The following is a 57,671-nucleotide window of genomic DNA, read 5'->3' as shown; positions in this document are numbered from 1 at the left end:
GCGTGTTTTTACCTGGTTGGGAAGAAGGATTATTTCCTCATCAAAGATCTTTTGAAGATAAAAGTGGTAAAGCTTTAGAAGAAGAGAGAAGACTTGCATATGTTGGCATAACTAGAGCAAAAGAAAGGTTGATCATTTCATGTGCAGATAGGAGGGAAATTAATAATCAGTGGCAACCAGTGCGCACTTCTCGATTTATTAAAGAATTGCCAAGAGAAAATGTTGAGGTGATCAAGAATAGTGCCTACTGTTGAAGCTATAACTGCAGCTCTTACGACAAACACATCTGAATTACTTCAATTATATATTTCTCCTGGCAAAAATTCTCTGATGGTCTTAAATAAAATTTTCAGTGAATGATTATCAGACATGTTGTGTTCTGCTGATTTTATTAAGTGTACTTCAACGTCTGTTGACTTAATTTTTTCAGCTAAATTCAATGAAGTTTGATAAGGAACATCTTTATCATTAATGCTATGCAATAAGCGCACAGGACAGTTTATATCTATTGCTTCTCTGTTTAAAAGAAGGTTCTTTCTACCGTCTTCGATCAGATTTTTAGTTATTTTGTATGCACAATGCTCCGAAGTAAAATCTATTACACCTTTAGAACCTAGTTCTTCTTTTTGCTTGCCTGACAATTGCTTGAATATCAAATCTTCAGTAAAATCAGGAGCAGACGATATGCCGATTAATGCTGCAATTTTTTCTGGAAATTGAAGAGCAGTGAGCAGCATCAGCCATCCTCCCATACTTGAACCTATAATTATTTGTTTATTGCTAGTTAATTCACTTATCACTTTAGCACAATTTTTTTGCCAATCACTTATTGTATAATCAGCAAAATCACCGCTTGAATTACCATGGCCAAAATAATCAAAGAGCACAAGTGCTATATCATTTTCTTGGCAAAATTTGTAAACGGCAGTTGCTTTAGTTCCATCCATATTGGATGCAAAACCACTAAAAAAAACTATAGAAGCCTTCTTTCCTTGTAGCTTTCGATATGCTATATGGCCATTACTTCCATCGAGTAATTTACAATAATTCATACTACTTTGGCAAGGCAACCGGACTATCGCTCATCGAACGCAAATAGCTGACTAGATCTGCAATCTCTTGTGGATTGGAAATGCCTGCAAATGCCATACGTGTACCTTTTATGTAGGCTTTTGGATTTTTTAAAAAAGCAAATAACTCCTCATACTCCCATTTCCCACCTTTTTCAAGTAGTGCTTTTGAGTAATTGAATGAGCTGCCAAGATGGGCCTTTTTATTTCCAACCACGTTCCATAAGTTTGGCCCCACTTTATTCATTCCACCTTTCTCAAAACTATGACAAGCTATACATTTTTTTGCTGCTGACTTGCCTTTTTCAAAGCTAGCATTCTGCATGAGCTCTCCAATATCAAGTGCCACTTGTTCAATCTTTTGTTGAGGCTCATTGCTGGCTGCTACTATTGTTTGGTGTTCAATTTTATAATCCTCTGGGTTGTAGAGCATATCAACTACATTACTAACTATCATAATTATTAATCCAGAAAGTAAAATCGATGCTGCAATCTTATTAAGCTCCATAGTTAATTCTTATCAAGTAATGTTACTTAAATTATGCAAATATTTTCGCAAACAGTAAACAATTACCTTTATTTCACCAAAGATAGAAATTTCTATTACTTAGCTAAGTTAGGAGACTGCAATTCTATTTCTATCGGAGTAACTTGTGGTTCAATTACATAATGATCTGGAATAACATATTAAAATAGATTTCCTGCAAACTTGTCTGCAATGATTGAAACTGGAACCACTTCTATAATGTTCGTTTGCTTGACCTAAGATTCAGGAGCATTTAAACTGAATTTTATAAAGTACTAGAAATGATAGGAAATCTAAGAGGAATAGTTGATGAGGTGTGTAGCGATCACATAATCCTGAATGTGAATGATGTTGGCTACATAGTATATCTTTCAGCCAAAACTTTAAGTGCTTGTTCGATTGGAAGTAGAGTAAAATTACTTATCGACACTTATGCAAATAGCAGAGAAAACGTTACTCAGCTATATGGCTTTATAAGTAAAGAAGAACAGCAGTGTCTGCGTTTATTAGTTAAAGTGAGCGGTGTCAGCTATAAAACCGCAATGTCAATTTTGAGCAAATTAACTCCAGAGCAACTGTTTTTGGCAATTATAAATGAGGATAAACTAGCACTTAAGGTGAGTGGACTTGGCCTGAAACTCATAAATCGAATTATTACTGAGCTGAATGGCAAAGTAAGTAAATTAGAGATAAATAACAATCATTTTCACTCAATTAGTGAAGATGCTCTTTCAGCTTTGATCAATCTTGGATATGAAAGAACAAAAGCTTATGATACAATAAAAAAAATAGAAGATGAATCACCAAACTTGGACACTAAAGATATTATTCGTATGGCGCTTAAAACAATATGAAGTCAATATCATGTAGTAAGGAATACTCTGAAGATGTACGTAATTTAAATATCCGGCCTGAGCAACTTGATGATTTTGTCGGGCAAAAAGACTTAATACAAAATTTAAAAGTGTTTATAAATGCTGCACAGACGAGAGCTGAAGCTTTGGATCACGTATTGCTCTATGGTCCTCCAGGGCTTGGTAAAACAACTTTAGCACAAATTGTCTCTAAGGAGTTAAGGGTTAGCTTTCGTGCAACTTCTGGTCCATTGCTTAGTAAAGCTGGGGACTTAGCTGCAGTGCTCACTACTTTAAATGCAAAAGATGTTCTATTTATCGATGAGATCCATAGATTAAATCGTAGCATTGAGGAAGTTTTATATACTGCTATGGAAGATTTTTGCCTAGATATACTAGTAGGTGAGGGCCCATCTACCAGAACTTTAAGAATAGATTTACCACCATTTACACTGATTGGGGCAACAACACGGCTTGGACTGCTTTCTGCACCGCTGAGGGATCGTTTTGGTATTCCCCTGCATCTTGAGTTTTATTCTTTTGAGGAACTGGTTGATATTATAAAAAGAGGTGCAAGAGTTCTTTGTGCTGAAATCGAAAAGGATGCTGTGCAGGAAATTGCCTGCCGCGCCCGTGGTACTCCAAGAATTGCTTTGAGATTACTCAGAAGAATAAGAGATTTTGTTGAAGTAAAAGATGATAAAAAAATTACCTGTGAAATTGCCGGTTCTGCACTATCAAAATTGGGTATAGATAAAATGGGACTAAATAAATTAGATATGGATTATCTGAGATTTTTGTTTAACACCTCAGGACCTGTTGGAATTGACACCATATCTATTGCACTATCTGAAGATGTTTGTAATATTGAAGAAACAGTAGAACCTTATTTAATCAAGGTCAGTTTCGTAAAGCGCACACCAAGAGGACGTGTTTTAACTGATCAAGCAAAGGAATATCTCAGCATTAATTCAGTGGTATGCTAGTATTATACTATATTTTATAACATTGTATAGTATTACATTAAACATTATAATATTCTCTTATTATATGATTTGCAGGTGTTTTAGAGGCAAATAAGAAAGTCTTCTGTTATAGTGAATATGTTCTTGAAAAATTACGTAATATACGCTAGGCTGTATATAGTATGAATGTAAAAATATCAATAATTTATTGATATTTTTTAAGATTAATACTTATTAAATACTTCATATTGTAAGATTGAGTTATTGTATTTTATAGACTTAAGATAAAATGGTAAAAAGCTTTCTAAACAATTATAGAAACAGTAATTCAATTAATGGAGAAAAAGCAATGAAAAATTTTTTAATCAATAACAACGAAGAGGACGGTAGCTCAATCTTCATTAATCGAATCAGGGAGCAAGATCTCTCTGCAGAGCAGAAGCTCAATGAATTAAAAGGATTCATGGAGGAGCTTGCTAGGAAAGCTGAGCTCAAGAGAATAGAGCTTGAGCGTCAGGCTGCGAGTTGCATTGATGAAACATTATCTCAAGTAGAGCTACAGATACAAGATAATGAGGATTACTTTACTGATAATAATCAAGGGGTATTCGCAAATTTCTTTGAATCCCTCTTTAATCTTTTTGAAGTAAATGTAGATCCGAAAGTCTACAAAATGCTCAAGGAGAAGAAAGAGAAAAATCTGCTTCTTTCGATAATTAAGTTTTTGCGTGATAAGCTTAAGGAATTAGTTAAAAAGATCTTCAAAAAAGATTTAGATTTAAGTTGGGATAAAAAGCTAGACAAAGAGATAAAAGAATTGCAGGAGAAATTACTCAGTGGTGGGTTATCTCCGGAAGAGGAAATAGCAATACTCGAACGTTTGCAAGCGTTGCAAAATTTAAAATTGAAGCTTCAAACTTTTCTCGTGGGCTCAGTCATTGCAATGTTTGCAGAAATTTTTGCAGTTGATTTAGCAGCAGTAGTAGAGCAAGATGTAACTGAGGAAAAAAGAGACAAAAAAGCAGAAAAAACAGAATCAAAAGAAGTTCGTCAAGAAATAGAAACAAAAGTGAGTGAAATCACACCAATTTCTCTCTTTAATTTTTCATCTCAAGTTCCAATGCCAATTGTTCTAAACAAGCAAGAACGTGCTCTTTTACCAAAGCCTATAGAAAAATTAGTAGACACTCTACCTAAACCTGTTATAAGTCACAAAAATAGTGAAGTACAAAAACTGGAAAAAATGAATAAAGAAAAGAAAGAAGCAAAAGAAGAGAAAAATGAAAAACCAAAATTAGCTGTCTGTCCACCTGCTCCAAAGCAAAAGGAACACAGGAGAGTTAAAAGACAAAAATGTGATAAGGATACAAGGAGAACAAAGCTAAATGGATCTTCCTGCAAGAGAAAGCTTGGTGATCAGCAAAAGTCTAATGCTGCTGTGGAATTGCCAGGAGGATTAACTGAGGACGTAAAAGTTGAAAACCATGCTTCTTCAGTCAAAGAGAGAGGTGTGTAAAGGTTCTCTTTATTTGCGTGTGATTTTGGAGTGCTTTTTTTTAGTGTGTGCTGCTCCTCTTTTTGTCATTCTAATTTTAAAAGGGTGTCATCCCAGTGCCTCCTCTCTTGTCATCCCAGTGCGTGACACTGGTTTTTCATCTGGATTCCAGCATCAAGTGCTGGAATGACATGGCGGACAAGTAGCTCTCTCTTGTCATTTCAGTAGCCCCTTTGATGTCATCCCAGTCTGGGATCCAGAGAACTTAGTTTAAAAGAGTTGTTATTTCAGTTTAGGATCCATTTTCTCTTCTAGATTCCAGACTGGAATGACACCGTCTTGAATGGAAGCCAGTGCCAACGATGCGCCATATTGCAATGTTCGTACAGTTGTGTACTCAGACACTGTCATCCAGACACAATTTCATCATATAAATCTTTCCATTCTTGATTTGTTTTTTCAATTAAGTTTATTTTCCATTTTCTCTGCCAGCTTTTTAGGAGTTTTTCTCTACTAATTGCTAAGTTTATCTCTTGAAATTCTTCAAAATAGACTAGTTTACAAACATTGTACTTTGACGTGAAACCAGAGATGGCTTTGCTTTTGTGTTCCCAAATTCGTTTAGTCAAATTTGATGTTATACCTGTATATAGGGTTCCATTGCGTTCACTTGCAAGTATATAAATATAATAACTTTTCATATATAATAAATAAGTTTACTAGATTCCAGTGTCAAGCACTGGAATGACATTAAAGGAGCTACTTGATGACACCAAAGAGGCTATTCTTTGATACCAAAGAGGCTACTTGAATGACAAGAGAGGAAGTGCTGGAATGACATTCTCTTGAGTGCATAATGCACCAAAGGTTGTGTACCAAAAAGGTGTCATACCAATTTTAAAAGGCTGTCATGCAAGTTGCCCCTCCGTTGTCATCCCAGTGCGTGACACTGGGATCCAGAAAACTTAGTTTAAAAAAGTTGTCATTCCAGTTTAGGATCCATTTTTCTTCTAGATTCCAGCATCAAGTGCTGGAATGACATGGCGGACAAGTAGCTCTCTCTTGTCATCCAAGTAGCTGACACTGGGATCCAGAAAACTTAATTTAAAAAGTTGTTATTCCAGCACTTCTTCTCTCGTCATCCCAGTCTGGAATCCAGGAGTATAAAAATGGTGAATAAAATTTATGTTAAAAAACTGCTTGTGCTGACAATTGATTCTTAATATACTCATTACATAATAATTTAATTTAGAGGTTGATATGCATGGCAATAATGATCCAAATAAAAAAGTACCTGATTCAGGGAGAACAAGGATTTATAAAAAAGATTTAGATCTAAAGAGGATAGATAATTTTAGCGATAGAATTAAGCGTGAACAAGAGGAAATGAAGCAAAATCAATCAAGTAGTAGTAAGAGTGGTCAGGGCACCAGTAGGAGTGGTAAGTAATTATGTTAATTAATTAGAGAGGTGGTATTATGCCTAATAAAAGTGAAATAAATCGAGAATTAGTAAAAGCATTTAATAGTATTCTTCGTTTCAGTAATGCTGTTGTTACTAATTTTACTGTAAAGGACGATCATATTGTTATCTCGTTTGATAATAATATGACTCGTGATCGGCGCATAAAGTACCTGAGCAGTATGAAAGAAAAAATAATAGAAAGATTTTGTCCGGATGAAAGTATTCTTGATGATAATTTTTATACAAAGTTTTTTCCTTTTAACTTTGATCAAGAGAAATCGGCTGAAGATAATAAATTTTTGGTGCCAATGAGGAAAGAGGTGGTTTCTAATCTAAAGTTTTTGCTAGCCCATGAACTCGCGCGATTTGCAACAGATCTTATTAAAGAGCAAGAAAAAAAAGACAAAAAATCGGAACTAGGTTGTGAGGATCTATCAGATGATATAGAGGAGGAGATAGAAAATCATGTAGATTATAATATAATTGATGAAGTCTTTAATAAGGGATCTTATCTATATGGTGCGGAGTGTGTTGATAGAAATTTGCAACGTTCTTTTGTAGATTTGCTCTCATCGAGGATAACAGGTTATGAAAATGGTCCTAAAAAAACTAAGGATTTTTTAGAAGAGAAAGGAAATTATGTATATCTAAAGAAAAGCATTTTTGATAATCCTAAGCTCATTAAAGACATAGCAAAGCATGAATTATCCTTGCAGTGTCGTGATTTGCAAGTTTCAAGTACCGAGGATGAAATGAATGACACTCTGAAGTTCGCAGTTGTTGATTTAATTCGTAAAGCACTACCGCACCTACCAATTGATTCTATGTGGCATACTTCCCATAAAGAAAGTAAAGATGAGTTTTCAATTTTAGCTCCTGTTATTGATTGTGGTAATTACATAGAGTTTTTAAATGAAAAAGAAGTTGATCATATTAATAATAAGGTGTTTGGTGGTACAAAAGTATTGCGTGATGTAAAAGATGATATTGCAGAAAGAGGTCTGCCAACATATGGTGCCGAACGAATATATGCAATAGACTTTTTTAACCCAGACATTGCTTACTGTGTGATGGATAAGATCATAGAGAGCTCTGTAATCAGTAAGGATTATAAACTGTCCATTGATCCTGCACGTGTGCCAGCTATGAAACCACAAACTCTTGCCCCTTCTGAAGAAAAAGTAGGGACGGATGGACCAAGTGCAGATAGTGGTTTTGGTGATTCACCTAAGAATTCAGTTATAGGTAAATCACATGCTAAAAACTCAAGCAAATTCCTTAGGCCCGACTACTATGGTGAAGGTAAAGGTGGGGATGATGCTTCGGCTAAAGATAGTGGCTTTGGCCCTTCTTCAGCACGATCTTCTTTTAATAAGCCCAAAACAACATTTAACCAACCTTCTATATTACAGCCTGACCAATGTTCTGCAAAAAAGCAGACATCAACTAGTAAAAAATCAATTTGTTGTATTTTATAGCTAAAGGAAATTAGGCTATTCAAAGATGAATTGTGAATGAAAGGTTATGTATCCGTTTAGATGCATGTGAGACCAGTGCCTTCTTTCTTGTTATACAAGTAGCTGACACTGGGATCACACTTGATTATGCAAGAAATCTAATGTTAAAAAACTCACAGTTATTATTCTTATAGCATTGCTTCATTTGTATAAGCCTTTTCATGCTTGACAAAAGAGAGTTGAGGGTTAACAGCTTTTTCTATCGATTTAGCCTGTTTATAGTCTTGACTTAGGAAATATATAGACAGTCCAACTGCTATTCCAGCAACAAGAGCAGATACTGCGAGTGCGCATAATATAATAGTCATTGAAGGGACTAAAGCACCACCAACACCGAGTCCAATGCCAAGAAAAACGCCAGGTATAATGCCAATCAAACTATTACATCTAGCACTTTCTTTTTTCAATTGAGCTTGGTCTTGCATACATTTAATGAGTACTTTTCTTGTATTTTCTTGAGCTAAATCTAATGGAATTTTATTTCCTTTATTCTTTAACAAAGGATTTGTATTCTTCTGAAAAAGAACTTTTATTGCGTCAGTGTTATTACTTATAACAGCTTGGTGTAATAACGTCTCTCGATCTTGATCTTGATCTTGAAAATTGATCAATTTGTAGAAATACTGAGGAGTAACAAATCTATTCACCGCTTCATCTAAAATCTTCATCACGTCTTGAAATGATAATTTCTCTTTTTTCTTAGACCCTGTACTATCGTATACAATGCAGTGTTGCAAAATAAGATACACCATCTTTTTTCTCATATCTACAGTATCCTCTATAGATAAAGCTGATTTAAATAACTCCTTGTCAATAGGTATTTCGATATTTTTATCAAGAAATGCCTTCAATTCTTCAATTTTTTCTTGATACTTTATCCCTTGCCTACAGACGATTTCAAGTAAAGTATTCATACCATCTCCTTATTCTAGTTATATCAATAATATAATAAACTCTAATAAAAGTCAAATCATTGATTAAAAAATTAATATAATTAATTCTGTGAATGTCAAATAAATTCAAATAACATCAAAAAAAACTCACAGGATCAACATCTATTGTTACTGCAATATTTGAATTCAAGTTGTAATTTTTAATCCAATATTTTAGCTTTTTCTTTATAGATAAACTATGTTTATTGTGTATTTTGAGTAGCACTCTATACCGATATTTATTATTTAAGAAATTTATTGCTGCTGGTGATGGGCCAAAAATTTCGAGTTCTTTTTTTCTAGTCACGCACTGGAATGACAACGCAGAAGGAATAGTAGCTGAACATTGATCATGCAAAAAGCTTGTTATCTCACTTGCTGCTTTCTGCGTTGCAAATTGATCCTTACCGCAAACTATAAGCGCTATTAATCTACTAAATGGTGGCATTTTAGCTTTGCGTCTTGACTCAAGTTCAATTTCATAAAACAAATCCCTTTTTTGCTGCTGCAATGCTTTTATTATCAAACTTTCAGGATTATTAGTTTGCACTATTACCGTTCCTTTTTCGTTGAACCTCCCAGATCTACCCGCAACTTGATGCAATAATTGATACGTCTTTTCTGCTGCTCTAAGATCAGAATTTTCAAGTCCTAAATCTGCATTTATCACTCCAACCAAAGTTAACTTAGGGAAATTATGCCCTTTGGCAATCACTTGTGTACCGATTATAATATTCACCTCTTCCTTGAGCACTGAGTCAATGACGCTACCAAGCGACTTCTGATCGCTGCTGATAATCGCAGTTTTTGCACTTGGTATTAATTTCACTATTTCCTCAAGTAACCTCTCAATTCCCACACCATAAAGAAGCAATGACTGCTCACTTTGACAATTGGAGCATTTTTCTGGAAGTTTTGATTGATAAGAACAATGGTGACACAAAAGGACGTTCTTCTTTTTGTGGTATGTAAGCCAAACAGCGCAATTTGAGCAGGAAATTTTGTATCCACACTTTTTACAAACTGCAAGTTGCGCGTATCCCCTGCGGTTTAGAAAGAGCATAACTTGCTGTTTTTTCTCTATGGTTTGTTTTATCCCTTCGAAAAGCTCATTGGAAATCCATTGCTTATTATTCACTACTTTTATATGCGGTAACTCCGCACCACCGAATCGTTCGGTTAGCTTTACATGATTGTAATTCCCTTTTTTAACGTGATAAATTGTTTCAAGCAGCGGAGTAGCTGATGATAAAATTATTGGAATGTTCTCAATTTTGGCTAAGATAATTGCCATATCTCGAGCATTATATATAATTCCCTGTTCTTGTTTAAAGGATGAGTCATGCTCTTCATCAATGATGATCAATTTTAGGTTTTTATAAGGCAAAAAAAGCGCTGACCGTGCCCCAATAATTATCTGCGCACTTCCATTTGCGATACTGAGCCAATTATTTCGGCGAGCTTTTGGAGTAAGTCCTGAGTGCCACTCAGCTATGTTGCCGGATATCTGACTGCGAACACGATTTACTAATTGCGAAGTTAGAACAATTTCTGGCAGAAGGATAAGGACTTGTGCATTACCTCCTTCTGTTGTCATTCCAGTGCTTGGCAAAGGCAGTATGCTAAGTGTTACAGTGGGTTTTGCCTTAAATACAAAGGTGTCATTCCAGTGTTTATCCAGGAATTTTGATTCTAAATTAGGTATTGGTCTTAAATTAAAATAAACGTTTGTGATGAGATTATATGAAAAATTGGATCCCAGTGTCGGAGCACTGGGATGACAAGAGAAGAGGGCACCTGGATGACAAGAGAAGAGAGCATTGGAATTGCAAAAAAAGTAGGCACTGGGATGACGGGAGAAGGAAACACTGGAGTTACAGGAGAAGGATAGACAATGTTCGTAAATACTATGATTCTTAATTAACTGTGAAATTACAGAGAGATAAACTTCCGTTTTCCCAGACCCGGTTTCACCGTCAAGTAAAGTCACTGAATACTCATTCAAATTACTTATTACCTTATCGCGAGCTACTTGCTGTTCAGGGTTTAATTGGTAGTCTATTTTGCTTATTTCCTGCTTTTGTTCAGCATAAACTAGTTTATTTATTTGATTTACTTTTAGCACTCCCCCCATTATCACTTTCGCAAGCATACCAATAGGTATTACATTATACTGCGCAACCCACTCTGCAAATTCGATCAGTTTTGGTCTAATACTCGGTAAATCAATCTTTTGCTCAACAAATTTTAATTTCTGATCACTCTCGTCACTATATTTCCAAATTATTCCAATCAAACGCTTTCTGCCGAATGGCACCACCACATAATCTCCAATTGAAATTTCAGTATCTTTCTCAATTGCATATGAAAATAGCTGATCAATTGGAAGTGGTAGTAATACGTCAACTGTTCTTGTCATAAGTTAGCGCTGTTTTTAGATACATAAAGAAGCCTTAATGCTTTTTTCATAGTACACAATTTATAATCATAAATATTGGAAATGTTAGGAAATTCTGTATGTTTAGCGATAAAATAGTCCTAGACTTTGAAATAGAAAAAGGTGACCGAATAGATCGGTGTTACTTCTCTACACGCATCAAACTTACAGATAAGAGCAAGAGTTTTCTACGTGAAAAGCTCGGTAAACCTAACAATTTAGATGATTACTTTAATCTTAATCCTGAGAATTTTTATATTTATTACAACAAATATAGTGGTCACTATGGTATAAATGAGCTATATGTCAGAGATGATAATGGTAGATATTTAGCTACTAAACTTCCACTTGATCAGAGCGGATTTTCGATAGAGTTATCATTCGACGAGATGAATTATGGTTTTTATCCTCTGTATGCAATCTATAATCCCACTCAATATGACAAAAAGCAGGAAAAGAGCTTTGAAGATAATGGTGAATTGCAGCCGTTTGTGTCAAGTGTATTGGATTACTTTCTAAATGGCTTAACCATTCAAGATATGTTTTTGCAAATACAAAATGAGCTTGTTGAAAAAGAAACAAAATTAGAAGAAGACAGAAGAAAGGCAGAGGAAGAATTAAATCAAAAGAATGAAAAGTTAAGAGAACTCATAGAAAATGATGAGATTAAAGTACTTAAAGTAATAAAAGGCCATAGTATTGGGAATGGACGTTCAGCAGCAATTTTACAGCTTAATGGTGATCTTGATGCAAGTAAATACTACATAGCAGAGTATGAAAGCAATGAATACTTACATTGTACGAGCTCTGGTTATGACATACTGCTTGACCAGAGCGATTTATTTTTTGTTCTGAATAGCAGCTCTTATCTTGAACTTGAAAGCGGTTTCTACTCAATCCCTGAATTTAATTCTAGAAGCTATGCTAAATATCTCAATACTAAGAATCGGCTTTTCAGCGATGATCAACTATCTCAGCAGTTGTGCAAAAACAAGGTAAAGGCTGAATCTACAGTTAACGCATTTTTCTCAAGACTTATTTATAGTGAAAATTTTTAAGAGGTGGATATGAAATTTAAAACAAATTCTGAATATGATAAATTACAAACTTTGATTAAAAAATTATTTCCAAATAAAGAAAGTATAGTAATAAACGATCAGCTTACAATAGAAGTAAAATATGGGGGATTAGCTAGTTATACCCCTGAGTATATAAAACAAACTGTAAAAGATGCTTACGGAGCCTGGTCTGATAATTTCTATTCACAAAAAAGCGTTCATTCTGGTCCAGTAAAATTGCAGCTTTATGTGCTGAAAAATTACGATGATTACAAAGCTCACATCAAGGAACTTTCAGGTGGTAAGGACCATAGAGAATTATGGGGTGGTGGAACAGTAAGAGCACACGAAGCTGACGGCACGATAGCAAAGACTTTTATTGTTGGAGATGTAAATGGCTTACTTTGTGCAAAATCTAAAATTTTAATGGAAAAAATGAGCGATGCATTTCTTGAGTACTCTACCGGTAATATGGATACAGTACCTGAAGTTTTACGTACCGGTATGAAGCTTTTCATGTGGAGCTATGATGCAGCTAAAAAAGAAAGCACTCGCGATATGCATTATACAAAAGAAGCATACAATAAAATGCATGAATCTGGGCATGATACACCATATAAAATAGCAAGTATGTCTAACGACTATAGAATATCAGATTGCTTAGTGACATTCCTACAAGAAAAACATCCTCAATTCATAAAGCAATTGCTTACTGAGATGTCCTTCGATAGAGTAGAAGCGATATCAAAATTCAAGCATCTTTTGAATAACTCAGAAGTTGAAAAAGAATTTAAGCAGTGGATGGATGTAAAAAGTGGCGATAAAATTGTAGCAGATCTTGTGCCAGATAGTGAAGTTATGACTTTTGGCGAACACAAGCTTCAAATAAATATAAAATATGATGATGAGGAATTAACTCAGAGCAAATTGAGTAGTGTAAAAAATGCCATCGAGAGTACTATAAAAGATTTTGATTCAGCATTTGGCATTAATAATTCTCAGCCTTGGCACAACATACCAAATAAAGTTAATGTTTTCGTATTTAATACAAAGAGTGACTACGAAAATTATCTTAAGGAGTTGAACGTTAACTATAAAGGCGCTTCTGGCTTAACAGTTCAAGGGCGTGGCTCAGAAATTCATGTTTATTTTTATCTACAAGACCAATTTGATGACTCGTGTAAAACTTTGAAACACGAATTGGGACACGCCTTAACTATCATTAATTCCTATTATGGTACAGGTGATGTCTTATCTAAGGCTATGCATGAAGGGGTTGCTAACTATATGGCAAGTTTAGAAGATGGTCGGCATGTCAATGACCACGGAGATAAAGAGGCCTTGATTGCAATAAAGAATAAAGGTCTCAAACCAGATGAAATATTGCGCAATAATATTTGGAGTAATAAAGGGGAACATTATCATTCGGATGCTGAACAAGTGATCAAATTTCTTGAAGATAAACACCCAGATATGATTGATAATTTGCTCAAGAGCCTTTCTAAATCTGGTGCAAATAGGTCTCAAGGTAATAAATTATTTGAGGATTTTTTGGCTGAGCTGAAAGGTTATGATCAAGAATTTAAACAATGGGTTAAGGCTGAGCTGAGTGGTGAACAACATATGGAATATAATGTTGTTGAATCTAACAGTGTTGAAAGTTCAACAAGCCAACAAAGTGCAGGCAAGGGTCTATATGGTTATAGCCCAGTACATAATGTAAGTGGTGATAAAACCAAGATAGAATCTAAATCAAGTGTCAGTAGAGAAGATTCTATGCAACCTGCTAAAAAAGCGAGTGAAGACGAACAAGGAAAAGCTGTTACAACAAAAGTTATGAAGTATAATAAACAGCCTTTCTTAAAGGTGAATATTGATGACAATAATGTAGAAAATACTATAGGAAAAGTAAACGAGATAAATAAGGTAACAGGTGCGACTAGTTTACATTTTGCTGCTTCATTGGGAGATTTAAGCAAAGTAGCAACGCTACTAAAACACAATTCATATATTGATACAAGAGACCATAATGGACAAACGCCACTACATTATGCCATTCAGTCAGGAAATACGGAAGTAGCAAAATATCTTATTGATCATGGAGCAAATCTTAATGTTCATGACAATTATTATCAGAAAACTAATACTAAATATGTGTATTATAAGACACCTTTACACTATGCTATTGAGTCTGGAAATATAGAGATAGCTAAATACTTAATAGATCGTGGTGCAAATCCTAATATTCAAGATGCTTATTCCCAAACACCATTATACAGTGCTATTTATTCAGGTAATACAGAAATAGTGAAGTATCTATTAGATCATAACGCAGATCCTAATAGTAAAAGTTATTATACTTTTCCGTTACTTGCTGATATTAAGCTAGGGAATTCGGAAATAGTTAAGAGTTTAATTGAGTATGGCGCAGATCTTGGTATAAAGAACACGTCAGCTCAAACACTGCTGCACTATGCAATTGAGCTAAAACATACGGAAATTGCTGAATACTTAATAGATCGTGGTATAGATGTTGATACCCGTGATATTAGCTCTGGTAAATCTCCACTACATTTTGCCATGCACATGAAAAATATGGAAGTAGTTAAATATCTCATAGAGCACAATGCGGATATTGATATTCAGGATAGCTACGGCTTAACACCTTTGCATCTTGCTGTTGATCTTGGGAATAAGAAGATGATAGAGCAGTTAGTTGAAAAAGGTGCGAATATTAATGCTCAGGATAATGATGGTTGGACACCTTTAGTTCATGCAGTGAGGCATGGAAAGTTAGATACAATAGAATATCTAATAAAAAACAAAGCTGACGTTGACGTTGTAGGCAAAGATGGCAGGACACTTGTTGAACATGCTGAGTTATGGGCAGAAGAGAAAGGACTAGCAAGAGATGTAATAGATAGCAAAGGCGATAATGATTCTTATTATCGTGAGCTTTCAAAAGAAGCTGCAACTTGGGAAAAAGCTGGAAAGGATATGCTTAGCTATCTCAAAAAAATTACTATGCAAGAAGAAGAATCTAACGATATAGACCAAATGCCAGCAGATCAACCTGCGAGTGAAGAAAGGAGTAAAAGATCGATAAGAGGAGACGAAGAGAAGCAAGAGGAAACAATTGTTATAGATAATGTGAAAGAAGAATCACAACATCCTTTAAAAATCAAAGTGGGTGAGGCTGTTGAAATAGGGAAATATAAGGTAGAACTGCAAGTTACGTATGATGATGTAAGAAATTTTTATGACACTATACGTGGTAAATATCATGATGGTAGTGGATACAATTATGAGCAAGTAATGGTTTTGTACAATGAAATTGTTAGGCCAGCATCACAGCATCATGATGAACCATTTACTCTTGCTGAGTCCTATATTGCAGATGGGCATCTATTTATTAAAAATCAAGATTTTGGAATTTTGAATGATTTTAATGAGATGTTCTATAAAAGTGATGAGTTTATGTAACATAAAAGGTGGATGAGAATTAATTGATATAAGGAATTAGATCTTCTATTTTTATTCCAGCGTTTCCTTATCCTGTCATCCCAGTGCTTCGACACTGGGATGGCTTTGTTGCATAGCACCTTAAGCAGTGATGGTTTACGACAAATTTATGTGATGATTTCAAATTTAGCCATACCAATACCTAATTTATAATCAAAATTCCTGGATTCCAGTATCAAGTACTGGAATGACATCATCTACTATGCAACTTACTTTCAAAAATAAACGTTCCAGTGGTTTCATTTGCTTTCATCCCAGTGTTTCCTTCTCCTGTCATCCCAGTGTTTCCTTCTCCTGTCATCCTATGGCTTGACCATAGGATGGCTTTGTTGCATCGCTCAAGTGAAAAGAACTGGCAGTTACTGACAAAATTCATTATAAATAGCCATTTAACTGTTGAAGAAAAAATATGCCACAAAAAATGAGAGTCAGTAACTGCCATGAATATAACAAATTTCTCCAAGAAAGAGGAAGCATTTTTTGTTATATCAATGACGCCATAGAAAATTGGTACGAGAATTGTCCAAAAATGCAGGGCGGCAACTATATTTATAGTGATAAAGTTGTGATTTTAGTGCATATAATCGTCAGTTTCTTTAGAATTGGTTTAAGACAAACAGTCGGGTTTATAAAAGGGTATTTGCAACAAATAGGAAGAGATTTGCAGCTATTCACAAGCATCAAAAAACTTAATATTAAGATAAATGATTGCAGAAAATAATATAGAAGATATCGAAATTGCTATAGACAGTACAGGAATTAGTATATACAACAACACACAGCAAGGAAAATAGCACTGACAGAGTGGCTATGAGCAAACGAGAAAATTGCACGTAATGTTGAATATAAACAACAAAAAAGCCATAGCTGTAAAATACAGTAACGGTGTCTACTCTGATCACTTGTGATTTGCTAAAAGAAGTTGATTTTCAGCATGCCATAAAAGCACTATATGCAGATAGAGCATGTGATAGGCACAAGTTTTATAAGTTGTGTAACGAATATGATATAAAGACAAAAATTCCACCAATAAACAAGTAACCGTTCACGGAGATAAGGTGGTTTACAAAGTAAGTATAAAAGTGTAAAGAGATAGGAAGCTAAATATGGAATGGGTAAATGACAACAGTGCTGCAAGAAAAGGTTGTAGCAGAAAAGGCTAATCTCAAGGAAGAAATAAAAGCACTGATCAGAGAAAATGATAGCTTGAAAGCAAAAATAGTTGAATTAGAAGACAAATTGGGCTTAAATTCGCAAAATTCATCGCTGCCACCATCACGAGATATATATCGTAAGAAAGCAAAAAAGAAAAGTGATAAAAAACCAGGAGGTCAGCCAGGACATAAGGTGCATAAGCGTGAATTAATGGCTGCAGACGAGGTAGTGAGATGCACAATTGATACAATTTGTATGTGTGGAGGTAAGATTACTTTAGAAGATGAAATTATTCATCAGAAGGCAGAGTTGCCAGAAATTAAGCCAATTGTAACTGAGTACAGGTTGCAAAGAGGACATTGTAGAGTATGTAATAAAAGAATTACAGCAAATTTACCCGAAGGTGTTGCAAGAGATTTTCTAGGACCCAATGCTAAAACAGTTATAAGCAGCCTTAGCGGCTTTTTTATTAACTCAAAAAGAGAGGTACAGCAAATTTTGGGCAGTATTTTTAATCTAAATATAAGCCTTGGTTTAGTCTCAAATACTGAACGCAGGGTATCGAAGAAGTGTGCATCTGAATATGAGAAAATGAAGGAAGAGTTGCAAGGAAGCGAGTATTTGCATATAGACGAAACAGGGCACAGAAATCAAGGAAAGAGAGGCTGGAGTTGGGTAATAACAAACAAAGCGTTGACACTTCTGAAGGTAAGCGAGTCTCGTGGTAAGAAGGTGTTGAAGAGTTTACTGCCAGAATATGATGGTATAGTTGTGAGCGATAGATACGCTGTATACAATTACTTCAATCGTGAAAATAGACAGATATGTTGGGCACATCTGGCAAGAGATTTTGAGAGATTTGCCCATAGTAAAAATGTTGAAGTGAGCAAAATTGGCCAAGCACTAAAATCGCTCAGCAATAAGGTGTTTGTAGTAGATAAGGCAAAAAAACAAAATTTGATAGATAATTTGAGATTTTATCGACTGGTGCGAAAAATTCGGAAAAGGGTAAAACATTTTTTACGTAAAATGACGAGGGTTGCAAATAGCACTCAAGCTTCAAGAATGGCCGCTAAGATGTTACGATCTGAGGATATGATGTGGAAGTTTTTAAGAAAAACCTGAAGTGATAGAAACAACTAATAACCTTGCAGAACGGCAAATTAGACGGTACGTAATTTATCGTAAAAACAGCTTTTTCACCTGGTCAGAACGTGGAGAAAGATTCATGGAAAGAATGTTGTCGATATTTTTGACATCACGTCTAAATGGCCAGAACCCCTTTCAAAAGCTACAGAATCTAGTAGCTGTCACTGCTTAGTTCTTTAATTCATTCTCACAATCCGTGAACGGTTACATAAACAATGCGGCAGAACATCCAGAAATAGATTATATGTCTTACAGGAATGCTGCTATTAGGTTAAAAAATTATACGGTGAAGATGGCATGAAAGAATGGAAAAAGAAGTAAATTATGGGAAAAGATCTTATATTGAAGGGTTTTTCTCAAGATTAAAGCAAATATTCGGATTTAGTTTTAGGAATAAATCTGAGATAAATCGAGAAAAAGAACTAAATGCTATTTGCTTAATAAATTCACTGATATTGGTATGGCTAAATTTGAGATAGTTACATGAATTTACCATAAATCACCATCTCATAAAGTGTGATGCAACAAAGCCAATCGGGAGTCGCAATAGTAAAAGTGAAAGAAATCTTCAAAGTAGAACTATCCCCCAAAGCTGCACATGGACATAGAATATCCTTTATCAGGGATGGACGTAAACATTGAAGATCTTCCCCTAGAGCTGGATATAGATATAAAGTCATTTATACCATTACCTATATTCGAGAAAAATATCACATGCCAAGAACCTTGTCAAAATTATATAATCTATCTCTAGAGCAGGTTATTAAGAATATCAATCCGCATAAAAGAGCTAGGTATTCCTAACACCACTAAACTCACAAATTCATTTGCTAGAGTTTATAAGTTCTTGTTTATAATAATTTATTATATCGTAAAACCATCTATATCGGCCTATTTAAACAGTATTTTACTTTCCTTAAGGATTTTTTAAAGATCACCTATTGAATTCTATGATATTATTTTTTGTAACATTGTTATACACGTTATGGTAAGGGAGTTGGGAAAATTTGTAAAGTAGGCTCTTTCATTAGGTTTTTTGCTAACATTAAAACAATTCACTTAAAAAACTGAGAAGACCATTAAAATATTTTTTTACTTTTTATTCTATATATTTCAACATATTACCTTTAAGTACTAATAATTATGGCATTATTGATAGTTGAGTCGCCGGCAAAGGCAAAGACGATAGGTAAATATTTGAGTAAAGAATTTAAAGTGGCTGCATCCTTTGGCCACGTCAGAGATCTGCCAGCGAAGAATGGTTCTGTTGATCCTGATAATGACTTTGCCATGAAGTATGAGATTATTGAAAAAGCAGAAAAGTATGTAAAAGAGTTAGTCAAGGAAGCTAGTAAAACATCAGATATATACCTTGCAACAGATCCAGACAGAGAAGGGGAAGCAATAGCTTGGAATGTGATAGAGGCACTAAAGGAAAGAAAAGCAATCAATGATGAAAGCAACATTCATAGAGTAGTCTTTAACGAAATAACAAAAAGAGCAGTGCAAGAAGCTATAAAAAATCCACGTGAAATTAATATGGACTTAGTGCGTGCACAGCAAGCACGCAGAGCTTTGGATTATCTAGTTGGATTTAGCTTGTCACCGCTGCTGTGGACAAAATTGTCGGGAAGCAAATCTGCAGGGCGAGTGCAGTCTGTTGCATTAAAGCTTATATGCGAACGAGAGGATGAAATCAGTAAGTTTATAACACAGGAGTATTGGAGCATAAAGGCAGAAATGCAAAATAGCAAAGATGAGGCTTTTTTTGCTATGCTAAGCCACTATGACAATAAAAAGCTAGAAAAATTTGATATTAAGAATGAAGAAGAGGCAAAGAACTTAGTCAGGGAGATCGAGTCAAGGCAGTATGCTGTAAGCACAGTAGAACGCAAGCAAGTTAAGAGAAACCCGCTTCCTCCATTTATCACCTCAAGTCTTCAGCAAGATGCAGTGAATAAACTGTATTTTAATGTGAAAAATGTTATGCGAGTAGCGCAAAATTTATATGAAGGTATCAATATTGGTGGTGAAACCGTAGGGTTGATAACTTACATGCGTACAGATGGGTTTCATATTGCAGATGAGGCTATAAACTCAATCAGGGGATCAATTAAGTCATTATATGGTGATAAATATTTACCGCATTCTCCTCGTAAATATGTAAAAAAGGTCAAAAATGCTCAAGAAGCACATGAAGCAATCCGGCCAACTGATATTAATAGAACACCGGGTAGTATTAAGGATTACTTAACGCCAGAGCAATTTAAATTGTACGATTTAATCTGGAAAAGAACCATTGCAAGTCAAATGGAATCGGCGATTCTTGATCAAGTGGTAGTTGAAATTAGTTCTATTGACCAGAAAGTGATTCTGCGAGCAAGTGGATCAAGTATATTCTTTGATGGTTTTTATAAAGTCTATCAAGATAACATAGAAGCCGAAAATGAAGGCCTGCTACCTGCCATGAAGGAAGAGGAAGCGTGCAAGTTGATTTCTGTTGATCCGAAACAGCATTTTACTCAACCGCCACCTCGTTATAGTGAAGCGAGTATAGTAAAAAAAATGGAAGAAGTCGGTATAGGTCGCCCATCAACTTATGCAACAATTATTTCGGTATTACAAGATCGTGAATATGTTTCATTGGATAACAAAAGATTTATTCCAAGCAGCCGCGGTAAGATCGTGACTATATTTTTGGAAACTTTTTTTCAGCGTTGTGTAGAGTATGACTTTACAGCACAAATGGAAGAAAGGCTTGATTCAATCTCAAATGGACATGCAGATTGGAAAAAAGAACTAGGCTATTTTTGGGTGCCATTTTTTAATCATGTAAATTCTGTTAAGCAAATGACACATGATGAGATTTTTAGTGGTATTCATGATTTGGTAGTCAATTGGTTTTGCTCAGAGGAAGGAAAGGAAGAAATAGGTAAAAAATGTCCTAATTGCTCTGGTGGTATATTGAAATTAAATTTTGGAAAAGCCGGTGTGTTTCTTGGATGTTCTAACTATCCTGCATGCAATCATACAAAAGAAATTACGGGCAGTAATGACAATTCAGAATATCCAAAAAGTTTGGGTATAGATGATGTGACAGGCCAAGAGGTAATGATCAAAAAAGGTCCTTTTGGACTTTATCTGGAGTTTAATAGTGAGTCAGAAAAGAAAAAAAAGATTTCTGTACCAAAAGATATAAATGTTAATGATATTGATCTAAATACCGCCACTCGATTACTTTCCCTGCCGAAAATAATCGGAGAGCACCCTGAAACTGGAAAGGAAGTAAAAATAGGTCTTGGACGATTTGGGTACTATATTCTCTATGATGGTCGATACTTTTCTCTTAAAAAAAGCTCTAAGGAGGTATTAGACACACAATTAAACGAAGCTATACAAATTATTGAGAGCAGCCCACGCAAAGAGCTAAAATCTCTTGGTTTTAATGAAAAGGGAAAAGAAGTTTTTATCTGCAACGGTAGGTACGGATTCTATATAAAATGCGGTAAAACAAACGTTGCTTTGGGCAAGAATGCAGATATTGAAAGTATAGATCTGAAGAAGGCTTTAGAGTTAATTAAGAATAAAAAGTAGACTTCTTGCATAACCATTCTTTATATGTTCTTTATTGTTGTTCCAGCGCTACACGCTGGAACTGAGAAAAAAAGAGCCTGAATTACAAGAAAGAAAATATTCAGATAACGAGAAAGTTGTCATCTGGTTAGCAGCTACAGTCGTGTGACGCAGACGTGCTAACAGGAAAATAGTCTCTATCAGAGTTAAGCTTTGCTGGCAAAATGAAAAGTAAGACCAGCTTCTATACCGTGTGTGTGAAACACTTGATTGCCTATACTGATACTTTCTTTGTGTAACTTCTGGTCCGATGGTTTTTGACCTTTCTTCAATTCTAATATCTTTTTTCCATCTGAGTTTGCCTGTTGCTTTTCTTTCATTTCTCCTAACACCTCTGCTTCAAAATCAACATTACTACCAAGAACACCAAAACCTCTATATCCGATGTGCATATTTACATCTTCGTTTATACGATAATCAAAGCCAGCTTTCAATTGACCTGCAGGTCTTATTGACGATTTTTCAAACATCGTCATTCTTGTTCCACCAACTCCAATACCAACGTAAGGAGAAAAAGAAAAACTATCACTTTTCCAATAATGATAAACATTTGCCATTACAGATGCGTTTTCTACTTGGTCATGATTAATTACAGTTTTATACATATAAGTTTTTTTATTAGTACTCTCACCAACGTCTTTTAGATACGAAACAGTTACTTGATTACTTGATAAACCAATATTATCTACTTTTACAGAAGAGTACATCCCTTCCAATTCAGCTCTATAGCTATTATTGCCTAGTTCTCCTGTGTAACCAAACGTTACATTTGCAGCAAAAGGTGGGTTATAATCTCCTTTATACTTACTTATTAACTGACCTTCTGTTCTCTGAGCGTCTATGTCATTTATAGATACACGGTTATCATCTGTAGCATCTTTGCCTCCAATTTTTGCTTTCAACTTACCCAAGTTCAAATATTGACCGTAATATCCACCACCAAAGTAAAATCCTTCCGTTTCACTTGCAAAAGATTGTTGTGACAACAATAAAGCAAGTGCTGTAACTGCTAATGTTTTTTTACTCATCATGACTATTCCTCTAGTTAAAATAGCTAATCTAGTACTAATTAATTAAAAATGATTTAATATGAAAAGACTAATTATTTTCTAAGCTAAAAAATAGGTAAAATTAACCTCTATCCTCGATTTTATTGCCGTCTAGTTTGTCCTCATCTTCAAATTCATCATCATCGTCAAATTCATCCTTACTGTCTTCATCATCAAACCCATCATCGTCTTCCTCATCATCAAACCCATCACCACCTTCAAACTTATCATCAATATCCTCGTCTTCAAATCCATCTTCAATCTCTGGCTCATCGTATATTGCATCTTCAGTTTTAGCTTCAACAGGATAATCAGCAGCTTCAATAGCATTACTCTCTTCTTCATTACTAATCTTATCTTTGTTAGCAGCAGAAAAGACCTTGTTTGGATCATATGGCTCTTGTGTAGGCACACGTGTTGGTTTAATCAGCCTTCTTGTGAATGTGCTATCACTATAGTACAAAATTTTCTTTGACTTAATTGGATAAGTCGATTCTATCAAAATTATCTGATCATCACGTGGCAGCATAATAATTTCTTGAGGTAAGAGCAATGCTCTCTGTGTTTCAGAGATATGCAATGATCTTGATGCAGGATTCAAGTCTAAAAATTTAGGTTTGTTTAATGATTCTTGTTGTACAGTTTTGTTTCCTATAAGCTGAGATATCAAATTAGCCGTTTCAATATTATTGGCTGCAAAAGTTATTCTATAGGTTGAGTTTGATAAAAAGGAGTTCATTCCTGCTTCTTCATATATTCCTTTAAGCTGTTCAGTATCTTGAACAATTAAAAATAACCTTACTCGATAGCCACGAAAGTATGCGATGCCCGTTTGAAATTGCTCCATTTTTCCAAGTGTTGGAAACTCATCCATTAAAAATAATACGCCGTAAGGCTCGTCATCCGATGGCAATTTTCTACATAAAAACTCAGTTGCCTGTTGATAAAACACCTGCATTAAAGGCCTGAGCCTAGTTAAGTTATCAGGAGTTAAACCAACATAAACTGTAGTTTTCTTCTTTTTAAAATCCAAAATATTAAAATCACTTGATGCAGTTGCAGTATCGATCAATGGGTTTGCCCACAATTCAAGCGACGAGTTCATAGTTGACACAACACCTGATCTTTCTTTGTCAGCCTTTTGCAAAAAAGCTGCAATGTTCATATACGCTACCGGATGTATTATTTTACCCATTGTGTCCAAAACTACAGCAAGATTGTAAACTACGTCATCGCTACGCATCGTACGCACAACCTCACCAAAAGATTTAACTTTCTCTGGTGCAGCAAGTAAATATAGTACCACCCCAACAAATAAGCTTCTTGCTTCGTTTTGCCAAAAATCTTGTTCAGGCATGATTAGGTTAGCTATTTTTTGCACATCGTCAACCATCTGTCCAGGTTTTTCACTAATCCATTCCAGTGGATTATAACAATGGCTTACCCCATCTGGCTGCGCTGGGTTCCATACATATACTTTTTGTCCTTGTCGCTCTCGCCAACCACTTGTTATTTCATAGTTTTCTAATTTTATATCATGCACAATTACCGAATCATTCCAAAATAACAAATTAGGAATTACAAAACCAACACCTTTACCAGAGCCTGTAGGTGCAAAGAGCAATGCATGCTGAAACCCATCAGCAATAAAATATCCTCTCTTATCTTTACCAAGCAATAGACCTTTTTTGCTTCTTAATCCCGCTTTTCGTATGTCTTTCTCTGATGCCCACTGTGAATCTCCATGAAGTGATTCTTTCTTTTTAAATGGCCGCCACTCAATTAGTCTTTCTCTCACATTCCACAAAATAATCATCAAAACAATTTGAGGCAGTACAGAAGATACAACTAATTTAATTTTGAGCTCAAAGCTATATAGCTCTGGATGATGCCAACAATATTGTATATGATCAAAAATTGTCGGCCAGAGAGCTTGAGGAAAAGGTGTCAAGCTCGGATTAATTGCTCTAAAATCTACACCATCTGGACCGTCAACAAACAGGTAGAATAATATACCAGACAAATAGAAGCAAAATTCAAATATGCTAAAAGATACTACACCTCCTATGAGAATATTGCGTAGGTGATTTCCATTACTCATAAACTACTTTTTCTTAACTTACGTATAAATTTAAGTATTTTCATTTGAAGATCTAGTAAATAATATCTCAGAAATGCTTCTTTTGCCTCCACTGGTTCTTTTTAGCTGAATAACAATATCAATTACATTTCTAATGTATGGTATGATCTGATCTGGGGGAATTCCAAGATTTGCTTGCATAACCATAAGTTTTATTTGCTCAAGAGCCATTGCCGGACTATCCGCATGAAGAGTTGATATTGACCCTGGGTGGCCAGTGTTTATTGCTCTAAGAAAACTAAAAGCTTCTGCTCCACGCAGCTCACCAACTATTATTCTATCTGGTCTTAAACGTAAACATGCCTCTATCAAATCTTGAGTGGTCACTTTTGCCCTGCCTTGCCCTCCTTTAGAAGCAATTAAATGGACTTTATTGGGATGATCATTCAAAACTATCTCTCTTGCATCTTCAACAGTAATAATTCTTTCTTCAGATGGAATAGCACGCAAAGTAGCATTAGTAAAAGTGGTTTTACCAGTGGAAGTTCCACCACTAATTATGATATTTTTCTTACTTATTACAGCATATTCTAAAAACTCTTTTATTTTTTTTTGTTTCAGTAGCAAATCTAGGTGACGATCTACTGGATTATCGGTCACTCCTATAACAGTTTCAGAAAAAGCCCCCATTTTTTCATAATCATCCAATGCCAATTGCATAGAAGAAGGTTTACGAATTGAAATGACTACTTTATCAGGCTCACATGCTGGAGGAAACACTATCTGTATACGATAACCATTTGGTAATGTAGCTGAAAGCAGCGGTGTCTCTTCGCTCAGTTTTTGTTCTGTAGCTTGAGCAATCAACCTGCTAAGAGATTTTAAATGATTAAGATCAAATATTTCTAACTTTTCGCATCTTATTTCACCGCGATTTTCAATCCATACTTCCTTCGGTTTATTTATTGATATTTCATTTACACCTTCCTCTTGAAATATCCCTTGTAATGGCTCCAAGTATGTATCAAGTGCAGCATAGTTCATTTCAGTTATTTAATATTGACTGTGGAGGAAATACTATATCTTGGTTAACAAATACTTTCAATGCAGTTCCTTGATTAACATAAATAGTTGGTTTTTTATCTACACTCCTATCAACTATATCTCGCATGTCTTTGGAAAAATCATTGATTGACTTCCCAATTGCTTCATCATAAACAGATTTGCTTCTTTTCTGAGTTTGCCTCAACAGTTGACGTACATCGTCTAAAGTTATACCGATATTGTCACTAGTAATTGTATCAACTCCACTAGCTCCAGAACTTTTTATCACACTTACTATTTCTTCCTTTATTATTCTCAGCAAATCCTGATCACTTTTAGCATTTCGAATTTTTTCAATAGCCCTAATACCCAATTTCCATTTTTCGTCTCCTACCTTCCCAACTTCAGTTTTTATAGAATTCTCCAATCTCTCAACAATATCCCCTTTGAGAGAAGAAATATCTATTTCAGTTGCAGTAATAGACTTCACTGCATCCATGGCAGTTAGCGCATCGATAAGATTAGAGGCTTTTTGTCCTACAACAGCTGAACCAATCGAAACACCAGCAAGTGCCACTGAAGAGAATAATGCACTTGCTATTTTATTATCAACTATTCCAGCTATCCCTGCCCTTCCAAGCTCATCGGTACCAGATGATGCAATAGCAACATCTATACCATGAGGAAGAATGATCCTATTCCAATTTATGTTCACGCGGGCTTTTGCAACATTTGAGTCGAATGAATAACCACCTATTAACCTTGAACCTTTTGGTATTAAAATTGTATCACCAGTTTCTGCATAAACGTCTCTACTAACAACAGCACGGAGCATTCCTTGTAAGTCAGAACTTATTGCAGTTTCAAGAATAGCGTCAATAACCTTACCTTGAATAATCATTAAACCAAGCTTTCCAGCTTTGGTAGCTTTGCTCGATTGTGCTGAGGTATTGGATAAAACAGCATCTGTAGCTTTACCTTCCCCACTACTACCTGAAATTGCTAACATTTGTGCACTACGTCTGTCTCTAGGATAACCGCCACCCCCTATTGTAGGAAATGAAGTAGGCAAATTGCTAATAACATTACCAGAAGGAAAATTTTGCTTTGGTAAAACAGGTATATTTGACAAGGGAATTTCTTTTAGTTGCTCTTCTTTTTTTGTCACTTCCTCTTTTTTGATTTGTTTTACTTCTGGTATGACTTGTGGAATAGGAAGAGGAGGTAAGGGTGGCAAGAGATCAGTTACTACTCTTTCGGAAACTATTGCATTATCTGGAACTTGTTCTAACTTTCCTTTCAATTCTTGAATGTTTTGCTTTGTTTCCTCTTTTTTAACAATCTCTGGACCCTCTTTATTAGAAGGACTAAAATAAAGATAGTACACTCCACCAACTAAGAGCGCTACCATAACTATCATCAATGCCTTATAACCTTGATTAGAGCCAACTGTTACTACCTTGCTTTCTATCTCTGATTCATCTTCTACACTATTATGCCTTTCTTTACTCATATTATATGTACCAGAACTAAAGTGACCTATTTATAACTTCAACTTCACTACCTTCATAACGCATTAATAGCTTTTTATGTACTCCTTTTATTACAACATAATCATCAAATAACAGCCTTTTACAGGATTCGCCTTCTATAAAAATCTGAGGAATTTTATTACTATTTCTAAACTTTAAATAGGTTAAATAACCATCATCGAATAACTCAATTGGAACTATATCTACGTTACCACCTTCATCAATATATGTATAGTTGTACCTCGTATTATTTTCTTGTATTATTTTTTCTGGCTTTTCTGTAATGTATTGCATTTGAGTAGGTAAAGAAACCTCATCTAAATCAACATCAAATTCATCTTCTTCTTGAGGATAATAAAAACGTATTACGTAAGATATATCCTTTTCAACGGAATAATCATGATCCACTTTTTTAGCATCAGTATCTGGGTATTTATCGTAATTTGGTCTTGAAATTAGATCAAAAATGTAATTTCTCTTTTTAGTTGTCGTAATAATCATGTTAGTGCGACTACTGACTTCAAATGGCATGACAAGCAGTTTATTATCATAAGGATTAATTTTCCAACTTGATGCATCACCAACAGCAATATTTTTGACTTTTTCCCCTTCTGCAAACTCAATATAAGAATAGTAACCTTGACTAAAAATTACTGTAAACACCTCATTAGGGCTATATACAAAAGTCTTTATTCTACTATCTACAGAAATAGGTTTATTATTAATAGATGCATTTAAGTTGCCACTTATTAGTAAAGCTAAAACTAACAATATCCTACACATATTCATCATCTACTCTATATGAAATAACTTGAAACCCTAACGGGTTAATATATCTTTGCTGATCATTCATTTCAAGCGATGCATATTTATACGACATCACAACTATCTTATTTTTCCTTGAGGAATTTCCATCTTTTCGTGTAAATTCTATAGAAAATCTCACTTGAAGAGCATCATTACCTAATTTTTGAATTGAACGAATTTTCAACTCACCTTTAGCATCTGAATATAAATTAAAAAGGTCATTCATATTCTGCGATTTTATATAATTGCCAAATTCACTATATACACTAGGCGAAGAAAACAACCTTACTTTTGTATAATAATTATAATTATAATTATATGGGTCAAAAACCTCCCTTGCTTTTATATACTCTGAAATAAAATAATCGTTCAGCGTTTCATTTGCAGAATGTTGTTTTACTGTAACAGGATCAACCAATTGCACTATTCCTGATTTTTTATCAATTTCTATAACGAATGGCTCAATAGTGCTACTTGTGCTAATTTTAAATATAGCTAATATGCTTATAGAAATTGCAACTAGTAATATTAATGTAAATAAAAGTAAAGTATTTCTCTGAGCAACAACTGTGCTATAGCGACTTGAATTCCAATTTATATCCTTATCCAATAACTCATTACTTTTTTCTTGTTTTAAAAATTTCAGCATCTCAATATTCTTAAAAATCTTAACTTATATTAATTAACATAGCAAGCTAACAAAGTAGTTATAACAAAAAAGCTAATAAACCCTTAATCCATGGCCTAACTTGCCAAATTTTGTTTCCATATATGAATCATTATATTCATTGCGTTCCATAATAAGTGGTACACACTTTGTAACTTCTATACCGTTATTTTTCAACTCTGATAACTTTCTACCATTGTTTGTAAGTAATTGTATTTTGTTAATGTTCAATTTCTTAAGTATTTTAGCTGCAACAGCAAAGCTCCTTTCATCATCTTCAAAACCCAATACTCTATTTGCATCAACAGTATCAAGATTATATTTTCTTTGCATACTGTATGCTCTTAACTTATTAGTTAAACCAATGCCTCTCCCATCTTGCATCAAGTATAATATAATGCCATTCCCAAAGTCGGTCATTATTTGAATCGCTTGATGTAACTGGCTTCTGCAATCACATGATAAGCTGTCTAATAAGTCTCCTGTATAGCATGAAGAATGAATTCTCACTAATGGCTCATTATCTTTATCTGGATTGCCAATGATAATTGCATAATGTTCTCTTCCGCCACTTTTGGTTCTATAAGATATGATATCTACTTCTTGAGTCTGCTTTAAAAATAATGATGTTTTGCACACTTCATACACACTATGATTTTGTTGAAAATCATTCACAAGTAACGTATTTAGTGCAATAATGTCATTTTCTTCACACCAATTTCGCATTTCATGTTTATTCTCAAAAGTCATATCAGCCACTAACGCGTATGGCAATAATTCTGAGAACTTAAGCAAGGCAACAGCATACGCATCTATTGTCTTTGAGCATTGCAACTCTTTTATCCAATCTTCCTTTGAACAGTTTATTAAATGGAGCAGTTCATCAAAATTGCTTATCAACAGACGTTTGCTACTATGTTCTTTACTCTGACATATGTATTTTACCTTACTTGCAGTCAAAGTAACATACACATTACCTGATATAAGCTTATATTGACTAAATAAATTTTTTTCTAAAGTTTCAGCAGCAGCAAGCAATAGATAGTTATTTTCATCATCATATATTAAAATTGGAAGACCACGCCTGACTTCACTGATGGCCCTTTCTACTTTATTTCTACTTTGATTTCCTATAAACATTTCACCTACACCAAACAACTTGGTGCGGTCGAGAAGACTTGAACTTCCAAGGCTTTGTGAGCCACAGCGACCTCAACGCTGCGTGTCTACCAATTCCACCACGACCGCACTTTATTCTAGTTTCTATATAATTACTTTAAATTACTTAATCATTTTAGGATTTTTCATCTAAAGTGTCAATCTGATACTAGGATAATTTAGGAAATGCCTGTATAATTTAACTATGAATTTTATGGTTACAAACTTTAATCATTTAAGATAATCTTACTACTAATTCTTAATTTAGGTCTTTATACAAATGAAAATAGCTAATATCTTCATTTTTTTAATTCTATCTCTTACAATTAGCTTTTACCCCACTCATGCACAAATATTGTACACATGGTCTCAAATCATTCCAGAAAATAAATTAAGCATACGTGCGATTATAGACAATAACATATGTCCCATTGCTTACGTCGATAATAAGGAAGTAGAAATGCTAAGTCGCAGCTCAATTAACAATACCGAAACAGTTTGTGAACTGATAGTAGAAACAAATGCTCAAAACATTAGTATTGACAATATAAAAGTTCCCGTATTAGCGGAAAAGATCAGCAAAATTGCCTTCATTGGCGATACAGGATGTAGAATAAATATGTTATTTCAGCAAGAATGTAATTCTGTAGATAGCTGGCCTTTGAAAAAAAATTTAGATTCAATCGCTTTTCATAAACCAGATTTAATTATCCATGTTGGTGATTATCATTATAGACAAACAAAATGTAGAAACACAAAAAAGTGCGGCGATATTTATGGATATAGCAAAGAAGCTTGGTACGCTGATTGGTTTGAGCCTGCAAAAGATATTTTAACACAATCTCCTTTTCTTTTTGTTCGTGGAAATCATGAGAGTTGTAATAGAGCTTATGAAGGATGGTTCAGATATTTAGATTCATACCCCTTTTCCCCTCAAAAATGTGAAGATCTTATTTCCAGTTGGTTCTTAGATGCTGGGCCGATGAAGTTTTTTATCTTCGACTCTTCATCCGGTGAGGAAATTTTTACAACCCAAAGCACAGTTGATGCTTTTGAGAGGCAGTTTGATAAATTGATACAAGATAAGCCCACGTGGTTTTTGACTCATAAACCACTTTGGAGATCTCCAAAAAAAGAATTTTTGACATTAAAAAGCCATGGTAATCTTACACAAATTGAAGCTTTTGGAGATAAATTTCCAAGCAATGTTACTACCATAGTTTCTGGCCACATTCATATAGCCCAGATTTTATTAATGGATAATGTTCCAGATCAGATTATAGTTGGAAACGGCGGTGCATTATTACACGCTCAAGATCAAGAACCTGTTTATCAAAACGTAGAATTTAACTATCCAAATAGTAGAAATTACTTAGCACACGAAGTTAGAAACTTTTTCGGCTTTGGCTTTGCAATATTAGGTTTAGACGATCACAAATTTACTTTCTATAACCAAGATAATAAGGAAATGTATTCTGCAAACCTAACGAAAGACTTTAAACTTAAAACAAATTAAAATTAGGACTATTTAAGGACGCAGAAAAAACGTGCTGAGCTTAAAAAACTCACAGCAACAAAAAACACTGAAATTCTTGTATATATCGACTAATCTGGAATTGATAACACAAAAGTCAGCGTATTAGTATGATTGCAGCTTTGAATAAGGGAAAAATTATGGCGCCTATGATTTTTGAAGGCTACTGCGATACAGACGTTTTTAATAGCTAGTTCAAGCTTTATTGCTGGGTGATTTTGGATAATGCAACTTTTTATAGAAAATAAGTGAATTTGTTAAAAGTATCGGTGCTGAAGTTATATATCTGCCTCCATATTCTCCTGATTTTAATCAAACCATTGGTTTGCTATAAAAAATTGAGCCAGAAAGAATATCCAGCTATTCGAACTATTAGAAAAAGAGCTATATATGAGCATGTTTTAGCACAGACATTTTTTTGTAACTAGGCGAATGCAATCAGTATTAGCGGCTTGAAAGGATATCAATTAATAAAGAAATGCATCTATAGTAATTAGAAGAAAGAATGAAAAAGTACAGAAGTAGAAATGTGAGTTGACAAAATAAGAGAAATATACTATATTGATGATAGTAAGACTATTTAAAATTAATTATGCCATTAACGGTAAATACACCAGACAACATACAAAGACCGTCAAAATTAAAAAGCAAGGGATATTTTACTAGCTCCTTTAAGGTGGCTAATCATTGGTTTAGTTATACTATCATTTACAGCACTTTTTATTTTCTTTATAGCATTTATCCTAGTCTTTAAAGCACTGAGTAAACTATATACTCTTGCAGGAGGCAAATTACCAGAATGGTTAGAGCAAAGAGGTGAAGCATTTATGGAAATAGCACGTGTCCCACAAACAACACATGACACTGATGTAAATAATGCAATCAGTATTAACGTTCAAAAGCTAAGAGAAGACTATGGTGAACCTAATGTTGGAGATGGATTTATAAAAGAAATAGAAAATTTTATTAATGAGCTAGAGTGTATAGCAAATGACGCGCAAAAAGCTTCAGATAAAGATCAACTCACAGCAGATGAGCAAAAACATGCACTTGAGTGCCTAAAGCGTATAAAAAATGACCCTGATTCACATAGTGGAAGTGGATTAAGATTGAAGCAAGTTTTAAGTTTGGTTTGGAAAGCTTGTAAGGATAAAAATAAAAAAAGTACTGATAATAATATAGATATTAATACCCGCATATCACAGAGAAAATATCAACTGGTTAAACATTTAGTAGAATCGCAAACAGAATACGGAGTACTTGTTGGCAGTGCATGTTTTACTGGTACCTTTAACAGTATTGTCTCTTCCTTGTACACTTTTGAAGAGTTTTCCTTCTCGCAAAGAGCGGATAAGGCTACTGTAAAACAAGAATTTCAAAATGAGCTACAAAAAAAGGTGAAGAATTATTTAATCAGCTTGCCAATGATGAAGAAAAAAAAGAAGTTGCAAAAGCTTTAAGTAATCCTTCTACAAATTTCTTTATTAGCTTTATAGAATCATTTAAAAATCACTCTGCACGTGCAGTTTTAGGTGATAAAAAATGTGACGAACTAATAAAAGAAAATTTTGCTAATCTTCAATACAAAGAATCAATATCTAACTTTATCTAAAGTAATCACTTAACTAACGGCAAAGTGATACCATGTTGATTCATATATTTTCCTTTCATATCATCGTATGATTTCTCGCATTCACTTTCGCCGCTTAAAAACACAAACTGGCATGCACCTTCATTAGCGTAAATTTTTGCAGGAAGTGGAGTAGTGTTAGAGAATTCAAGTGTGACGTGACCTTCCCATCCAGGCTCTAAAGGTGTGACGTTTACTATAATACCACACCTTGCATAAGTTGACTTACCAACACAAATTACCAGTACATTCCTTGGTATACGAAAATACTCCACTGTGCTGGCAAGTACAAAACTATTTGGTGGAATTATACATACATCTGTTTCCTTATCTATGAAACTATTCTCAGAAAAATTCTTGGGGTCTACAATAGCTGAATTAACATTAGTAAAAATCTTAAACTTATTACTAACTCTTGCATCATAGCCATAAGATGATAATCCGAAAGATACAACACCCTTACTGCTTTTATGATTCACAAAAGGCTCTATCATTCTAGAGTTTTCAGCCTTTTCCCTTATCCATTTATCTGGCATAACTGCCATAATTGTCCTTTAAAGTTTTGTAATACTTATAATAATATGTAATAGAATTTAAATGTAAACCTGAATGGCTTTGTTGCATAGCACTGATAGGCATGTAAATCACAATGAACTTACGCAGCTAATTTAAATTTAGCCATACCAATATCAGTAAATTTGTTCAGTAAGTAGCACTTAATTAACAGCTCTTTTTCACGATTTACCTCTGATTTATTTTTCAAGCCAAACCCAAATATTTGCTTCAACCTATAGAAAAAGACTTCAATATAAGACCGTGCTCCATACTTAACTTTTTTCTTCCATTCATTAATACCATCTTCATAATTCTCATATGACCTAATTCTACTAATATACTTGTTTCTTTCTGATAAGTAGTCAGCTAAACAAATTTTAGTATCCTTCCTAGGGCGAATAATAGGCACAATATTGTATTTTCTGCATTCTTTATACACACTTTTTATATCATAAGCCGCATCTGCTCGAATAGAACAAATGTTATATTTATCACTGACTTCTTCTAACATATCGCAGACCGGCAAATAGTCTACAGCAACACCACTAGTGTAGTTCATGCTTATTGCTTTCTTATCATTTATGTTTAAAATAACATGTAATTTTCTTACTTGACCATAACCACTGTATTTTCTTTTTCGAATATTAAGCTTACTATGCCCACCGTTATTATTGTAGATACTAACTCTAGTGCTATCTACGGCAATTTCAACATTTTCCAGATCATCTTTATTGCTTCTATGGTCATCAATCTTCAAATTAAGCTTTTTAAATCTTCTGGAAGCTTGTGTATAGCTGATAATCTTAAGTTTTTTGCCTATTTGTACCATATAACCTTTTACAAAACCTACAGCTTGTCTCAAGCCAATTCTAAAAAGATGAACTATTATGTGTATTAAAATTACAACTTTATCACTATAAGTGTTATTGCCACCTGCAACTTTTGGACTATTTTCATACCAATTTTCTATGGCTTGATTAACAAAATGAAAAACATTTCCTCTTTTTTTTAGAAACTCATTATATTCTCTTTGGTTACTTACTCTCATTTTTTGTGGCATAAGTTATACTTGTTTGAAAAATGCCTATTTTACAACAAAATGCGTTAGTAACCATAAGCTTTTCTCCTTACAATAACCTCAACCAACACTAGCTATGCAACAAAGCCAACCTGAATTAGCGTTACACTCTGGAATGGCAAAGTTTCCAGTATAAACTACCTATACAAAAATAAATTGGCAATATTTCAAGCCTGCCAAGCAGCATCAAAAACGATAGAAATAGCTTTACTCCACCACTAAAGGAGGAATAATTACCTGAAGGACCTATTAGGTTACTAAATCCTGGGCCAGAATTTGTAAGCATTGCAGAAACAGAGCTGATGCTAGTTATAAAGTCCGCATTGCTCAAGTAAGACATCACTATTGATGATATAGCGAACGTTAACATGTAAATCGCAAAAAACGTAAAGACAGATTGAACTTCATCATTCTCCAGTATTTTACCATTGAGTTTTACTCTATCGCTTTCACTTGGATTTAATAAAGAGCTAAAGTAATTCCTTATAGATTTTAGAAAAATGACTAAACGGAAGATTTTGATTCCACCACTAGCAGAACCACCACATCCACCAATAAAGGCTAAAAAGAAAGCTAAGACTGAAATAAAGCTCCAATTCAAGTAGTTGCACATTACATAGCCAGTTGATGTGATAAAGGAGGTAATGGTGAATGTGCTGTACCTAAATGATAAAAATACTCCTAAGTCAAAATTTTTATATAACCAAAAACAAGCAAGCAAAGATGAGATAACAACTATCTTAATAAAGTAAGAGACCTGTTCATCATAACAAACGTCTAATCGTCTTATAATTTTTAAATAGCTCAGAAAAGGTAAAGAGCCTAAAATCATAAAGATAATTGTTATGACCTCCAATATAGGGTTATTGTAGTAGCCTATAGAATCGTTATAGTTAGCAAATCCACCAGTTGATACAGCGGACATTCCGTGACATACTGCGTCAAATAATGGCATGCCAGCTAGATAGTAGGAAAATATGCACAATAAAATTAGGCAGTAATATATTTCTGCAATATGTATTACTACGCTTCGCGTATGTGGTAACTTTCTTTTAAGAGCATCTGAGTACTCAGAATAGAGTAAATTATTTAAGCTCAAAACCTTAAATATGGGAAAAATTGCAATTCCTACTGTAATTACTCCAAAACCACCTATACCGTGCAGCATTGCTCTCCACAGTAGTATCCCCGGAGATTGTTGCTCGATGTAACTTAGAACAGTTGCTCCTGTGGTTGTAATCCCAGATACTGCTTCAAACAGTGCATCAATGTAGCTTAAACTATCAAGATAAAATGGAATAGCTGCAAATAGAGATAATGCAATCCAGGTACAACTGGTAATCGCAAAAATTGCCGGCATTCCATGTACCCTATTTAGTTTACCCAGTAGAATAAAAATCGCACTAAATGTGCAGGTAACTATAAATCCAACCAGAAAATTTTTCCATTCGTAACCTAGATAATTATTAGTAATAGCAGGAATAAGCATTGCTACGCCAAACAACAATAGAAAAATTCCCACAATAAACGCAATTGAACGTAAAACTTGCAGACTTTCCATAGACAGTACTGTGAAAGCTATATGTTATTAAAACTTCAACCGCTTTGCTAATTTTTCTCTTGACTTGATTATAAATACGTATAATTATAGCGCTAAATTTGCCATAAGAGATAGAGGTAAAGTATGTTATTAACTAACAGACAAAAAAACATTCGAGATTCATTAATTAGTGAAGCTATACAAGGCAACTTTGAGAATATAAAAAATAATTACGATAGCGATATACAAGAAGTTTTGAAAAGCGAATTACCTAGTAATATACAAAAAGAGTTTAAAGACGATCTACCTAACCCTTGTACCACTTCACAGTTGATTATATTCAAAAAAAATCAAAAGGAAATTAATCAATGTATACAGAAAATGGAGCAAAAAATTGAGAGTATTTCGTGTGATATAGCTATGCAAGAAGCGAAAGGAAATGATGATTCGCATATGCAAAAAGTGAAAAACTTAAAGAGAACAAGTGATCTTCACCATAAATTACGTCAAGCAATAGATTATTTAGATGTTAAAAAAGTTAAAGCAGTATTAGAAGATTGTGATACAAATCTAGCAATGATTTTAAATAGACCTATACATTCACAGAGCAAAACTACCCTTTTACTTTATCCTCTGCAAGTTGGTCTTAATAAACGATATATAGGTGATGGTAAAAGATTGAAACAAGAAGATCTGAGAAATATAAAAGAAATTACTAAACTTCTTTGGGATAAAGCTTCTCCTGATATTCGCAATTTCTGGTTTAAATTCCATCAAGATCAACAAGAAGAAAGTACAAAAGACACAAAAGCAACCTTTGAAGCTCATTTGAAAAAAGCTCCTCCTGATATTCGTGACTTGTGGCTTAAATATCAAAGAGTGCCTGAAAATCAAGATGCAGCTGTAATAAAACTTCTTAAAGGTGAGCAACAACGACATGCCAAGATAGGTAGTGAGAAGTGGCTTGAAGATTTCATTCAAGAAGTTAAAGATTACAGAGAACAAAAAAGCATAGAAGAAAACCTTGAAATAGCTACAGAGAAACCTACAACAAAATCTGTTCTACAAGACGCACAACTTTCTCAAATAAATAGAACTTGTTGTATTTTGTAGTAAATAAGTTCTTAGGAAATCTAAGTATGATAACAATAAAAACAAGAAATTTAAACGTTCTATTTTTAACCTAGTATCCAGAATAAAAAGGGAGTGTTAAATAAACTGTGTCAACTCGATTTTTAACCTACCAGGAAAAAAGATATCAAGTTGAGAGATAGTTAAAGCCCAATCATGTATAGGCATAGTCCATTTCTCTCCTGCCTTCTTTATAGCACAATATACCTGTTTATACAAGGCATTTGTGCTGGTAAATGAGCCCTTAGTTTTAGTAAATTTTCTGATCTGTCTATGTAACCCTTCAATAGGATTTGTGGTATAAATTAACTTTCTTACAGGGCCGGAATATTTAAAATAACTAGACAGATTTTCCCAATTATTCTCCCAAAACTAAAGTATATTTTTCTCCCCATTTTTCCTCCAGTTCAAGTAAATAATTCTCGGCTATTTCTCTACTTGATATGTTTTTTTCAAATCATTCATGAAAACTTTTGCTCGATACATATTTCAGTGAATTTCTTATCTGATGTACTATACATTTCTGCTTTAGGAAATACGCTATTTATAGCTGTAGGAAAGCTTTTTAACACAAGCTATCAGAATATCATCTACTCCTCTCTCTTTTAGGTCATTTAGTACTCCCAACCAGAACTTCACTTTCAGCCAAATAAAAACCCAAAACTTCTTTTCTGCCATTTTGCTAATATGTTATACATACATTTGCTTACACAATGCCCGTCCTCCTTGACCTTAAAAAACCATGAACACTATTGGATATACAGATTGCAGCGGACGACTGCGCCATTCGTTGATTACCGGTAACAATTTGTCAGTAATACTTGATATCTCTGCTGCAGATATTTTATATTTCTTCTACATGCGATGCTATATCCCATGCCACTGGCATATGTACTTAAAACCTTTGCTTCAAGTTCGGTTGTTTGCCTTTTTCTGACTACTTGTGGCTCGAAACTTCCTTCTCTATCTCTTGGTGTCAATAGTTCAAATACTTGTCCGTAAAGTCTTTGAATTTCTTCGGTTGTTTTCTTCGCTTTCAGCCGACAAATGGTTTTCTATCTCGCCTTCCCTCTAGCAGTTTTTTATAAATGGTGTTAATGCTCCATCTCTTCCTGTCAATGGTCTTCCTTCTCGTATAGATGAGAAGATATTTGTTTCTAATTCTTTATAGTCTACCAAACCGGTAGTTGTGTTTGCTTGACTCATTGTCAAACCTCCATTTTTTTATCAATTTATTACTTTACTTCTCGGTTTGATACAGTTTATTTAACACTCCCGACAAGTTCTAATCATTAATGTTATACACGTTCTTTTCTTTTTCTATTCTCTCTTGTTCTTCAATACAATACATAGCAAGCGGATTAGCTTTAAGTCTTTCGACTCCTATTTCTTCTCCCGTTCCATCGCAGTAACCATAAATACCTAATTTTATTTTTTCCGACGCCTCCTTAATTTTTTCTTTTCTATCTTTTCGGCGCTTAATTAATTCTCCATTTTCACTATCAGAATAAATACTACTATCTTCTAGATCTTGTTTCTCCAGTTCAGAGAGTATTGATTGTAACTTTAAGCTAAAGTATTCCAGTTGTTTTACGTTCATATATTCTTCATTTTCTGAAGGAACGTAATCTTCCGGTAACTTTATTTTTATTAATTTTTCCATAGCATTATCAATAAAATATATTAAAACTTATATAACTTGTAAACACAAAAAATTATACTACCCTCAAAGTAAACACTATAATTTATAATAAACATTTAAAATCCTGGTATGATTAGTTTGGTAAAAAAATTAGTAATAAATGATAATAATCTTACTTATATAGTATGTATTTTTATTATAATGTTAAGTTTATCTTCATATACACTTGAAAACAACAGTAAACAAGAAGTCATATTAACATTAACATGGATATGTGCTACATTTGTTTTGCAGATCTCTACAAATAATTTATTTACATCTGATTATCATGATGGAATATTAGAGCAAATCTTTTTACAGCCACTCTCTTCTAGGCTGATAGTTGCTTATAAAATCTTCGCTCACTGGTTGTTATTTGGGTTACCGATTTCAGTGATTTCTTTCATGTTCAGCTTTGCAATTCTAGGCAATAATATTGAACATTCAATAGCAGTTGGAGTGTCTTTATTATTTAATACGCTGATAATCATTAATATTTCAGCTACTGGAAATGCATTGATGATTGGTCGAAATAACTTAGCATCAGGAGTGTCGCAAATTCTTGTTTTGCCAATGATAATGCCAACTTTTGTATATTTCAAATTGCTAACTCAATTTGAAAATTTATCCTTGAATATTTATACACTACTAATCACCATCTTAGTTTTTGTCATTTTAATTGTTAACAGCACTATAACTACTCACATAGCATTAAAATTTGCTGTGGAGCAGGATTGAAAAAACTTACTAGTTATAGCCCTTCTCATAATAGTCCAAAAAGAGTAAGATATGGATTGATAGTAGTGGAAGGTAAGGATGCCAGTAGCATATAGTTATGACTTAAGAAAAAAGGTAATGGAAGCATTGGATGAAGGAGAGAGTGGAGAAACTGTTGCCAAGAGATTTAAGATCGGAAAAACAACTTTATATGAGTGGAAGAAAAGACGTGAGAAAACGGGAGATTTTCAGTCAAAAAAGCCTGGAAGCGTGGCATAAAATTACCGACTGGAATGCATTTGCCGAATTTGCAAATGAGCAAGGTGGCAAAACTCAGTCAGAGATGCTGGGGCAATATTAGTAGACAAACAATTCATCGAGCACTTAAAAATATAGGATTCACAAGAAAAAAAAGACCTACGGATATAAAGAAAGAAATGAAGAAAAGCGAGCTCAATTTTCAAAGGTTATAGCAACAAAAGAACCTAAAGAATTAGTGTATATAGATGAGTCTGGCATTGATAACACTGAACCTATGGGTATTGCCAGAAAGGACAGCGGTTTTATGCCCTAAAATCTGGGAAGAAAACTCAACGAATTAGCATGGTTGCAGCCTTAAGTGGAAGAAAAATAATTGCTCCGTTAACCTTTGAAGGCCACTGCAATATGGATATCTTTAATAAATGGTTTGAGCAGTTTCTGACACCGATTTTGGAACCTGGACAAACTGTTATCCTTGATAATGCTACTTTTCATAAGTCTAATAAGATTTGCTAAAGGAGTTGGTGCAGAAATTTTATATCTTCCTCCATATTCTCCAGATTTTAACAAAATTGAACATTATTGGTTTGCTATAAAAAACAGAACCAGGAAAAACATTCCTTTATTCAAATCTTTTCGTCATGCTGTCGATTCTTCTTTCTTATGACCTTTTTGGACTATTATGGGAAGGGCTATATTTACTTGTATCTGCTTAGTTAAGGGTGTTAACTTAAGTAGAGATGGAGACATTAGACTTCTTACATGAATTGAAGAGTTACAGCGTGTGAAACCATTATTGGATTTCAGACTGGCTGGTTATGCAAGAAATCTAATATCTATCGAAGAGTCAGAAACTTTTATAACTTACCTTTAATCAACCTAACCCATGCGTGCCAATCTCTCTCACCAAGATTGCTTTCGAAAGACAGAAGATCCTTTACGGCTTTTGAGCAAATTTCTTCACTTGGAATTGACAACTCCCTATTCATTGCTAGCGTCAGGCATTGAGTTTTACAAGCTTGTTCTAAGTGATACGTATAAAACATTGCTTCTTGTATAGTCTGACCACATGTTATAGATCCATGATTGCGCATTAACATCACAAAATTTTCTTTCAAATCAGCTATTAATCTTTTTCCTTCTGTATCATCAAGTGCCAGGGAATTATAATCATGGTAAGATACCTTATTATAAAAGTGCAGCGCCCACTGACTTATTGGGAGTAATCCATCCTTGAGAGAAGAAACTGCTACAATAGAAGGTGTATGTAGATGAAAAATTGCTTGAATATCTTTCCTTGCTTGATAAATGAAGCCATGGATTACATAGCCAGTTTTATTATATTGATATTCTTTGCCTTCAATTATATTCCCATCAAACGATACTTTCATCAATGAACTTTCATCTACTTCATAAAAACGTATACCAAACGGATAAACATAAAATGACTTTTTATCTTCAGAACGTACAGAGAGATGAGTATACGTATGATCATCTAATTTAAGATAAGATAAAATTTGATAGGCGTTAACTAGGTCTCTTTTCAACTCACTATTTGTTAATAACATAGCTCTTGACTAAAATTTTCTAAAGATTTATACGTAAAAAAAAGTTTATTACAAACTAAAAGGTGAACCTACGTTAAAATACTAAGCACTTTTACTTGCCTTAGGTGATTAGAGTTTACATTTCTAGATTACATAGTATTTTAACTATAAAAACGACTTTTTATGTAATATTTCATATGTTTTAAAGCCTTGTTTTTATGTTATTATAATTGTAGGTTTTAATATTAAAAATAATATGATAAACGTTGACATAAAAAAACAGCTAACAAAATTTTTCATATATATCACTGGTCTTCCAGGAAGTGGTAAACTTTCTACAGCAATAGTATTATCTAGTATGATAAATGCAGTAATTGTAAGTGGACTTGAATATAATCAAACTTCCAAAGAAGCTCGAGATAGAATATATAACACTACACATGTTATGTTTCAGGCAATAGAAGCCTATCCTATTGACTCAAAAAATTATATATTTGTTGATGAATTAATTAAAAATAATGATTACAACATAAGAATATATAACTCAGTAGTAGAACTTAGTAAAAAAATGAGCACAAAAATCCTCCCTATAGTACTTAGGTGCAATCCATTGATATTACAAGAGCGTACTATATCAAAAAAGCAAAGAAAAAATAGGAAGGTTACTAATATAAATAGTATTAAATTTAGGGAGGAAGATTTATTTGTACCACAAAATGCTATAGAGGTAGAAAATTCAAATATGAGTATAAAAGAAGTAGCAGAAGAAATAGTAAGTCAAATGTACAAACTTGGCCAAATTAATGTAACCGTTCACGGAGATAAGGTGGTTTACAAAGTAAGTATAAAAGTGTAAAGAGATAGGAAGCTAAATATGGAATGGGTAAATGACAACAGTGCTGCAAGAAAAGGTTGTAGCAGAAAAGGCTAATCTCAAGGAAGAAATAAAAGCACTGATCAGAGAAAATGATAGCTTGAAAGCAAAAATAGTTGAATTAGAAGACAAATTGGGCTTAAATTCGCAAAATTCATCGCTGCCACCATCACGAGATATATATCGTAAGAAAGCAAAAAAGAAAAGTGATAAAAAACCAGGAGGTCAGCCAGGACATAAGGTGCATAAGCGTGAATTAATGGCTGCAGACGAGGTAGTGAGATGCACAATTGATACAATTTGTATGTGTGGAGGTAAGATTACTTTAGAAGATGAAATTATTCATCAGAAGGCAGAGTTGCCAGAAATTAAGCCAATTGTAACTGAGTACAGGTTGCAAAGAGGACATTGTAGCAGTTGTGTTAAAAGTCAATAGAAAAATTGATGTAGCTGTGAATAAGTACTTAAAATTTGTGTGGGCGTACTTATTCACAGCTATGCTATTGCTATATAGAAGCAGTTTTAGGGCTATACTCCTCAGTAAACAGTCTACCGTCTCTTACTAAAGAGTTAGCAAGGATAAGTAATTTTCTCATTGCAGCAGTAGAGGTAACTTTATATGGTTTTTTATATTGATTGTATAGCCTATCAAAGAAGATTTTTATATAAGAATTGTACCTTTGCGCACTAAGAATGCACATATGTAAAACCTTTCTAATTTGTGATCTACCACCCTGAATACACCTTTTTCCCTTACTAAAACCACTATCTCGATTAAAAGGTGCAACTCCGGAAAGGCTGGATATTTCTTTATGTTGGAGAGTTCCAAGCTCGGGTAGATAACAAATAAAAGTAATAGCTGTTATTGCACCTACACCAGGTATACTAGTTATTGACATGTACTTTTTTTTAAGCTCTTGATTTTTATCGACTAATTCCATTACCTCATCTTCTAAGACTTGAATTTGATTTTGTAAAACTGCAAGTAGCTCTTCCATTTGTTTGATTATAGATAAATCGGTTACTTGATGAGCTTGGGTTTTTTGTATTTTTGCTATTTCTACTAGTTGATTCCTGCGAGATAATTTTTGCTTCAAACAGTCAATACTACTAACTTTTAAAGGAGTGACACGCATGTCTGTATTACTAACATAACGTGAGATGATGCTACAGTCTATTTTATCAGTTTTAGTAGCAATACCAAGGCTTTTTGCATAATCTCTCACCCATCTTGGTTGAATGACATATACTTCAAAACCATGGCTTAATAAAGTATAAGCACATAATTTTTCGTACCCACCAGTTGCTTCAAGTCCAACTTTGGTTACGTTATGTAAACGCAAAAAGTCGATTATTTGATCAATAGCTTGAACGTTATTTTCAAATACTTTATGATGTCCAAGTGGATGAATATGGATATCTAGTTTATTTTTGCTAATATCAATGCCAGTAATAATATTTGATAAATTCATAATCCCTCCATAAATAATGTGTATACTGCATTTTCCACCCTTATATACGAGCCTAAAAGCTCAACCAGTTGTTCGGAACTTTCAGTATAATAAACCAGAGAGGAGAACCTTGCTGCAAAACGGTCCTTATGACCAAGAGTATGTACGGTTCCTCCTCTCTGCGTGTCTTTATACCGCCATTTCGTGACATTTATAAAGACTTGTTTTTAACATATAAGAGTATGTAATAAAAGAATTACAGCAAATTTACCCGAAGGTGTTGCAAGAGATTTTCTAGGACCCAATGCTAAAACAGTTATAAGCAGCCTTAGCGGCTTTTTTATTAACTCAAAAAGAGAGGTACAGCAAATTTTGGGCAGTATTTTTAATCTAAATATAAGCCTTGGTTTAGTCTCAAATACTGAACGCAGGGTATCGAAGAAGTGTGCATCTGAATATGAGAAAATGAAGGAAGAGTTGCAAGGAAGCGAGTATTTGCATATAGACGAAACAGGGCACAGAAATCAAGGAAAGAGAGGCTGGAGTTGGGTAATAACAAACAAAGCGTTGACACTTCTGAAGGTAAGCGAGTCTCGTGGTAAGAAGGTGTTGAAGAGTTTACTGCCAGAATATGATGGTATAGTTGTGAGCGATAGATACGCTGTATACAATTACTTCAATCGTGAAAATAGACAGATATGTTGGGCACATCTGGCAAGAGATTTTGAGAGATTTGCCCATAGTAAAAATGTTGAAGTGAGCAAAATTGGCCAAGCACTAAAATCGCTCAGCAATAAGGTGTTTGTAGTAGATAAGGCAAAAAAACAAAATTTGATAGATAATTTGAGATTTTATCGACTGGTGCGAAAAATTCGGAAAAGGGTAAAACATTTTTTACGTAAAATGACGAGGGTTGCAAATAGCACTCAAGCTTCAAGAATGGCCGCTAAGATGTTACGATCTGAGGATATGATGTGGAAGTTTTTAAGAAAACCTGAAGTGATAGAAACAACTAATAACCTTGCAGAACGGCAAATTAGACGGTACGTAATTTATCGTAAAAACAGCTTTTTCACCTGGTCAGAACGTGGAGAAAGATTCGTGGAAAGAATGTTGTCGATATTTTTGACATCACGTCTAAATGGCCAGAACCCCTTTCAAAAGCTACAGAATCTAGTAGCTGTCACTGCTTAGTTCTTTAATTCATTCTCACAATCCGTGAACGGTTACAAAAATTTTTGTTTTAGCGGTTAAATAAAGCCAGATCTTATTAGAGAGAGGATCTTCTTATCTCTTCTTTACCTTCATTTTCATTTCTAACAATTTTTTTTCCACTTAATATGTCTCTTATTTCATCTCCTGTTAAAGTTTCAAACTCCAGTAGATTTTCAGCAATGAGCTCCAAGTCTTTCCTACGCTTGGTTAAAATGTCTTTTGCTTTTTCATAGCAAGAAAATACGACTTTCTTTACTTCCTCATCTATAAGTCTTAACGTATCTTCAGAAATTGTCTCAGAATCATGTGTGATTTGTTCGCGATTATGATAGATCGGACCTATTTTGTCGCTCATTCCCCATTTTGTCACCATAGAACGTGATAAATCTGATGCTAGTTTTATATCTGAAGATGCACCACTTGTGACTTTATCATAGCCAAAAATTAGCTCTTCTGCCACACGTCCACCCATTGCAACAGTTATATCTGCTAGCATCTTTTCTCTTGTGAGGGACACTCTATCTGTTTCTGGTAGTCTCATAACTAAACCGAGTGCTCTACCACGTGGAATAATTGTTGCTTTGTGTATAGGATCAGAAGCAGGCATATTAACTGAAACTACTGCATGACCAGCTTCATGGTAAGCAGTAAGCTTTTTTTCTTCTTCTGTAATGACTAAGGACCTTCTTTCCATGCCCATCATCACTTTATCACGTGCATACTCAAAATCATCCATGGTAACAATTTTCTTATTTCTTCTTGCAGCAATAAGCGCAGACTCATTCACTAAATTTGCTAGATCAGCCCCTGAAAAACCTGGCGTTCCCCTCGCAACTGTTTTTACGTTTACATCTGGTGCTATCGATATTTTCTTTATATGCGTATTTAATATTCTCTCACGCCCATTTATATCAGGTAAAGAAATAGTAATCTGTCGGTCAAAACGACCAGGTCTAAGTAGTGCTGGATCTAGGACGTCTGGACGGTTAGTTGCAGCAATTATTATCACACCTTCATTAGACTCGAAACCATCCATCTCAACCAGTAACTGGTTTAATGTTTGTTCCCTTTCGTCGTTACCGCCACCAAGACCGATGCCGCGATGCCTACCTACTGCATCTATTTCGTCTATGAAAATTATACAAGGAGCATTTTTCTTACCTTGATCAAACATATCCCGGACACGGCTTGCACCAACACCGACAAACATTTCAACGAAATCAGATCCAGAAATACTAAAAAACGGTACATTAGCTTCACCTGCAATTGCACGAGCAAGTAGAGTTTTACCAGTTCCAGGGGAACCAATTAAAAGGCATCCTTTTGGTATCTTCCCACCTAACACTTGAAATTTTTGCCTTTGTTTAAGAAAATCAACAATTTCAACCAACTCTTCTTTTGCTTCATCAATCCCAGCAACATCATCAAATGTCACTTTTTTTCCAGTAGTCATAAGCCTAGCTTTTGATTTGCCAAAGCTTATAGTTCTATTACCTCCTGCTTGCGTTTGTTTAAAAAGGAAAAGTAATAAACCGATAAAGATAAGGGTCGGAACCCATTGAATAAGTAATCCACCAATTATACCTATTGCAGAGTCTCCAATTGAAAAGGAGAACTTCACTTTCCTATCATGCAAACTTTTTATTAAGTCACTATATATAACACCACTTGAGTTAAAGGCTGACCCATCCCTAAACTTCCCTTCGATACTTTGGTTTCTTATTGTAATATTTTCTATATCATTATCTTCTAGTCTAGTTAAAAATTCTGAAAAAGGTATGGTTGTTTTACTCTTACCTATACTTCCGCTAAATTGAATATAAGCAACTGAAATAAGAACAATAATCACTAACCAGATCAATAAGCCTTCTAAAAATTTTTTCATTTACATTTCTAATTAAATACTAATCGAGCTTACCAAATTTTGTTCTATCGTGCTATTAATAATGCATCGAATCTTATCATCACCGTATTTTTCCGTTGTAATTTACATCAGGATAAGCAACCACCTTTCCATTTTTTTCACTGTTGGAAAAGAGTAGTAAACTTTAGAAAAATAATTACAAATTTAAAAAATTGTTTTTCACTGCAATAAGTATATGTGTTATGTACTGGTAAGATGCTGCTGCATATAATTTTCTACAGCAGGTTGTAGTAATGCACTTATTACATTATTACCTGTATTGCTCGCTTTTCTATTCTTGAATTTTTTATGTGTACTATTAAACTCTTCAAGTGCTTTTGTAAAATTACCCATGCTAACAACAGGTTCTTCCATTTTTTGCTCTTGAGTACGCCTTACAGTATTATGCTTGGCCTCATTTACTAAATTAGATAACTCAGCACCTGAATAGCCTTCAGTTTTTTCTGCAATTTCTTTAAGGTTTAGATCTGATCCAACTGGCACATTCTTCATATAAAGATCTAATATCTTTTCTCGTGAGCCCAATTCTGGTAGGGGAATATAGATATGCTTAGAAAAACGGCCAGGCCTAAGAAGCGCTTCATCTAAAACTTCACGACGATTAGTTGCAGCAATTACTATTATACCCTTGCTAACATTAAAACCATCCATTTCAATCAATAATTGGTTTAAAGTTTTATTATGGTCCTCGTTTATAGCTCTATTAGATTGGCTCCTAGAGTCAATAAGTTCTGAACCGATAGAATCTATCTCATCTATAAAAATTACACAAGGAGCCTTTTTTCTTGCTGTTTGAAAAAGTTCTTGTATATTGTGTGCACCTTGATTAACAAATTGACCAGCAATAATAGCTCCGGAAGTGGAAAAAAACGGAAGCTTAGCTTCACCTGCAACAGCGCGAGCAAGAAGTGTTTTACCATTTCCTGGTGGACCGTGTAAAAGGTAACCTTGTGGTGGCTTAAAGCCAACTTTTTCAAACATTATTTTTGTCTCTTGTGATATAATATCACAAATCATTCGTAACTCTTCTTTTACTTCATCTGATACTATAACATCGTTAAACGTTACTTCTTGCTTACTTTGCTCAACTTCTATTACTTTAGATGGTTTCATTAAATAGATAACAAAACCTAATACAGCTGCAGTGCATATTACTGAACATGTCACTACAGCAGATGTTATAATAATAGGCATGAAGGATATAGTGGCCGCAGCAGCTTTAATTAAAAAAAAAGAACATACATAAGATAAATAAAAGCAGCGATTGTTAGACATAATAAAACAAATTTAAAAAACCTTGCCCCACTCATTGTAATCCTTAATGGCTTTGTTGCATAGCTAGTGTTGGTTGAGGTTATTGTAAGGAGAAAAGCTTATGGTTACTAACGCATTTTGTTGTAAAATAGGCATTTTTCAAACAAGTATAACTTATGCCACAAAAAATGAGAGTAAGTAACCAAAGAGAATATAATGAGTTTCTAAAAAAAAGAGGAAATGTTTTTCATTTTGTTAATCAAGCCATAGAAAATTGGTATGAAAATAGTCCAAAAGTTGCAGGTGGCAATAACACTTATAGTGATAAAGTTGTAATTTTAATACACATAATAGTTCATCTTTTTAGAATTGGCTTGAGACAAGCTGTAGGTTTTGTAAAAGGTTATATGGTACAAATAGGCAAAAAACTTAAGATTATCAGCTATACACAAGCTTCCAGAAGATTTAAAAAGCTTAATTTGAAGATTGATGACCATAGAAGCAATAAAGATGATCTGGAAAATGTTGAAATTGCCGTAGATAGCACTAGAGTTAGTATCTACAATAATAACGGTGGGCATAGTAAGCTTAATATTCGAAAAAGAAAATACAGTGGTTATGGTCAAGTAAGAAAATTACATGTTATTTTAAACATAAATGATAAGAAAGCAATAAGCATGAACTACACTAGTGGTGTTGCTGTAGACTATTTGCCGGTCTGCGATATGTTAGAAGAAGTCAGTGATAAATATAACATTTGTTCTATTCGAGCAGATGCGGCTTATGATATAAAAAGTGTGTATAAAGAATGCAGAAAATACAATATTGTGCCTATTATTCGCCCTAGGAAGGATACTAAAATTTGTTTAGCTGACTACTTATCAGAAAGAAACAAGTATATTAGTAGAATTAGGTCATATGAGAATTATGAAGATGGTATTAATGAATGGAAGAAAAAAGTTAAGTATGGAGCACGGTCTTATATTGAAGTCTTTTTCTATAGGTTGAAGCAAATATTTGGGTTTGGCTTGAAAAATAAATCAGAGGTAAATCGTGAAAAAGAGCTGTTAATTAAGTGCTACTTACTGAACAAATTTACTGATATTGGTATGGCTAAATTTAAATTAGCTGCGTAAGTTCATTGTGATTTACATGCCTATCAGTGCTATGCAACAAAGCCATCCTTAATTAAACATCAATTAACTTTAGCAAATTTTCCTTTATTATGCTAGTGATAAAATATTTAATCTCATCATCACCAATATGCTTGCTATCATGTTTTATACATGGATAAGCAAGCATCTTTCCATCTTTTTGTACTGTAGGCAAAGAATAGTAAACTTCAGAGCAATAATCATAATTTTTTAGAAATTCAGGGATTTTTTGTGTTTTTTTTAGCGGAGCAATAGTTACTGAACACTCCTGATCTCCAAATATTGTGCAGCTAAACCTGTTATCCCATTCAATAGAACCATTTAATGGTAAGTGTACAGTAATTTCCTGTATATTTGACGATTCTCTCATTATCAAAATACTTTCTCCATATTTTCTTATTTTGCATCCATAGAGTGTGCAATTAACATCACTATTTTGTTGCAATATTCTATTAAATATTGCGATAAGGCTACGGTACCTTGGTTTATAGTGCTTGTTGACAATTGCCATTATAGAATAAAGAAGAAGCCTTAAAGCTATTTCCTCTGGCAGTTTATAAAGTTCATCTAGTTTAATTTCAATATAACCAAGATCATGAATATTAACGCAGTCATTAAGTGCAAGGCGTGTGTAGTGCATCAACGCTTTTGCAGCTCTTTTCATATGAAGGGCTGTGAGGCATATTCGCTCTGTTAAAATCTCTTGATTGTCACTTGCTTTAAGTAAGTTACGGTATAAAGTTCGTCTGTATTTTAAGTCATAATTGCTTCTATCTTCGATCCATTTTAACCGGTGAAGATTAGCGTACTTTTCTATTTCACTACGACTAAAATTTAACAACGGCCTAAATATATAAATACCATTTAAGAAAGATTTGTAATCCATTGATGATAATCCATCTACTCCACTACCTCGCTCCAATCTTAATAAGAACGTTTCTGCTTGATCATCTTTGTGATGAGCAACGAGCAAACATTTAACATTATTGTTTTTACACCACTCTGCTAGTAACTTATATCGTGCTTTTCGTGCCTGTAACTGAATATTACCTTTAATATTTTGCTTCTCCCAATTTAATATGAACGATTCCTTTGCTCCAAGTTCTTTTGCATAACTTATAACAAAATCAGCTTCTTTTTGAGACTCTGAACGTAACCCATGATTTACTGTTAATGCTATAGGAAGTGAAAGCTTGTTTTTTTTTGCCCAGTTAGTCATTAAATGCAGTAAGACTATACTATCTACACCACCTGATACTGCAACTGCGATTTGGTTATGGAAAGCAAAACTATTAGCTATATTTTGAAATAATAACTCTAATTTCATTATGTTTCTTGATGGCCAGATAGTCTCTACGTCATACAGCGACTTATTTGTGGTATATATAGATCCCGCTAACAAGCAGCGGAATTGCTCTCTTTTGTCATCCCAGTGCTTGACACTGGGATCCAGGTTTTAATGCAAGAAACTACTTCTTTATTCCAGAAAATGAAAATTCCACTCTACGATTTTTAGCATGCTCTTTTTCATATTTAGAATTTCTAGAATCATCTTTTACATTAACCAAAGGCTCAGTTTCACCTTTAGAAGCAGTTTTTATTCTATTTTCTAGATAAGGTGTACAGCTGACCATAAATTTTTTAGCTGCATCTGCTCTTCTAGCTCCTAGTGCAAGATTATACTCGTGAGAACCACGATTGTCAGTATGACCAGTTAAAGTGACCTTTGCGTCAGGATTATTTTGTAACACTTCCATCACGTCAAGTAATGCATCTGCACTCACTTCACTGATACTAGATTCATCATAACCAAAGAAAACTCTTTTATCACCTATCTGCTTAACAACAGCATTCATTTTATTTGTCGTATTTACTCCTTTTTTAGGGCAAGAACTTACACCAGTAAGCAGTAAACAAAAACAACACATTATAATCAGTCTACTCCACATCACTAAACCTCCATAAATTTAAAATATAGTGCGTAATTTTAATTTTAGTACTAATAATCCCTCTATACTAGAATAGAGTCAAGGGAAATAAAATACTAAATGTTTTCTTTACAATCTTATAATTAATTTTCTGATAAGATGCTCAATTCTTAGCAATGAAGTACAATAAAAGAATAAAAATACAATTTTTTATTGTACTTTAAGCAAATATACTTTTAACTTTATTATTAATCTATTACGATATTAAGCAGATGTTTCAAAGCAATGAATAAAAATGAGATCTTATAAGTTTTTAGAGGAAGTATTACATAAGGTAAGGAATATCGAAAACACACTAAAACTACTAAGCAAAAGCCAATTGAATGTAGAGGACAAAGTTGAACAAATGTGTCTTCTAGAGGAAATCAGACATGAAATTATCTCTCATGATGCAATAAAGGAATCATTAGCGAATGCTCTTAGGAATAAAAAGAGTGCTAATATTCAGCAGCTAAAGTTAATAGAGGGGATACACAAAAGCAGCAGTGCTATTCCTGTTGATTTAGTAAAATCTTTGTCCAAAGCTAAGATTGAATGCCAAAACTTATGGAGGCTAACTAATTCTGAAATTAGTAACTTAGAAAAGCTGAAAGAATGCTTTACTAACCTAATTAAGCTTACTCGTGAAGCAGCTTCTATAAAATCGCAGCAATTAAAGCGCTCAAACTATGAGTCATTGCTTGCTGACTATGACTCTAATATCACAGAAAAGAACATAAAGGAAATATTTCCTAAGCTAGGTAAATTTTTTAGTGAAAATGTAGAGAAAGTAACTCAAAAGCAGAAGAAGGATAAGGTTACTAATATACAAAAAGTTACGGTTCAGAGACAGATTGAACTTGGTTCCTTATTCTTACAGCAAATGAGTGTTACACCAAATGAGATTTCCATTTCTTATTACGATTCTATCGATTATGATGAATCTGACCTTTGTTATGGTTTATTTTTACTTTTACGGCATACTGGTTATGCAATTCATCAAAAATGTTTAGCGCAAAATTCTATAAAGAGCTCAATTACAAAACATATTATGTATGAAACTCAAGGGTTATTCATGGAAAGGATCATTGGAACATCCAGAGAATTTATTGAGTTCATTCAACCACACATAAAGGAGAAACTTTCTACAAAAGGCAAAATTAATAGTAGTGTTGAAAATTTGTATTTGATTTTCAATAAAGTAAATCTTTCATCTTTTTTGAAGAATGCGGATGAATTTAGTTTATTGGCTCACATTATGCTAAGAACTAAATTAGAACAAGATCTAATAAATGGTACGTTAGAAGTTAAAGATCTACACGATAAATGGTTGGAAGGTATGAAGCATTACAAGATTTCAGTAAAAGCTAAAAATGAGCTAGACACTTATTTTCAAGATGAGTATTGGATAAGTGGTGTTATAGGCTACTTTCCTATTAAAGTCATAGCGTTAATCGCTGCTGTGCAGTTTTTTTCTTTCATTAAGAAAAATCATTACGAATTTTTAGATTCTATAGTAAAAGGAGATTTCAGTTTACTTATCGATTGGTTCTCTAAAAATGTATATAGTGCAAATTATGGCTTTTTGGAACAGCTAAAAAAGGTAACAGGTAGGGATTTAGATATTGAGTGCTACACTAGTTACTTATCTGAAAAGTATAATTTGTCTCAATAAATGGTTTTCTTGAGTTGTGTATGAGTTTTGTTCAGAATTTAATCAGAAATTTTTTTACTTTCAAAGGTTTATTTGCTAGCGATATTGCTATAGATCTTGGTACTGCAAATACTTTAGTTTATCAGAAAAATCAGGGGATAGTGCTTGATGAACCCTCAGTTGTAGCAAGAGTAAAAGAAAAAGGAAGTTACGTTCCTTATGCTTTTGGCAAAAAAGCTAAGATGATGCTCGGAAAAACACCTGGAGAAATAGAAGCGATAAGGCCCTTGAAAGACGGAGTTATTGCTGATTTTAAAAGCGCGGAAGAAATGTTAAAATATTTCATACGCAGCGCAAACACAAGATTCACTGTTAATAAGCCTAGTATTATCATATGTGTTCCATCTGGATCTACCCCAGTTGAAAGGCGTGCTATACAAGATGCAGCAGAAAGTGCTGGTGCAAATGAAGTATTCTTAATTGAAGAACCAATGGCTGCAGCAATTGGGGCTGGACTTCCAGTTACCGAACCTGAAGGTTCTATGATTGTTGACATAGGAGGTGGTACAACTGAAGTTGCAATTATTTCTTTAGGTGGAATTGTTTATTCACGTTCTGCCAGAGTAGGTGGCGATATTATGGATGAGGCAATAAAGTCATACATTCGTGAAAATCATAAGTTATTGATTGGCGAAACAACTGCTGAAAAAATTAAGAAAAACGTCGGTTCAGCCAGTCTGCCAGTTGAAAACAACAAAGAGGGAATGATAATTAAAGGCAGGGATTTAGTGAGTGGTATGCCAAAAGAAATGCTTTTATCAGAATATCAAGTTGCAGAGAGCCTAATAGAGCCTGTACATCAGATAATTTCTGCTATTAGAACTGCACTGGAGAGTACTCCACCTGAACTTTCTTCTGATATAGTTGATAGAGGAATAATTTTATCTGGTGGAGGTGGGTTATTGCGCAACTTGAGTAAAGTTATTAGTGAAACAACAAAATTACCAGTTCGTGTTGCAGATGATCCACTTTGTTGTGTTGCCCTGGGTAGCGGAAAAGTACTTGAAAACATGGACTATTTTGGCCATGTTTTATTCAAGCAAGATTAAATTGTTTTTGAAGGCAGTTTATCGAATTGTTTTGATGGAATTATGTAATATAAGTGAGATCCCAGTGTCACGCATCAAGTAATTTAAAGGCAACTTCCAGCAGGAAGGGGTGTCATCCCAGCGCTTGACACTGGAACTTGACTACAAATAAGTACGCTGTTTCGATGAAATTGTGTAATAGAAACTGGATTCCAGTGCTTGACACCAGGTTTGTGTTTATAAATTATATGCTAAAAGAATTTGAAATTGAACCTTTATTAAAAGATAAAGCTCCGCATCAAACTAAGGCTATTGTTGCAATGTCCGGGGGAGTTGATAGCTCCGTTGCTGCAGCACTGCTGTATAACCTTGGGTACGAAGTGATAGGTGTGACTCTTCAGCTATATGGCACTGATGGCAATGCTAATGCAAGAAAAGGTGCATGCTGCGCTGGACAAGATATTTATGACGCCAAACGCGTAGCTGAAAGTGTTGGCTTTCCTCATTATATTTTAAATTACGAAGAAACATTTAAAAAGGAAGTAATAGAAGATTTTGCGAATACTTACATGCGTGGGGAAACCCCCATACCATGTGTAAGATGTAACCAAACAGTCAAATTCCGTGATCTATTGCAAGTCACAAAAAATCTTGGTGCGGATGTGCTCGTAACAGGACATTACGTAAGAAGATTAGAAGAAAATGGTGAGGTAAAGTTGTGCAGAAGTATTGATAAAAGTAAAGATCAAAGTTATTTTTTGTTTGCTACAACTGAGGAGCAGTTAAAGCTTTTGCGATTTCCACTAGGTGGGTTCTATAAAAGTGATATAAGAAAATTAGCAAAATATTTTAGCTTACAAATCTCTGAAAAGCCGGATAGTCAAGATATATGCTTTGTTTCCGAAAGCTATAGTAAAACAATAGCTAAATTAGCTCCACAATCTGTACAGAAAGGTAAAATAGTAGATATTCATGGAAAAGTGCTAGGTGAGCACAGCGGCATAGTAAATTTTACAGTGGGCCAGAGAAGAGGCCTCTGCATTGCACACAGTGAGCCTCTTTATGTAGTAAGAATTAATACAGAAAATAATGAAGTTGTAGTAGGCCCGATCAATGCTCTAATGCAAAAAAAGATATTGGTCAAAGAGTTAAATTGGTTAGAACAACCAAAAGAAGGCATGGAAGTAACTGTGAAGCTTAGGTCATCACATGCAGGAAGCTTAGCGACAATACATTCGACTGACGAAAAAAATAAAGCCTGTGTAATTTTAAACGACGATTACTTTGGCATCAGTCCAGGTCAAGCCTGTGTAGCGTATAAAGATGAGCAAGTAATTGGCGGTGGATGGATATGCTCTTAACTTGGTGGTTTAATTTTTTAATGCAGAATGTAAACATACAATAATATTTATTGCTATTTTGCCATGTATCCCTTATACTATAAAGTAGAACATTATAGGTTTTAGCAATGGTTAAGGAAGTTGAAGAACTAATAAAAATTGTTGGTAAGGGTAATTTATTAGAGGCCTTGTTTATTTTTTTAGGCGGTTTTCAACATGCTAACTTAACTGGTAAAATAGACCATAGAAACCATATTGGTTTGTCTTCATTCGTTAGAAAAAAAGAGGAATCATTAGATAAATATTTTAACTTACAATTTAGTCTACAAGGGTTGTTCTTAATTTATACTCAAGCTTATAAAATTTTAAGCGGAAGTAATAATCTGAGCACTCAAGATATCATAGATGAAATATATAAAGTTATTAAGGAGTCTGAGTTAGGTAAAGACATACACGAAGTAGTAGATGGAAGAAAATTAGATTTACTTAACGTTTTGGCAAATCCAAAAAGAGAATCAATATTTAAAGCAGTAGAAGATTTTGAAAATAAGGTGCTTATTGATGTTAGAAGGTTGTTAAGTGAAGAAAATGCATTAAACGAATATGATAGAGAATTTACCTTAAATCAATGCATTATTGACTTCTATTATTCTATTCACAACATAAAAGTAGATAAAGATATAGCATTGTTCTTTTCTTTGGGTAGTCATTATAAAAAACTTTCGTCATCTAACAAAACAGTAAAAAGAGAAGTATCAGAGATATGTGAAGATCCATTAATAGTGAGCTATATAATGCTCTTAGCTAGCTCACTACAAAGGATCGAGCTATCAAGTAGAGATGGAACCATCGAATATACAATCGATCATGAGGATGTGGATCGACAAGAGAGAGCATTAAAAATGGATGGATTAATATATCCTAAGAATACAAAAAACACCCTGGAGCAACTGTTAAAAAACCAAAACAGTGATGAATTTGAACAATTAGTAACAAGCCCTAAAAATATATACTACTCAGTGCCACAAGAAGAGAATAAATGTAGGCCAAATTTCATTGTCAGCAAGAAAAATCATAAAAACACAGTCTGTAAACTTATTTTAGGTATGTTTGTATTGTCTGTTGGGTTATATGTTGCTGATTATTTCCTTATGGAGCAAAAATTATTTAATCCAATAAAAGGTGTCCTACCACAGGATAATTTTGCTAATCTAGTAATTGCTGCAATGCTTACTATCGTAATAGTATATGCCTTATCTCAATTATTGAAACCACCACAGGAACCACCACTTTCAACAGTCGATGATGTGCGGAAGAAAAAATTAGAACCGCTCCATGCAAATAAGCTCAGAACTACATAAATGTGGCAACTTAAAAGCACATATTGTATAATGCTTATTCTTAAGTTAAGAGGTAATCCATGGATTTAAGTAAAATAAAGATAAATTCAGATGAAATAAATGTAGTAATTGAAATAAGTGCAAGTGCTGAACCTGTAAAGTATGAATTTAATAAAGAGCTTGGGTTGTTACAAGTTGACAGATTTTTGTCTACCTCAATGACTTATCCTTGCAATTATGGGTTTATACCAAATACCTGCGCAGGTGATGGTGACCCTGCGGATGTTTTGGTGCTAACTCAATTTCCTTTAGCGCCTGGAGTTTTGATATCGGTGCGTCCAGTAGGTGCATTACTTACCAAAGACGAGAAAGGGGAGGATGAAAAAATATTAGCTGTACCTATCTCCAGTGTTGACAGCTATTATGAGAATATAAAAAACTATTCTGATTTATCTAAAAACCTACTAGATAAAATAGCTCATTTCTTTTCTCATTATAAAGATTTAGAAAAGGAAAAAACGGTGACAGTTGGAGAATGGGCTGATGTAGAAGAAGCAAAAAAAATCATTGAAAAAAGTAGAAATTAGTTTGCGTTGATTTAGCCTGAAATTACAGTTATTCG

General features: G+C 34.1%; 46 protein-coding genes, 1 tRNA gene and 7 pseudogenes (1 of these 54 cut by a window edge). 29 read left to right on the top strand and 25 right to left on the bottom strand.

All coding sequences use genetic code 11. From position 1 onward, the window contains the following. Positions 1–254, top strand: the end of a protein-coding gene (locus tag OPR58_RS01120) for an ATP-dependent helicase (protein WP_265022812.1). It extends 1,660 nt beyond the left edge of the window; only the last 254 of its 1,914 coding nucleotides appear in the window; its start codon lies off the left edge, out of view; its stop codon occupies positions 252–254. 42 nt (positions 255–296) lie between these two features. Here the strand turns inward: OPR58_RS01120 and OPR58_RS01115 are convergent, their stop codons facing one another. Together OPR58_RS01115 and OPR58_RS01110 are read right to left on the bottom strand one after the other, a co-directional pair. Then, a complete protein-coding gene (locus OPR58_RS01115; RefSeq protein ID WP_007302377.1) occupies positions 297–1,052 on the bottom strand; it encodes an alpha/beta hydrolase in 756 nt (251 codons plus the stop codon). 1 nt (position 1,053) lies between these two features. Beyond that, positions 1,054–1,578 (bottom strand): c-type cytochrome, encoded by a 525-nt coding sequence (locus OPR58_RS01110; RefSeq protein ID WP_007302376.1) that lies wholly within the window; start codon positions 1,576–1,578, stop codon positions 1,054–1,056. A gap of 299 nt (positions 1,579–1,877) precedes the next feature. Here OPR58_RS01110 and ruvA point away from each other — a divergent pair, with 299 nt between their 5' ends. From ruvA to OPR58_RS01095, 3 genes are all read left to right on the top strand, one after another. Next, the gene (ruvA, locus tag OPR58_RS01105; RefSeq protein ID WP_007302375.1) at positions 1,878–2,450 is read left to right on the top strand and encodes a Holliday junction branch migration protein RuvA; all 573 of its coding nucleotides are present in this window, start codon (positions 1,878–1,880) and stop codon (positions 2,448–2,450) included. Next, positions 2,447–3,436 (top strand): Holliday junction branch migration DNA helicase RuvB, encoded by a 990-nt coding sequence (gene ruvB, locus OPR58_RS01100; RefSeq protein WP_265022811.1) that lies wholly within the window; start codon positions 2,447–2,449, stop codon positions 3,434–3,436. The genes ruvA and ruvB overlap by 4 nt, the downstream gene beginning before the upstream one ends. 268 nt (positions 3,437–3,704) lie before the next feature. Then, entirely contained in the window at positions 3,705–4,931 is a 1,227-nt protein-coding gene (locus OPR58_RS01095) for a hypothetical protein (protein ID WP_265022810.1), read from the top strand. A gap of 386 nt (positions 4,932–5,317) precedes the next feature. Here the strand turns inward: OPR58_RS01095 and OPR58_RS01090 are convergent, their stop codons facing one another. After that, positions 5,318–5,611 (bottom strand): GIY-YIG nuclease family protein, encoded by a 294-nt coding sequence (locus tag OPR58_RS01090; RefSeq protein ID WP_139686762.1) that lies wholly within the window; start codon positions 5,609–5,611, stop codon positions 5,318–5,320. Positions 5,612–6,170: 559 nt separating this feature from the next. Here OPR58_RS01090 and OPR58_RS01085 point away from each other — a divergent pair. Next, positions 6,171–6,359, top strand: coding sequence for a hypothetical protein (locus OPR58_RS01085; protein WP_108784110.1), 189 nt, complete (start codon positions 6,171–6,173; stop codon positions 6,357–6,359). 29 nt (positions 6,360–6,388) lie between these two features. Then, positions 6,389–7,852 (top strand): hypothetical protein, encoded by a 1,464-nt coding sequence (locus OPR58_RS01080; protein ID WP_265022809.1) that lies wholly within the window; start codon positions 6,389–6,391, stop codon positions 7,850–7,852. Positions 7,853–8,019: 167 nt separating this feature from the next. Here OPR58_RS01080 and OPR58_RS01075 read toward each other — a convergent pair whose 3' ends face one another. Beyond that, a complete protein-coding gene (locus tag OPR58_RS01075; protein ID WP_265022808.1) occupies positions 8,020–8,805 on the bottom strand; it encodes an ankyrin repeat domain-containing protein in 786 nt (261 codons plus the stop codon). 115 nt (positions 8,806–8,920) lie between these two features. Continuing rightward, positions 8,921–11,242 (bottom strand): replication restart helicase PriA, encoded by a 2,322-nt coding sequence (gene priA / locus OPR58_RS01070; protein WP_265022807.1) that lies wholly within the window; start codon positions 11,240–11,242, stop codon positions 8,921–8,923. Positions 11,243–11,340: 98 nt separating this feature from the next. Between priA and OPR58_RS01065 the strand changes: the two genes are divergently transcribed. The 8 genes and pseudogenes from OPR58_RS01065 to topA all read left to right on the top strand — a co-directional run bounded on the left by OPR58_RS01065 (position 11,341) and on the right by topA (position 21,738). Beyond that, on the top strand, positions 11,341–12,318 hold the full coding sequence (locus OPR58_RS01065) for a hypothetical protein (protein WP_265022806.1): 978 nt from the start codon (positions 11,341–11,343) through the stop codon (positions 12,316–12,318). Positions 12,319–12,327: 9 nt separating this feature from the next. After that, entirely contained in the window at positions 12,328–15,801 is a 3,474-nt protein-coding gene (locus tag OPR58_RS01060) for an ankyrin repeat domain-containing protein (RefSeq protein WP_265022805.1), read from the top strand. 448 nt (positions 15,802–16,249) lie between these two features. Beyond that, positions 16,250–16,875: pseudogene (locus tag OPR58_RS11380) on the top strand (transposase); the annotation flags it as partial. An 84-nt stretch (positions 16,876–16,959) separates the two neighbouring features. Then, the gene (gene tnpC / locus OPR58_RS01045; RefSeq protein ID WP_265022803.1) at positions 16,960–18,120 is read left to right on the top strand and encodes an IS66 family transposase; all 1,161 of its coding nucleotides are present in this window, start codon (positions 16,960–16,962) and stop codon (positions 18,118–18,120) included. Between the two features lies 1 nt (position 18,121). Then, positions 18,122–18,316 (top strand): IS66 family transposase, encoded by a 195-nt coding sequence (locus OPR58_RS01040; protein ID WP_265022802.1) that lies wholly within the window; start codon positions 18,122–18,124, stop codon positions 18,314–18,316. Between the two features lie 39 nt (positions 18,317–18,355). Further along, positions 18,356–18,631: pseudogene (locus tag OPR58_RS11375) on the top strand (IS5 family transposase); the annotation flags it as partial. 32 nt (positions 18,632–18,663) lie between these two features. Further along, on the top strand, positions 18,664–18,786 hold the full coding sequence (locus tag OPR58_RS01035) for a hypothetical protein (RefSeq protein WP_265022801.1): 123 nt from the start codon (positions 18,664–18,666) through the stop codon (positions 18,784–18,786). Positions 18,787–19,287: 501 nt separating this feature from the next. Next, complete coding sequence (gene topA / locus OPR58_RS01030) at positions 19,288–21,738, top strand: type I DNA topoisomerase (protein ID WP_010404951.1); 2,451 nt, start codon at positions 19,288–19,290, stop codon at positions 21,736–21,738. 185 nt (positions 21,739–21,923) lie between these two features. Here topA and OPR58_RS01025 read toward each other — a convergent pair whose 3' ends face one another. The 8 genes from OPR58_RS01025 to OPR58_RS00990 all read right to left on the bottom strand — a co-directional run bounded on the left by OPR58_RS01025 (position 21,924) and on the right by OPR58_RS00990 (position 30,204). Beyond that, complete coding sequence (locus OPR58_RS01025; RefSeq protein WP_265022800.1) at positions 21,924–22,808, bottom strand: P44/Msp2 family outer membrane protein; 885 nt, start codon at positions 22,806–22,808, stop codon at positions 21,924–21,926. Positions 22,809–22,908: 100 nt separating this feature from the next. Further along, the gene (locus tag OPR58_RS01020; RefSeq protein ID WP_265022799.1) at positions 22,909–24,927 is read right to left on the bottom strand and encodes a type IV secretory system conjugative DNA transfer family protein; all 2,019 of its coding nucleotides are present in this window, start codon (positions 24,925–24,927) and stop codon (positions 22,909–22,911) included. Between the two features lie 30 nt (positions 24,928–24,957). Beyond that, positions 24,958–25,950: a P-type DNA transfer ATPase VirB11 gene (gene virB11 / locus OPR58_RS01015; protein ID WP_019236952.1), complete on the bottom strand. Its 993-nt coding sequence runs from the start codon at positions 25,948–25,950 to the stop codon at positions 24,958–24,960. A 1-nt stretch (position 25,951) separates the two neighbouring features. Next, positions 25,952–27,463, bottom strand: coding sequence for a TraB/TrbI/VirB10 family type IV secretion system protein (locus OPR58_RS01010; protein ID WP_265022798.1), 1,512 nt, complete (start codon positions 27,461–27,463; stop codon positions 25,952–25,954). 16 nt (positions 27,464–27,479) lie between these two features. Then, complete coding sequence (virB9, locus tag OPR58_RS01005; RefSeq protein ID WP_019236950.1) at positions 27,480–28,271, bottom strand: P-type conjugative transfer protein VirB9; 792 nt, start codon at positions 28,269–28,271, stop codon at positions 27,480–27,482. After that, positions 28,258–28,938 (bottom strand): VirB8 family type IV secretion system protein, encoded by a 681-nt coding sequence (locus OPR58_RS01000; protein WP_265022797.1) that lies wholly within the window; start codon positions 28,936–28,938, stop codon positions 28,258–28,260. Before OPR58_RS01000 ends, virB9 begins: the two co-directional genes overlap by 14 nt. 72 nt (positions 28,939–29,010) lie before the next feature. Beyond that, complete coding sequence (locus OPR58_RS00995) at positions 29,011–30,096, bottom strand: GTP cyclohydrolase II (RefSeq protein ID WP_064086006.1); 1,086 nt, start codon at positions 30,094–30,096, stop codon at positions 29,011–29,013. Between the two features lie 20 nt (positions 30,097–30,116). Further along, positions 30,117–30,204, bottom strand: a tRNA-Leu gene (locus OPR58_RS00990). 190 nt (positions 30,205–30,394) lie between these two features. On the opposite strand from OPR58_RS00990, the gene OPR58_RS00985 reads away from it, so the two are divergent. The 3 genes and pseudogenes from OPR58_RS00985 to OPR58_RS00975 all read left to right on the top strand — a co-directional run bounded on the left by OPR58_RS00985 (position 30,395) and on the right by OPR58_RS00975 (position 33,108). Continuing rightward, a complete protein-coding gene (locus OPR58_RS00985; protein ID WP_265022796.1) occupies positions 30,395–31,630 on the top strand; it encodes a metallophosphoesterase family protein in 1,236 nt (411 codons plus the stop codon). 15 nt (positions 31,631–31,645) lie between these two features. Next, positions 31,646–31,987, top strand: a pseudogene (locus OPR58_RS00980) (transposase); the annotation flags it as partial. Between the two features lie 488 nt (positions 31,988–32,475). Then, on the top strand, positions 32,476–33,108 hold the full coding sequence (locus OPR58_RS00975) for a hypothetical protein (protein ID WP_265022795.1): 633 nt from the start codon (positions 32,476–32,478) through the stop codon (positions 33,106–33,108). Between the two features lie 157 nt (positions 33,109–33,265). Here the strand turns inward: OPR58_RS00975 and dcd are convergent, their stop codons facing one another. The 3 genes from dcd to OPR58_RS00960 all read right to left on the bottom strand — a co-directional run bounded on the left by dcd (position 33,266) and on the right by OPR58_RS00960 (position 36,472). Then, entirely contained in the window at positions 33,266–33,823 is a 558-nt protein-coding gene (gene dcd, locus OPR58_RS00970; RefSeq protein ID WP_006012513.1) for a dCTP deaminase, read from the bottom strand. Positions 33,824–33,933: 110 nt separating this feature from the next. After that, positions 33,934–34,893, bottom strand: a complete 960-nt coding sequence (locus OPR58_RS00965; protein ID WP_265022212.1) for an IS5 family transposase — start codon at positions 34,891–34,893, stop codon at positions 33,934–33,936. 121 nt (positions 34,894–35,014) lie between these two features. After that, positions 35,015–36,472 (bottom strand): TrkH family potassium uptake protein, encoded by a 1,458-nt coding sequence (locus OPR58_RS00960; RefSeq protein WP_010404910.1) that lies wholly within the window; start codon positions 36,470–36,472, stop codon positions 35,015–35,017. 123 nt (positions 36,473–36,595) lie between these two features. Between OPR58_RS00960 and OPR58_RS00955 the strand changes: the two genes are divergently transcribed. Further along, positions 36,596–37,564 carry a hypothetical protein gene (locus OPR58_RS00955; RefSeq protein WP_264375379.1) on the top strand — a complete coding sequence of 323 codons (969 nt, stop codon included), beginning with the start codon at positions 36,596–36,598 and terminating at the stop codon, positions 37,562–37,564. Between the two features lie 96 nt (positions 37,565–37,660). Here the strand turns inward: OPR58_RS00955 and OPR58_RS00950 are convergent. Together OPR58_RS00950 and OPR58_RS00945 are read right to left on the bottom strand one after the other, a co-directional pair. After that, positions 37,661–38,788, bottom strand: a pseudogene (locus OPR58_RS00950) (IS256 family transposase). A 79-nt stretch (positions 38,789–38,867) separates the two neighbouring features. Further along, positions 38,868–39,245 (bottom strand): TraR/DksA family transcriptional regulator, encoded by a 378-nt coding sequence (locus OPR58_RS00945; RefSeq protein ID WP_265022794.1) that lies wholly within the window; start codon positions 39,243–39,245, stop codon positions 38,868–38,870. A gap of 108 nt (positions 39,246–39,353) precedes the next feature. Here OPR58_RS00945 and OPR58_RS00940 point away from each other — a divergent pair, with 108 nt between their 5' ends. Both OPR58_RS00940 and OPR58_RS00935 read left to right on the top strand, forming a co-directional pair. Beyond that, entirely contained in the window at positions 39,354–40,001 is a 648-nt protein-coding gene (locus OPR58_RS00940; RefSeq protein WP_007302672.1) for a heme exporter protein CcmB, read from the top strand. 78 nt (positions 40,002–40,079) lie between these two features. After that, a pseudogene (locus OPR58_RS00935) lies at positions 40,080–40,908 on the top strand (IS630 family transposase). 190 nt (positions 40,909–41,098) lie between these two features. Here the strand turns inward: OPR58_RS00935 and OPR58_RS00930 are convergent. Beyond that, the gene (locus tag OPR58_RS00930) at positions 41,099–41,809 is read right to left on the bottom strand and encodes a class II aldolase/adducin family protein (RefSeq protein ID WP_139686912.1); all 711 of its coding nucleotides are present in this window, start codon (positions 41,807–41,809) and stop codon (positions 41,099–41,101) included. A 235-nt stretch (positions 41,810–42,044) separates the two neighbouring features. Between OPR58_RS00930 and OPR58_RS00925 the strand changes: the two genes are divergently transcribed. Next, positions 42,045–42,644 (top strand): AAA family ATPase, encoded by a 600-nt coding sequence (locus tag OPR58_RS00925; RefSeq protein WP_265022793.1) that lies wholly within the window; start codon positions 42,045–42,047, stop codon positions 42,642–42,644. A gap of 31 nt (positions 42,645–42,675) precedes the next feature. Then, positions 42,676–43,098 carry a DUF6444 domain-containing protein gene (locus OPR58_RS00920; protein WP_265022588.1) on the top strand — a complete coding sequence of 141 codons (423 nt, stop codon included), beginning with the start codon at positions 42,676–42,678 and terminating at the stop codon, positions 43,096–43,098. A gap of 70 nt (positions 43,099–43,168) precedes the next feature. Here OPR58_RS00920 and OPR58_RS00915 read toward each other — a convergent pair whose 3' ends face one another. Continuing rightward, on the bottom strand, positions 43,169–44,134 hold the full coding sequence (locus OPR58_RS00915) for an IS110 family RNA-guided transposase (RefSeq protein ID WP_264336652.1): 966 nt from the start codon (positions 44,132–44,134) through the stop codon (positions 43,169–43,171). 213 nt (positions 44,135–44,347) lie between these two features. On the opposite strand from OPR58_RS00915, the gene tnpC (OPR58_RS00910) reads away from it, so the two are divergent. Next, on the top strand, positions 44,348–45,307 hold the full coding sequence (gene tnpC / locus OPR58_RS00910) for an IS66 family transposase (RefSeq protein WP_320109902.1): 960 nt from the start codon (positions 44,348–44,350) through the stop codon (positions 45,305–45,307). Between the two features lie 103 nt (positions 45,308–45,410). Here tnpC (OPR58_RS00910) and ftsH read toward each other — a convergent pair. The 3 genes and pseudogenes from ftsH to OPR58_RS00895 all read right to left on the bottom strand — a co-directional run. Then, a pseudogene (ftsH, locus tag OPR58_RS00905) lies at positions 45,411–47,213 on the bottom strand (ATP-dependent zinc metalloprotease FtsH); the annotation flags it as partial. Positions 47,214–47,225: 12 nt separating this feature from the next. After that, positions 47,226–47,375, bottom strand: a pseudogene (locus OPR58_RS00900) (tRNA lysidine(34) synthetase TilS); the annotation flags it as partial. 57 nt (positions 47,376–47,432) lie between these two features. Further along, positions 47,433–48,446, bottom strand: a complete 1,014-nt coding sequence (locus tag OPR58_RS00895; protein WP_265022792.1) for an ATP-binding protein — start codon at positions 48,444–48,446, stop codon at positions 47,433–47,435. 236 nt (positions 48,447–48,682) lie between these two features. Between OPR58_RS00895 and OPR58_RS00890 the strand changes: the two genes are divergently transcribed. Then, the gene (locus OPR58_RS00890; protein WP_265022212.1) at positions 48,683–49,642 is read left to right on the top strand and encodes an IS5 family transposase; all 960 of its coding nucleotides are present in this window, start codon (positions 48,683–48,685) and stop codon (positions 49,640–49,642) included. 52 nt (positions 49,643–49,694) lie between these two features. Here OPR58_RS00890 and tilS read toward each other — a convergent pair whose 3' ends face one another. Then, the gene (gene tilS / locus OPR58_RS00885; protein ID WP_265022791.1) at positions 49,695–50,987 is read right to left on the bottom strand and encodes a tRNA lysidine(34) synthetase TilS; all 1,293 of its coding nucleotides are present in this window, start codon (positions 50,985–50,987) and stop codon (positions 49,695–49,697) included. Between the two features lie 142 nt (positions 50,988–51,129). Further along, complete coding sequence (locus tag OPR58_RS00880) at positions 51,130–51,609, bottom strand: OmpA family protein (protein ID WP_007302208.1); 480 nt, start codon at positions 51,607–51,609, stop codon at positions 51,130–51,132. Positions 51,610–51,883: 274 nt separating this feature from the next. On the opposite strand from OPR58_RS00880, the gene OPR58_RS00875 reads away from it, so the two are divergent. The 5 genes from OPR58_RS00875 (at position 51,884) to ppa (ending at position 57,636) form a co-directional block, all read left to right on the top strand. Further along, the gene (locus tag OPR58_RS00875; RefSeq protein ID WP_264375088.1) at positions 51,884–53,302 is read left to right on the top strand and encodes a gluzincin family metallopeptidase; all 1,419 of its coding nucleotides are present in this window, start codon (positions 51,884–51,886) and stop codon (positions 53,300–53,302) included. Between the two features lie 20 nt (positions 53,303–53,322). Next, positions 53,323–54,390 (top strand): rod shape-determining protein, encoded by a 1,068-nt coding sequence (locus tag OPR58_RS00870; protein WP_019236777.1) that lies wholly within the window; start codon positions 53,323–53,325, stop codon positions 54,388–54,390. A 227-nt stretch (positions 54,391–54,617) separates the two neighbouring features. Next, positions 54,618–55,730 carry a tRNA 2-thiouridine(34) synthase MnmA gene (mnmA, locus tag OPR58_RS00865; protein ID WP_265023149.1) on the top strand — a complete coding sequence of 371 codons (1,113 nt, stop codon included), beginning with the start codon at positions 54,618–54,620 and terminating at the stop codon, positions 55,728–55,730. Between the two features lie 107 nt (positions 55,731–55,837). Then, positions 55,838–57,070 (top strand): WD1261 family protein, encoded by a 1,233-nt coding sequence (locus OPR58_RS00860; RefSeq protein ID WP_265022790.1) that lies wholly within the window; start codon positions 55,838–55,840, stop codon positions 57,068–57,070. A gap of 59 nt (positions 57,071–57,129) precedes the next feature. Continuing rightward, entirely contained in the window at positions 57,130–57,636 is a 507-nt protein-coding gene (gene ppa / locus OPR58_RS00855; RefSeq protein ID WP_139686786.1) for an inorganic diphosphatase, read from the top strand. Positions 57,637–57,671: the final 35 nt, after the last annotated feature.

This window comes from Wolbachia endosymbiont (group B) of Ischnura elegans (assembly GCF_947251585.1).
Classification (GTDB): domain Bacteria; phylum Pseudomonadota; class Alphaproteobacteria; order Rickettsiales; family Anaplasmataceae; genus Wolbachia.
Note: the sequence above shows the minus strand (reverse complement) of the source record. Positions and strands in the feature narration are given on the sequence as shown.

Coding starts and splice junctions, on each gene's coding strand:
- OPR58_RS01115 (WP_007302377.1), bottom strand. CDS start 1,052: ATGAATTATTGTAAATTACTCGATGGAAGTAATGGCCATATAGCATAT.
- OPR58_RS01110 (WP_007302376.1), bottom strand. CDS start 1,578: ATGGAGCTTAATAAGATTGCAGCATCGATTTTACTTTCTGGATTAATA.
- ruvA (WP_007302375.1), top strand. CDS start 1,878: ATGATAGGAAATCTAAGAGGAATAGTTGATGAGGTGTGTAGCGATCAC.
- ruvB (WP_265022811.1), top strand. CDS start 2,447: ATGAAGTCAATATCATGTAGTAAGGAATACTCTGAAGATGTACGTAAT.
- OPR58_RS01095 (WP_265022810.1), top strand. CDS start 3,705: ATGGTAAAAAGCTTTCTAAACAATTATAGAAACAGTAATTCAATTAAT.
- OPR58_RS01090 (WP_139686762.1), bottom strand. CDS start 5,611: ATGAAAAGTTATTATATTTATATACTTGCAAGTGAACGCAATGGAACC.
- OPR58_RS01085 (WP_108784110.1), top strand. CDS start 6,171: ATGCATGGCAATAATGATCCAAATAAAAAAGTACCTGATTCAGGGAGA.
- OPR58_RS01080 (WP_265022809.1), top strand. CDS start 6,389: ATGCCTAATAAAAGTGAAATAAATCGAGAATTAGTAAAAGCATTTAAT.
- OPR58_RS01075 (WP_265022808.1), bottom strand. CDS start 8,805: ATGAATACTTTACTTGAAATCGTCTGTAGGCAAGGGATAAAGTATCAA.
- priA (WP_265022807.1), bottom strand. CDS start 11,242: ATGACAAGAACAGTTGACGTATTACTACCACTTCCAATTGATCAGCTA.
- OPR58_RS01065 (WP_265022806.1), top strand. CDS start 11,341: ATGTTTAGCGATAAAATAGTCCTAGACTTTGAAATAGAAAAAGGTGAC.
- OPR58_RS01060 (WP_265022805.1), top strand. CDS start 12,328: ATGAAATTTAAAACAAATTCTGAATATGATAAATTACAAACTTTGATT.
- tnpC (WP_265022803.1), top strand. CDS start 16,960: ATGACAACAGTGCTGCAAGAAAAGGTTGTAGCAGAAAAGGCTAATCTC.
- OPR58_RS01035 (WP_265022801.1), top strand. CDS start 18,664: ATGCAACAAAGCCAATCGGGAGTCGCAATAGTAAAAGTGAAAGAAATC.
- topA (WP_010404951.1), top strand. CDS start 19,288: ATGGCATTATTGATAGTTGAGTCGCCGGCAAAGGCAAAGACGATAGGT.
- OPR58_RS01025 (WP_265022800.1), bottom strand. CDS start 22,808: ATGATGAGTAAAAAAACATTAGCAGTTACAGCACTTGCTTTATTGTTG.
- OPR58_RS01020 (WP_265022799.1), bottom strand. CDS start 24,927: ATGAGTAATGGAAATCACCTACGCAATATTCTCATAGGAGGTGTAGTA.
- virB11 (WP_019236952.1), bottom strand. CDS start 25,950: ATGAACTATGCTGCACTTGATACATACTTGGAGCCATTACAAGGGATA.
- OPR58_RS01010 (WP_265022798.1), bottom strand. CDS start 27,463: ATGAGTAAAGAAAGGCATAATAGTGTAGAAGATGAATCAGAGATAGAA.
- virB9 (WP_019236950.1), bottom strand. CDS start 28,271: ATGAATATGTGTAGGATATTGTTAGTTTTAGCTTTACTAATAAGTGGC.
- OPR58_RS01000 (WP_265022797.1), bottom strand. CDS start 28,938: ATGCTGAAATTTTTAAAACAAGAAAAAAGTAATGAGTTATTGGATAAG.
- OPR58_RS00995 (WP_064086006.1), bottom strand. CDS start 30,096: ATGTTTATAGGAAATCAAAGTAGAAATAAAGTAGAAAGGGCCATCAGT.
- OPR58_RS00985 (WP_265022796.1), top strand. CDS start 30,395: ATGAAAATAGCTAATATCTTCATTTTTTTAATTCTATCTCTTACAATT.
- OPR58_RS00975 (WP_265022795.1), top strand. CDS start 32,476: ATGGAAATAGCACGTGTCCCACAAACAACACATGACACTGATGTAAAT.
- dcd (WP_006012513.1), bottom strand. CDS start 33,823: ATGGCAGTTATGCCAGATAAATGGATAAGGGAAAAGGCTGAAAACTCT.
- OPR58_RS00965 (WP_265022212.1), bottom strand. CDS start 34,893: ATGCCACAAAAAATGAGAGTAAGTAACCAAAGAGAATATAATGAGTTT.
- OPR58_RS00960 (WP_010404910.1), bottom strand. CDS start 36,472: ATGGAAAGTCTGCAAGTTTTACGTTCAATTGCGTTTATTGTGGGAATT.
- OPR58_RS00955 (WP_264375379.1), top strand. CDS start 36,596: ATGTTATTAACTAACAGACAAAAAAACATTCGAGATTCATTAATTAGT.
- OPR58_RS00945 (WP_265022794.1), bottom strand. CDS start 39,245: ATGGAAAAATTAATAAAAATAAAGTTACCGGAAGATTACGTTCCTTCA.
- OPR58_RS00940 (WP_007302672.1), top strand. CDS start 39,354: ATGATTAGTTTGGTAAAAAAATTAGTAATAAATGATAATAATCTTACT.
- OPR58_RS00930 (WP_139686912.1), bottom strand. CDS start 41,809: ATGTTATTAACAAATAGTGAGTTGAAAAGAGACCTAGTTAACGCCTAT.
- OPR58_RS00925 (WP_265022793.1), top strand. CDS start 42,045: ATGATAAACGTTGACATAAAAAAACAGCTAACAAAATTTTTCATATAT.
- OPR58_RS00920 (WP_265022588.1), top strand. CDS start 42,676: ATGACAACAGTGCTGCAAGAAAAGGTTGTAGCAGAAAAGGCTAATCTC.
- OPR58_RS00915 (WP_264336652.1), bottom strand. CDS start 44,134: ATGAATTTATCAAATATTATTACTGGCATTGATATTAGCAAAAATAAA.
- OPR58_RS00895 (WP_265022792.1), bottom strand. CDS start 48,446: ATGCCTATTATTATAACATCTGCTGTAGTGACATGTTCAGTAATATGC.
- OPR58_RS00890 (WP_265022212.1), top strand. CDS start 48,683: ATGCCACAAAAAATGAGAGTAAGTAACCAAAGAGAATATAATGAGTTT.
- tilS (WP_265022791.1), bottom strand. CDS start 50,987: ATGAAATTAGAGTTATTATTTCAAAATATAGCTAATAGTTTTGCTTTC.
- OPR58_RS00880 (WP_007302208.1), bottom strand. CDS start 51,609: ATGTGGAGTAGACTGATTATAATGTGTTGTTTTTGTTTACTGCTTACT.
- OPR58_RS00875 (WP_264375088.1), top strand. CDS start 51,884: ATGAGATCTTATAAGTTTTTAGAGGAAGTATTACATAAGGTAAGGAAT.
- OPR58_RS00870 (WP_019236777.1), top strand. CDS start 53,323: ATGAGTTTTGTTCAGAATTTAATCAGAAATTTTTTTACTTTCAAAGGT.
- mnmA (WP_265023149.1), top strand. CDS start 54,618: ATGCTAAAAGAATTTGAAATTGAACCTTTATTAAAAGATAAAGCTCCG.
- OPR58_RS00860 (WP_265022790.1), top strand. CDS start 55,838: ATGGTTAAGGAAGTTGAAGAACTAATAAAAATTGTTGGTAAGGGTAAT.
- ppa (WP_139686786.1), top strand. CDS start 57,130: ATGGATTTAAGTAAAATAAAGATAAATTCAGATGAAATAAATGTAGTA.